The 57,671-nt window shown below is 61.9% G+C and carries 49 protein-coding genes and 2 pseudogenes (1 of these 51 running past the window's edge); 34 read left to right on the forward strand and 17 right to left on the reverse strand.

From position 1 onward, the window contains the following. Positions 1–248: 248 nt before the first annotated feature. Together M1B35_RS01960 and M1B35_RS01965 are read right to left on the reverse strand one after the other, a co-directional pair. Positions 249–1,469 (reverse strand): CaiB/BaiF CoA transferase family protein, encoded by a 1,221-nt coding sequence (locus M1B35_RS01960; RefSeq protein WP_123328112.1) that lies wholly within the window; start codon positions 1,467–1,469, stop codon positions 249–251. A 13-nt stretch (positions 1,470–1,482) separates the two neighbouring features. Further along, complete coding sequence (locus M1B35_RS01965; RefSeq protein WP_123328111.1) at positions 1,483–2,664, reverse strand: acyl-CoA dehydrogenase; 1,182 nt, start codon at positions 2,662–2,664, stop codon at positions 1,483–1,485. Between the two features lie 157 nt (positions 2,665–2,821). On the opposite strand from M1B35_RS01965, the gene M1B35_RS01970 reads away from it, so the two are divergent. The 18 genes from M1B35_RS01970 to M1B35_RS02055 all read left to right on the forward strand — a co-directional run bounded on the left by M1B35_RS01970 (position 2,822) and on the right by M1B35_RS02055 (position 24,281). After that, positions 2,822–3,742 (forward strand): LysR family transcriptional regulator, encoded by a 921-nt coding sequence (locus tag M1B35_RS01970; protein ID WP_123328110.1) that lies wholly within the window; start codon positions 2,822–2,824, stop codon positions 3,740–3,742. A gap of 430 nt (positions 3,743–4,172) precedes the next feature. Continuing rightward, positions 4,173–5,294, forward strand: a complete 1,122-nt coding sequence (locus M1B35_RS01975; protein ID WP_123328109.1) for a Re/Si-specific NAD(P)(+) transhydrogenase subunit alpha — start codon at positions 4,173–4,175, stop codon at positions 5,292–5,294. Between the two features lie 15 nt (positions 5,295–5,309). Next, positions 5,310–5,633 carry an NAD(P) transhydrogenase subunit alpha part 2 gene (locus tag M1B35_RS01980; RefSeq protein WP_003187010.1) on the forward strand — a complete coding sequence of 108 codons (324 nt, stop codon included), beginning with the start codon at positions 5,310–5,312 and terminating at the stop codon, positions 5,631–5,633. After that, entirely contained in the window at positions 5,633–7,069 is a 1,437-nt protein-coding gene (locus M1B35_RS01985) for an NAD(P)(+) transhydrogenase (Re/Si-specific) subunit beta (protein WP_123328108.1), read from the forward strand. The genes M1B35_RS01980 and M1B35_RS01985 overlap by 1 nt, the downstream gene beginning before the upstream one ends. 180 nt (positions 7,070–7,249) lie before the next feature. Then, a complete protein-coding gene (locus M1B35_RS01990; protein WP_268261087.1) occupies positions 7,250–8,743 on the forward strand; it encodes an acetyl-CoA hydrolase/transferase family protein in 1,494 nt (497 codons plus the stop codon). Positions 8,744–9,125: 382 nt separating this feature from the next. Further along, entirely contained in the window at positions 9,126–9,278 is a 153-nt protein-coding gene (locus M1B35_RS01995) for a DUF1127 domain-containing protein (RefSeq protein WP_425273381.1), read from the forward strand. Between the two features lie 416 nt (positions 9,279–9,694). After that, positions 9,695–10,012 (forward strand): DUF2388 domain-containing protein, encoded by a 318-nt coding sequence (locus M1B35_RS02000; RefSeq protein WP_123328105.1) that lies wholly within the window; start codon positions 9,695–9,697, stop codon positions 10,010–10,012. Positions 10,013–10,116: 104 nt separating this feature from the next. After that, positions 10,117–10,425 (forward strand): DUF2388 domain-containing protein, encoded by a 309-nt coding sequence (locus tag M1B35_RS02005; protein ID WP_123328131.1) that lies wholly within the window; start codon positions 10,117–10,119, stop codon positions 10,423–10,425. A 29-nt stretch (positions 10,426–10,454) separates the two neighbouring features. After that, the gene (locus tag M1B35_RS02010; RefSeq protein WP_123328104.1) at positions 10,455–10,775 is read left to right on the forward strand and encodes a DUF2388 domain-containing protein; all 321 of its coding nucleotides are present in this window, start codon (positions 10,455–10,457) and stop codon (positions 10,773–10,775) included. Next, the gene (locus tag M1B35_RS02015; protein WP_268261088.1) at positions 10,772–12,733 is read left to right on the forward strand and encodes a DUF7844 domain-containing protein; all 1,962 of its coding nucleotides are present in this window, start codon (positions 10,772–10,774) and stop codon (positions 12,731–12,733) included. The genes M1B35_RS02010 and M1B35_RS02015 overlap by 4 nt, the downstream gene beginning before the upstream one ends. 217 nt (positions 12,734–12,950) lie before the next feature. After that, a complete protein-coding gene (locus tag M1B35_RS02020) occupies positions 12,951–14,408 on the forward strand; it encodes a hypothetical protein (RefSeq protein ID WP_268261089.1) in 1,458 nt (485 codons plus the stop codon). After that, positions 14,396–15,871 carry a hypothetical protein gene (locus M1B35_RS02025; RefSeq protein WP_123328101.1) on the forward strand — a complete coding sequence of 492 codons (1,476 nt, stop codon included), beginning with the start codon at positions 14,396–14,398 and terminating at the stop codon, positions 15,869–15,871. The genes M1B35_RS02020 and M1B35_RS02025 overlap by 13 nt, the downstream gene beginning before the upstream one ends. Positions 15,872–15,903: 32 nt before the next feature. Further along, positions 15,904–16,320 carry a hypothetical protein gene (locus tag M1B35_RS02030; protein ID WP_268261090.1) on the forward strand — a complete coding sequence of 139 codons (417 nt, stop codon included), beginning with the start codon at positions 15,904–15,906 and terminating at the stop codon, positions 16,318–16,320. Positions 16,321–16,433: 113 nt separating this feature from the next. Next, on the forward strand, positions 16,434–19,565 hold the full coding sequence (locus M1B35_RS02035) for a tubulin-like doman-containing protein (RefSeq protein WP_268261091.1): 3,132 nt from the start codon (positions 16,434–16,436) through the stop codon (positions 19,563–19,565). A gap of 138 nt (positions 19,566–19,703) precedes the next feature. Beyond that, entirely contained in the window at positions 19,704–20,111 is a 408-nt protein-coding gene (locus M1B35_RS02040) for a DUF4339 domain-containing protein (protein WP_268261092.1), read from the forward strand. Positions 20,112–20,133: 22 nt separating this feature from the next. Further along, on the forward strand, positions 20,134–21,096 hold the full coding sequence (locus M1B35_RS02045; RefSeq protein WP_268261093.1) for a hypothetical protein: 963 nt from the start codon (positions 20,134–20,136) through the stop codon (positions 21,094–21,096). 37 nt (positions 21,097–21,133) lie between these two features. Continuing rightward, positions 21,134–21,847 (forward strand): hypothetical protein, encoded by a 714-nt coding sequence (locus M1B35_RS02050; protein ID WP_123328098.1) that lies wholly within the window; start codon positions 21,134–21,136, stop codon positions 21,845–21,847. A 67-nt stretch (positions 21,848–21,914) separates the two neighbouring features. After that, a complete protein-coding gene (locus tag M1B35_RS02055; RefSeq protein ID WP_268261094.1) occupies positions 21,915–24,281 on the forward strand; it encodes a tubulin-like doman-containing protein in 2,367 nt (788 codons plus the stop codon). On the opposite strand, the gene M1B35_RS02060 is transcribed toward M1B35_RS02055, so the two are convergent. Continuing rightward, entirely contained in the window at positions 24,278–24,679 is a 402-nt protein-coding gene (locus tag M1B35_RS02060) for a GFA family protein (RefSeq protein ID WP_268261095.1), read from the reverse strand. The two genes, M1B35_RS02055 and M1B35_RS02060, sit on opposite strands and share 4 nt — an antisense overlap. A 320-nt stretch (positions 24,680–24,999) precedes the next feature. Between M1B35_RS02060 and M1B35_RS02065 the strand changes: the two genes are divergently transcribed. The 9 genes from M1B35_RS02065 (at position 25,000) to M1B35_RS02105 (ending at position 35,166) form a co-directional block, all read left to right on the forward strand. Then, on the forward strand, positions 25,000–26,307 hold the full coding sequence (locus M1B35_RS02065) for a CitMHS family transporter (protein WP_123328095.1): 1,308 nt from the start codon (positions 25,000–25,002) through the stop codon (positions 26,305–26,307). 70 nt (positions 26,308–26,377) lie between these two features. Beyond that, positions 26,378–27,145 carry a TerC family protein gene (locus tag M1B35_RS02070; protein WP_268261096.1) on the forward strand — a complete coding sequence of 256 codons (768 nt, stop codon included), beginning with the start codon at positions 26,378–26,380 and terminating at the stop codon, positions 27,143–27,145. A 214-nt stretch (positions 27,146–27,359) separates the two neighbouring features. Beyond that, entirely contained in the window at positions 27,360–29,018 is a 1,659-nt protein-coding gene (locus M1B35_RS02075; RefSeq protein WP_268261097.1) for a Na/Pi cotransporter family protein, read from the forward strand. Between the two features lie 56 nt (positions 29,019–29,074). Further along, positions 29,075–30,463: a M16 family metallopeptidase gene (locus M1B35_RS02080; protein ID WP_268261098.1), complete on the forward strand. Its 1,389-nt coding sequence runs from the start codon at positions 29,075–29,077 to the stop codon at positions 30,461–30,463. A 90-nt stretch (positions 30,464–30,553) separates the two neighbouring features. Then, positions 30,554–31,597, forward strand: coding sequence for a DUF5924 family protein (locus M1B35_RS02085; protein WP_123328091.1), 1,044 nt, complete (start codon positions 30,554–30,556; stop codon positions 31,595–31,597). Positions 31,598–31,651: 54 nt separating this feature from the next. After that, complete coding sequence (locus M1B35_RS02090; RefSeq protein WP_268261099.1) at positions 31,652–32,800, forward strand: ABC transporter permease; 1,149 nt, start codon at positions 31,652–31,654, stop codon at positions 32,798–32,800. Continuing rightward, complete coding sequence (locus M1B35_RS02095) at positions 32,797–33,600, forward strand: ABC transporter ATP-binding protein (protein WP_268261100.1); 804 nt, start codon at positions 32,797–32,799, stop codon at positions 33,598–33,600. The genes M1B35_RS02090 and M1B35_RS02095 overlap by 4 nt, the downstream gene beginning before the upstream one ends. Before the next feature lies 1 nt (position 33,601). After that, positions 33,602–34,540 carry an MlaD family protein gene (locus M1B35_RS02100; RefSeq protein ID WP_123328088.1) on the forward strand — a complete coding sequence of 313 codons (939 nt, stop codon included), beginning with the start codon at positions 33,602–33,604 and terminating at the stop codon, positions 34,538–34,540. Beyond that, a complete protein-coding gene (locus M1B35_RS02105; protein ID WP_123328087.1) occupies positions 34,537–35,166 on the forward strand; it encodes an ABC-type transport auxiliary lipoprotein family protein in 630 nt (209 codons plus the stop codon). The genes M1B35_RS02100 and M1B35_RS02105 overlap by 4 nt, the downstream gene beginning before the upstream one ends. Before the next feature lie 40 nt (positions 35,167–35,206). Here M1B35_RS02105 and M1B35_RS02110 read toward each other — a convergent pair whose 3' ends face one another. The 5 genes from M1B35_RS02110 to M1B35_RS02130 form a co-directional block, all read right to left on the reverse strand. After that, the gene (locus M1B35_RS02110; RefSeq protein WP_123328086.1) at positions 35,207–36,436 is read right to left on the reverse strand and encodes a nucleoside recognition domain-containing protein; all 1,230 of its coding nucleotides are present in this window, start codon (positions 36,434–36,436) and stop codon (positions 35,207–35,209) included. Between the two features lie 93 nt (positions 36,437–36,529). Continuing rightward, entirely contained in the window at positions 36,530–37,861 is a 1,332-nt protein-coding gene (gene gltP / locus M1B35_RS02115) for a glutamate/aspartate:proton symporter GltP (RefSeq protein ID WP_123328085.1), read from the reverse strand. Between the two features lie 700 nt (positions 37,862–38,561). Then, the gene (locus M1B35_RS02120; protein ID WP_123328084.1) at positions 38,562–39,029 is read right to left on the reverse strand and encodes an inhibitor of vertebrate lysozyme family protein; all 468 of its coding nucleotides are present in this window, start codon (positions 39,027–39,029) and stop codon (positions 38,562–38,564) included. 2 nt (positions 39,030–39,031) lie between these two features. Then, positions 39,032–39,196 carry a DUF1328 domain-containing protein gene (locus M1B35_RS02125; RefSeq protein ID WP_003170804.1) on the reverse strand — a complete coding sequence of 55 codons (165 nt, stop codon included), beginning with the start codon at positions 39,194–39,196 and terminating at the stop codon, positions 39,032–39,034. A 95-nt stretch (positions 39,197–39,291) separates the two neighbouring features. Then, positions 39,292–39,576: a hypothetical protein gene (locus M1B35_RS02130; protein WP_123328083.1), complete on the reverse strand. Its 285-nt coding sequence runs from the start codon at positions 39,574–39,576 to the stop codon at positions 39,292–39,294. Between the two features lie 440 nt (positions 39,577–40,016). Between M1B35_RS02130 and algB the strand changes: the two are divergent. Beyond that, a pseudogene (algB, locus tag M1B35_RS02135) lies at positions 40,017–41,362 on the forward strand (sigma-54-dependent response regulator transcription factor AlgB). A gap of 10 nt (positions 41,363–41,372) precedes the next feature. Beyond that, positions 41,373–43,157: a KinB sensor domain-containing domain gene (locus tag M1B35_RS02140; protein ID WP_123328081.1), complete on the forward strand. Its 1,785-nt coding sequence runs from the start codon at positions 41,373–41,375 to the stop codon at positions 43,155–43,157. A 9-nt stretch (positions 43,158–43,166) separates the two neighbouring features. Here the strand turns inward: M1B35_RS02140 and M1B35_RS02145 are convergent, their stop codons facing one another. The 7 genes from M1B35_RS02145 to M1B35_RS02175 all read right to left on the reverse strand — a co-directional run bounded on the left by M1B35_RS02145 (position 43,167) and on the right by M1B35_RS02175 (position 50,635). After that, positions 43,167–44,786 (reverse strand): EAL domain-containing protein, encoded by a 1,620-nt coding sequence (locus M1B35_RS02145; protein WP_268261101.1) that lies wholly within the window; start codon positions 44,784–44,786, stop codon positions 43,167–43,169. Between the two features lie 76 nt (positions 44,787–44,862). Beyond that, positions 44,863–45,642, reverse strand: coding sequence for an N-acetylmuramoyl-L-alanine amidase (locus M1B35_RS02150; protein ID WP_268261102.1), 780 nt, complete (start codon positions 45,640–45,642; stop codon positions 44,863–44,865). A gap of 103 nt (positions 45,643–45,745) precedes the next feature. Continuing rightward, positions 45,746–47,977, reverse strand: a complete 2,232-nt coding sequence (locus M1B35_RS02155; RefSeq protein WP_268261103.1) for a diguanylate cyclase — start codon at positions 47,975–47,977, stop codon at positions 45,746–45,748. Next, a complete protein-coding gene (locus tag M1B35_RS02160) occupies positions 47,974–48,852 on the reverse strand; it encodes an endonuclease/exonuclease/phosphatase family protein (RefSeq protein WP_123328077.1) in 879 nt (292 codons plus the stop codon). Before M1B35_RS02160 ends, M1B35_RS02155 begins: the two co-directional genes overlap by 4 nt. Before the next feature lie 13 nt (positions 48,853–48,865). After that, positions 48,866–49,495, reverse strand: a complete 630-nt coding sequence (locus tag M1B35_RS02165) for a thiol:disulfide interchange protein DsbA/DsbL (RefSeq protein WP_123328076.1) — start codon at positions 49,493–49,495, stop codon at positions 48,866–48,868. A gap of 197 nt (positions 49,496–49,692) precedes the next feature. Beyond that, on the reverse strand, positions 49,693–50,298 hold the full coding sequence (locus tag M1B35_RS02170; RefSeq protein ID WP_268261104.1) for a c-type cytochrome: 606 nt from the start codon (positions 50,296–50,298) through the stop codon (positions 49,693–49,695). Between the two features lie 46 nt (positions 50,299–50,344). Further along, complete coding sequence (locus M1B35_RS02175; protein WP_123328074.1) at positions 50,345–50,635, reverse strand: c-type cytochrome; 291 nt, start codon at positions 50,633–50,635, stop codon at positions 50,345–50,347. 194 nt (positions 50,636–50,829) lie between these two features. On the opposite strand from M1B35_RS02175, the gene yihA reads away from it, so the two are divergent. Next, positions 50,830–51,474 (forward strand): ribosome biogenesis GTP-binding protein YihA/YsxC, encoded by a 645-nt coding sequence (yihA, locus tag M1B35_RS02180; protein WP_123328073.1) that lies wholly within the window; start codon positions 50,830–50,832, stop codon positions 51,472–51,474. A 435-nt stretch (positions 51,475–51,909) separates the two neighbouring features. Here yihA and polA read toward each other — a convergent pair. Further along, positions 51,910–54,710 (reverse strand): annotated as a pseudogene (gene polA / locus M1B35_RS02185) (DNA polymerase I). A 74-nt stretch (positions 54,711–54,784) separates the two neighbouring features. On the opposite strand from polA, the gene M1B35_RS02190 reads away from it, so the two are divergent. Further along, a complete protein-coding gene (locus M1B35_RS02190) occupies positions 54,785–55,072 on the forward strand; it encodes a DUF2782 domain-containing protein (protein ID WP_123328071.1) in 288 nt (95 codons plus the stop codon). Positions 55,073–55,134: 62 nt separating this feature from the next. Beyond that, positions 55,135–56,085 carry a homoserine kinase gene (locus M1B35_RS02195; protein ID WP_123328070.1) on the forward strand — a complete coding sequence of 317 codons (951 nt, stop codon included), beginning with the start codon at positions 55,135–55,137 and terminating at the stop codon, positions 56,083–56,085. A gap of 115 nt (positions 56,086–56,200) precedes the next feature. Here M1B35_RS02195 and M1B35_RS02200 read toward each other — a convergent pair whose 3' ends face one another. Further along, on the reverse strand, positions 56,201–57,121 hold the full coding sequence (locus M1B35_RS02200) for a zinc ABC transporter substrate-binding protein (protein WP_268261105.1): 921 nt from the start codon (positions 57,119–57,121) through the stop codon (positions 56,201–56,203). Positions 57,122–57,187: 66 nt separating this feature from the next. Between M1B35_RS02200 and zur the strand changes: the two genes are divergently transcribed. After that, positions 57,188–57,670 carry a zinc uptake transcriptional repressor Zur gene (gene zur, locus M1B35_RS02205; RefSeq protein ID WP_123328068.1) on the forward strand — a complete coding sequence of 161 codons (483 nt, stop codon included), beginning with the start codon at positions 57,188–57,190 and terminating at the stop codon, positions 57,668–57,670. Continuing rightward, on the forward strand, positions 57,670–57,671 hold a 2-nt sliver of the coding sequence (gene znuC, locus M1B35_RS02210; protein WP_268261106.1) for a zinc ABC transporter ATP-binding protein ZnuC. It continues 784 nt past the right edge of the window; only 2 of the gene's 786 nt are visible here; the start codon is cut by the window's right edge — 2 of its three bases fall inside, at positions 57,670–57,671; the stop codon falls past the right edge of the window. Before zur ends, znuC begins: the two co-directional genes overlap by 1 nt.

A 57,671-nucleotide genomic window follows, 5' to 3' on the forward strand; every position in this document is an offset into this window, starting at 1 on the left:
CTCCATCAACTCCTTCTGGGCTTCGATGAACTGAAGCAGGTCGCTGTCGAAAACTGCGTAACTCATTGAATTTCAAGGAGTTTTCCGTTTCGACTGCGCCGGAAGTGGGGCGAATTATAGGCCCATAGAATCTGCCGTCAACCCTTAATTCAAAGTTTCTATGAAGAAACTCAAAAACACCCCTAAAGGAGTGCTTTCACCGCCCTCTATATAGAAGGACCGGAACACCTTCTATATAGAAGCGCGACTCACAACACGCCGGACTCCCTCAAAGCACTCACCGCGCCCACCTCTAACCCCAAGACCCGTCGCAACACCTCTTCAGTGTGCTCACCCAATAAAGGGGGAGCATGACGATACTCAACCGGCGTCTCGGAGAGGCGAATCGGGCTCGCCACCTGGGGCACCGTCCCTCCCAGTGCATGAGGCAGTTCGATTGCCAGCCCACGTGCCTTCACTTGGGGATCAGCAAACATCTGCGCCAGGTCATTGATAGGCCCGCATGGCACACCCGCCTGCTCCAACTGGAGTACCCACTCGGCCGTTGTCTTGAACACGGTCGCCTGGCGGATCAGCGGGATCAACAGCGCCCGGTTGGCCACCCTCAGCTTATTGGTCGCGAACCGAGGATCGTCCGCCCACTGTGGCTGACCCGCCACTTCCGCAAACTTGCGAAACTGCCCGTCGTTGCCCACGGTCAGAATGAAGTCGCCGTCCGCAGTAGGGAAATCCTGATAGGGCACGATATTCGGATGAGCATTACCCAGCCGCTTGGGCGCCACTCCCGTGGTCAGGTAGTTCATCGCCTGGTTGGCCAGACAAGCCACCTGCACATCCAGCAACGCCATGTCGATGTGCTGGCCGCCCCCGTCATGGTCTCGATGAGCCAGCGCTGCCAGGATGGCCACAGTGGAGTAGAGCCCCGTAAGAATGTCGGTCAGCGCCACGCCCACCTTCACCGGCCCGGCCCCCTCATCTCCTTCGGGACGCCCAGTCAGGCTCATTAACCCACCCAAACCCTGGATCATGAAATCGTAGCCCGCACGCTTCGCGTAAGGACCGGTCTGGCCAAAGCCGGTGATCGAGCAATAGATCAGCTGTGGGTTCAGCGCCTTCAGTGACTCGTAATCCAAACCATAAGCGGCCAGCCCACCCACCTTGAAGTTCTCGATGAGGATGTCGGACTTGGCGGCCAACTCCCGCACCAGTTGCTGCCCCTCAGGACGGGTGAAGTCGATGGTTACCGATTCCTTGTTACGGTTGGCCGACAAGTAATAGGCGGCCTCCGTGGTGTTCTCACCCTCGGCATTCTTAAGGAAGGGCGGCCCCCAGGCCCGAGTATCGTCACCATTGCCCGGACGCTCGACCTTGATCACCTCCGCCCCAAGGTCCGCAAGGATCTGGCCAGCCCAAGGCCCGGCCAGCACGCGCGACAAATCCAGTACCCGCAGATGCGATAACGCGCCCATGGCCGCTCTCCTATTAATAGAACGCCTGGAGACCGGTTTGCGCACGCCCCAGGATCAGCGCATGAACGTCATGGGTCCCTTCATAGGTGTTGACCACTTCCAGGTTCACCAGATGACGGGCCACCCCGAACTCATCGGAGATGCCGTTACCGCCCAACATGTCGCGAGCCATGCGCGCGATGTCCAGGGACTTGCCGCACGAGTTGCGCTTCATGATCGAAGTGATTTCCACCGCCGCAGTGCCTTCATCCTTCATCCGCCCCAGGCGCAGGCAGCCTTGGAGGGCGAGGGTAATCTCGGTCTGCATATCCGCCAGTTTTTTCTGGATCAGCTGAGTCGCCGCCAGCGGGCGGCCAAACTGCTGGCGGTCCAAGGTGTATTGGCGAGCGGTGTGCCAGCAGAACTCGGCGGCACCCAGGGCACCCCAGGAGATGCCATAACGCGCGGAGTTCAGGCAGGTGAACGGCCCTTTCAGACCACGGACATCCGGGAAGATGTTCTCTTCCGGCACAAAGACGTTATCCATGACGATTTCACCAGTGATGGACGCACGCAGGCCGACCTTGCCGTGAATCGCTGGCGCGCTCAGGCCTTTCCAGCCTTTCTCCAAGACAAAGCCACGGATATCGCCCGCATCATCTTTGGCCCACACCACAAAGACGTCGGCAATCGGGCTGTTGGTGATCCACATTTTACTGCCGGTGAGGCTGTAGCCGCCGTCCACCTTGCGTGCACGGGTAATCATCGCTCCCGGGTCAGACCCATGGTTAGGCTCTGTCAGGCCAAAGCAGCCAATCCATTCACCGGAAGCCAGTTTCGGCAGGTACTTCTGCTTCTGCGCCTCGGTTCCGAATTCGTTGATCGGCACCATGACCAGGGAGGACTGCACACTCATCATCGAGCGATAACCGGAATCCACACGCTCCACTTCACGGGCGATCAAACCGTAGCAGACGTAGTTCAAGCCACTGCCGCCGTACTGCTCGGGAATGGTCGCACCCAGCAAGCCGATCTCACCCATCTCACGGAAGATCGCCGGATCGGTCTGTTCATGACGGAAAGCTTCGAGCACACGGGGCGCCAGCTTGCCCTGGGCGAACTGCTCGGCGCTGTCACGCACCATGCGCTCTTCTTCAGTGAGCTGTTGATCCAGCAGAAGGGGATCGATCCAGTTGAAGCTTGCTTTGCCGCCCATGAGTGAGTCCTCGTGAAGTAGGTCAACTATCGTGGGTTGATCCTAGGCTTGACGGACGCTGACTACAAACGACGATTTTGCATACTGTTGTGCTAATTTCTCACTCCGAAATAAACACACCCCTTCATTACCGCCATGATTAGTGAGGTTGCCGTACATGCGTCGAAAGATCCCCAGCACCACGGCCCTGGTCAGCTTTGAAGCGGCGGCGCGCCATGAAAGCTTCACCAAGGCCGCCCAGGAGCTTTCACTCACCCAAGGGGCCATCTGCCGACAGATCGCCAGCCTTGAGGAGTTCCTGAGCGTGGAGCTGTTCCGGCGCTCTCGACGCGGAGTCAAACTCACCGAGGCCGGGCTTTCCTACAGCCGACGTGTCGCCACCCAGCTGGATGCGGTAGAGCGCGACACCCTGTCCGTCATGGGCCAGCAGGGCGCCAATACCATCGAACTGGCCGTGGTACCGACCTTCGGCACCCAATGGTTGCTACCGCGCCTCAAAGACTTCCAGCAGCAACACCCCGAAGTCACGGTCAACCTCACTAATCGCACGCGGCCATTCCTGTTTGCCGACACCGACTTCGATGCTGCCATCTACTTTGGCGACGCCGACTGGCCCGGCACCCAGTCCCACCGGTTGATGGGGGAGAATCCGATGCCGGTCTGCAGCCCAGCGACCCTGGGTAAGCACAGCCAACTGAGCGCTGAGGAAATCGCTGAACAACCCCTGCTGCAACAGACCACTAGGCCCTACGCATGGCGGCAATGGTTCAGCTCGCAGCACCTGAACATTCCACGGGACATGACGGGGCCGCGTTACGAGCTATTCTCCATGCTGGCTCAGGCCGCCATGCACGACATGGGCATCGCACTGATTCCACCCTTCCTGATTCAGCGCGAATTGGCGGAAAAGCGCTTGGTGATCGCCCACCCTCAAGGGCTCTCCAGTCCCAAGGCTTATTACCTGATGATTCCGGAGCGTAAGGTGGAATCAGCCTCACTGCGGGCGTTTCGCGACTGGCTGGTGCACCAGGCCCACCACTACAGCCCAGAAGAACAAAGGGATACAGCATTAAGCTGACCCCGTAGTCAGTAAAATAAAGACACTACAGATATAACTATTTGTCGCATTTAGACAGACTGTACCGACCTATAGAACAATCGTCCTACAAGCGCCTAACCACGTGGCTTGTAGGGTTTATTTGGGGCTCATGCCAGAACATTCACAGCACTCATGAGATTTTTCTTAAAACAAAGAGAAAACCTTTACAACCCAAGTAAAACAAGGGCTTCAACCGTGGAGTTGCGACATTCGGTCACGGGGTGACTTGTAGTTAATTTTCCGTCACGCGTCAGAACTTCTTGAAGGGCTCAAACTTCGCCTGCAAAATGCCGCGCCCCGCCGTGATTTCGGCGGGATCGTGCTGATCGGCCGCCCCAGTCGCACCCTCCGCAGTGCGCTGGCCTTCTAAGAAAGATCGAAAGCAATAAGATCAAGCAGGAGATTTGACGTGCACATTGGTGTTCCTCTCGAAACCCAGACGGGTGAAACACGGGTTGCTGCCACCCCGGAAACCATCAAAAAGCTGATCGGCCAGGGTCATAAGGTCACTGTGCAAAGCGGCGCAGGCATCAATGCCAGCGTTGTCGACAGTGCTTATGAAGCGGCAGGCGCCACCATTGGCAGCGCCACCGATGCCTTCGGCGCGGAGCTGGTTCTCAAGGTCGTCGCCCCCAACGACAGCGAACTGACGCTGATCAAGAGCGGCACCGTACTGGTGGGCATGCTCAATCCGTTCAGCAATGAAACCATCGCCAAGCTGGCCGAACGCGGGATCACCGCCTTCGCCCTGGAAGCCGCGCCACGCACCTCTCGGGCCCAGAGCCTGGACGTGCTGTCGTCCCAGGCCAACATTGCCGGCTATAAAGCCGTGCTGCTGGCAGCCCACTACTACCCACGCTTCATGCCGATGCTGATGACCGCCGCCGGTACGGTGAAAGCCGCCCGCGTGCTGATTCTGGGTGCCGGTGTGGCCGGGCTGCAGGCCATCGCTACGGCCAAGCGCCTGGGCGCGGTGATCGAAGCCTCGGACGTACGCCCAGCGGTGAAGGAACAGATCGAATCCCTGGGGGCCAAGTTTGTCGACGTGCCTTACGAGACTGACGAAGAGCGTGAATGCGCTGTCGGTGTCGGCGGTTACGCCCGACCTATGCCATCCAGCTGGATGCAGCGCCAGGCTTTGGCCGTGCATGAGCGCGCCAAGCAGGCGGATATCGTCATCACCACCGCGCTGATTCCAGGCCGCAAGGCACCGACCCTGCTCAGCGCCGAGACCGTTGCGCAAATGAAGCCAGGCTCGGTAGTCATCGACCTCGCTGCCGCCCAGGGTGGCAACTGCCCGCTGACTGTGGCCGACCAGGTCGTGGTGGAGAATGGCGTGACCATTGTCGGCCCGACCAACCTGGCCGGTGCGGTGGCGGCTGACGCCTCGGCCCTGTATGCGCGCAACCTGCTGGACTTCCTGAAGCTGGTCTTCACCAAAGAAGGGCAGTTCGACGTCAACCTAGAAGACGACATTGTCGCCGCGTGCCTGATGTGCCGCGACGGCCAAGTCATCCGTAAAAACGCCTAAGCAGGGAATCAGACGATGGAAGAGCTTATCTCCCCCGGTATCTACAACCTGATCATCTTCGTGCTGGCGATTTATGTCGGTTACCACGTGGTCTGGAACGTTACCCCCGCACTGCACACACCATTGATGGCGGTGACCAACGCCATTTCCGCAATCGTGATCGTCGGCGCCATGCTCGCTGCCGCCCTGACCGTCACGCCACTGGGCAAGACCATGGGCACCCTGGCCGTAGCCCTGGCTGCGGTCAACGTGTTCGGCGGCTTCCTGGTGACGCGCCGCATGCTTGAGATGTTCAAGAAAAAAGCCCCGAAAGCCGTAAAAGAAGAGGCGCCCAAGTAATGAGCATGAACCTGGTAACGACGCTCTACCTGATCGCGTCGATCTGCTTTATCCAGGCCCTCAAGGGCCTGTCGCACCCGACCACTTCGCGTCGCGGCAACCTGTTCGGCATGCTCGGCATGGCCTTGGCGGTGCTCACCACCGTCGGCCTCATCTATAAGCTGGGCGCTGAGCTCGCCACTGCGGGCATTGGCTACGTGATTGTCGGCCTGCTGATCGGCGGCACTGCCGGCTCGATCATGGCCAAGCGGGTCGAGATGACCAAGATGCCGGAGCTGGTGGCGTTCATGCACAGCATGATCGGCCTGGCAGCGGTGTTTATCGCCATTGCTGCGGTGGTCGAGCCCCAGTCCCTGGGCATCGTCAAACAGCTGGGCGACTCGATTCCGGCCGGTAACCGCCTGGAGCTGTTCCTTGGCGCGGCCATCGGTGCAATCACCTTCTCCGGTTCGGTGATCGCCTTCGGCAAGCTCTCGGGCAAGTACAAATTCCGCCTGTTCCAGGGCGCACCGGTACAGTTCGGTGGCCAACACAAGCTGAACCTGGTGCTCGGCCTGGCCACACTGGGCCTGGGCCTGGTCTTCATGTTCACCGGCAACCTCAGCGCCTTCGCCTTGATGCTGGCCCTGGCCTTTGTGTTGGGCGTGCTGATCATCATCCCGATCGGCGGTGCCGATATGCCGGTGGTGGTGTCGATGCTCAACAGCTACTCCGGCTGGGCAGCGGCGGGGATCGGCTTTTCGCTGAACAACTCGATGCTGATCATCGCCGGTTCGTTGGTGGGTTCAAGCGGCGCGATCCTCTCGTACATCATGTGCAAGGCGATGAACCGTTCCTTCTTTAATGTACTGCTCGGTGGTTTCGGCAACAGCGCCGACGCGGCCGGCCCGGCAGGCTCGAAAGAAGCACGCCCGGTGAAATCCGGCTCGGCTGACGACGCAACCTTCCTGCTGACCAACGCCGACACCGTGATCATCGTCCCGGGCTATGGCTTGGCGGTCGCGCGGGCGCAGCATGCGCTGAAAGAGTTGACCGAGAAGCTGACCCATCGTGGCGTGACCGTGAAGTACGCTATCCACCCGGTGGCAGGGCGCATGCCCGGGCACATGAACGTGCTGCTGGCCGAGGCCGAAGTGCCTTACGACCAGGTGTTCGAGATGGAAGACATCAACTCCGAGTTCGGCCAAGCCGACGTGGTGCTGGTGTTGGGCGCCAACGACGTGGTCAACCCGGCCGCCAAGAACGATCCGAAATCGCCGATTGCCGGCATGCCGATCCTCGAAGCGTTCAAGGCCAAGACCATCATCGTCAACAAGCGCTCCATGGCCAGCGGCTATGCCGGCCTGGACAACGAACTGTTCTACCTGGACAAGACCATGATGGTCTTCGGCGATGCGAAGAAGGTCATCGAAGATATGGTCAAGGCCGTCGAATAAACCCTGCTCCACGGCAATACCCCAAACCCCGGCCTTGAGTAGGCTGGGGTTTTTTATTTCCCTCACAAACCCGACCAAAGGCTCTAAATCAGGGCCTTTCATTCGACCATGGTAGCGGGGCGAAATTTTTTGAAATCACTAGACTGCGCATCTTGCTTCCGTTGCCCGAGATAACAATCCATGTACCGTGATCGTATCCGCTTGCCTTCGTTGTTGGATAAGGTGATGAGCGCCGCCGACGCTGCCGCTCTGATCGAGGACGGCATGACCGTCGGCATGAGCGGCTTTACCCGAGCTGGCGAGGCCAAGGCCGTGCCCCATGCATTGGCCGAACGCGCCAAGGTAACCCCCCTTAAAATCAGCCTGATGACCGGCGCCAGCCTGGGCAACGACCTCGACAAACAGCTGACCGAAGCCGGCGTCCTGGCCCGCCGCATGCCATTCCAGGTGGACAGCACCCTGCGCAAGGCAATCAACGCCGGCGAAGTGATGTTTATCGACCAGCACTTGTCGGAAACCGTCGAGCAACTGCGCAACCAGCAGCTCAAGCTGCCGGACATCGCCGTCATCGAAGCCGTCGCCATCACCGAGCAAGGCCATATCGTGCCGACCACCTCGGTGGGCAACTCGGCCAGCTTCGCAATCTTCGCCAAGCAGGTAATCGTGGAGATCAATCTGGCCCACAACCCCAACCTCGAAGGCCTGCACGACATCTACATTCCGACCTACCGGCCGACGCGCACGCCGATTCCACTGGTCAAGGTCGACGACCGTATCGGCAGCACCGCCATCCCGATCCCGGCGGAAAAGATCGTCGCCATCGTCATCACCAACCAGCCTGACTCGCCGTCCACCGTCTCCACCCCGGACAGCGAAACCCAAGGCATCGCCAATCACCTGATCGACTTTCTCAAGCAGGAAGTGGACGCCGGGCGCATGACCAACAAGCTCGGCCCGCTGCAGGCCGGCATCGGCAACATTGCCAATGCGGTGATGTGCGGCCTGATCGACTCACCGTTCGAAGACCTGACCATGTACTCCGAAGTACTGCAGGACTCCACCTTCGACCTGATCGACGCCGGCAAGCTGAGCTTTGCCTCAGGCAGCTCCATCACCCTGTCGAGCCGGCGCAACACCGATGTGTTCGGCAACCTGGAGCGCTATAAAGACAAACTGGTGCTGCGCCCGCAGGAAATCTCCAACCACCCGGAAGTGGTACGGCGCCTGGGCATCATCGGCATCAATACCGCCCTGGAGTTCGATATCTACGGCAACGTCAACTCCACCCATGTCTGCGGCACGCGGATGATGAATGGCATCGGGGGCTCGGGCGACTTCGCACGCAATGCGCACCTGGCGATCTTCGTCACCAAGTCGATTGCCAAGGGCGGGGCGATTTCCAGCGTGGTGCCGATGGTCAGCCACGTCGACCACACCGAACACGATGTCGACATCCTCGTGACCGAGGTCGGCCTGGCAGACCTGCGTGGTCTGGCGCCGCGGGAGCGGGCCCGAGTGATCATCGATAACTGCGTGCACCCGTCCTATCGCCAAGCGCTCAACGACTACTTCACCCAGGCCTGCGCATTGGGCGGTCACACACCGCACATCCTGCGTGACGCACTGAGCTGGCACATCAACCTGGAAGAAACCGGGAAAATGCTCGCCGTGTAATTGATACAGTTGGCAGCTGACGCAAACACAGTTTCGTCAGCTGACCCACAACCCCACGCCCTATGAAAAAAACTGTACTGCTGTACCGGTCTTTTTCCCTCTGAAACACCCCCTTCTTTTTCGAAAACCTCCAAAAATGCACCATAACGATGCAGACAAGTACAGTTGCCTCATTTTCGAACAGTACAGCAAGGTTTAACAGTTAACTGGTCCCTCACAATACAGGTGAACTGTATCTACAGAGTCTTGCACCGAGAGAGGATCATGGGCACCAGTTAAACCACTACCTAATCCCGCCACAAGCGGAAGGATGCTAACCATGGAACGTACAATCAGTTCCGAACTGTTCTTCGAAGACAAAGCTGAAAAAACCCAGGCTTCCATGCCTCTGCGCGTTCTCGCCAACCTGATGCTGTGGCAGCGCCGCATCTCCAGCCGCCATCAACTGGCCCGTCTGGATTCGCGTCTGCTGGCTGACGCCGGGATTAGCGAAGCACAACGCTACGAAGAGCTGAGCAAGCCGTTCTGGCGCTAAGTTAGCGTCGCTGGCTCTGACCCACCGGGTCCACCGCCAGCACCCCGAATTGCATAAACAAAACCCGTCGCCGGAAACCGCGACGGGTTTTGTCGTTTCAGGGGCAGGGTAATGTGGAATATCGCGTTAAAAGGCCAGACAGGTACAATTTTAAGAATTACAAATTATACCAATACAGTTTAATCAGGCGCTCTATCTCAGTACTTTGGTAACCGCTCTAGGGACCAAACAACCAGGGAACGCGCAGGCCGCAACAAGCCTCAAGACTGTTCGAAGCACTCAGCGCAGCCTAATATCCATCACGAAGTGGCGATTTATCCGCTGCCTTCGTCTGACTTATCTGGCTAGGCACTCGCAGTAATTGCCCGGCGTTGCACACAGCGACTTATCGATCTGTTCACTCAAGGAGTTACCCCATGACCCGTCTTCGTCTGCTCAGCGCTGCAGCCCTGCTGGCCGTGGCTGCCAATGCCCACGCCACCAGCCTGATCGTGACCACCGACGCCATCGTTGGCGCACTCAAGGCCACCACCGACGCGACTTCCGATGCCACCTCGTCGCTGCGTGACAACAAGATCGTTCGTGCAGCCCGCGATGACGCTGCCAGCTTTGTCGCCACCGACGGCAACATCCGTGGTGTAAAACTGGAAAGCGCCCTGGCCTTCATCCGCCAGCAAGCACCTGAGCTGGCCGCCAGCGACGCCCAACTGGCCCAGGCCATCCTAGCCATCTGACGGCCCGCCAGCCTTGAGGTGCCTGGCACCTAAAAGCCCTCTAGGCTGGCCCTCGCCAAGGCATTGCGCTAGCCTTGCAGCTGGTTTTTCAGCTGTCGAGACTCATGGGTTTGTTACGGATACCGTTTAGCGTTGCGCTGTTTTTCACTGTCTGTTGGGCCGGCTCGGCTCAGGCTTTCGACCTGACCACACAAGGTTTGGTTGTTACCGGCTACGCCACAAGCCAGGTGACCTCCGCGCCCTTCGACCATAAACTGATACTCGCCGCCCAGGACGATGCCGCCGCCTTCATTGCCACTGATGGTCAATGGCGAGGCGCGCAACTGGAGTCCGCCTTGAAGTACCTGCGTCAGACGCAGCCCAAACTTCATGCAAGCGACCTTGAACTGGCGCAGGCAATTCTCGTCAAATAATCATTCCCCAGTTATTCCGGAGTCGTTCCATGCGTAACCCGCTGATTGCCGCCACTCTTGGCCTGCTGTTGTTGGCCGACGTGGCCCAGGCACAAACGCTGGTGGCCACCAGTAACATCATCGTTCGGGCCTCTGGCCGTACGATCGATTTCACCTCGGATACCACCACCTCCATCCGTGATTCCAAAATCATCCGCGAAGCCCATGACGACGCCGCCAGCTTCGTCGCCAGCAATGGCGATATCCGTGGCGCCCAACTGGAAGCCGCGTTCGACACTCTGCGGACCCGCGTGCCAGAAGCCCGCGACGCCAGCGACCAGGTACTCGCCGAAGCCATTCTCGCTCTGTGAAGTCATTCAGCGCCTGGCTGCTGGCCGGGGTGGTCGCACTGCTCTGCGGCACCGCCCAGGCCGGCCTGCAATTGCGGCTCAAGACCGATGGCTTGAGCCCCGCCGAACAACAAGCCAGCCAGGCGCTGCTGGATGAAGCGATGCAAGCATTGCCGCCGCGCTTCATCGAGCAACTGGACCGCACCATCGACGTCGGCTGGACCGACCAGATGCCGGACAACGCCTACGGCGAAGCCTCGCTGGTGTCCGAGCTGGACCTCAACCGCGCCTTGCTCGCCAGCCTCGCCGACGGCTCTGCGGCCACCCAGAAAACCCACCGCCCCCACGGCACCGTACGCCGCGAACTGCTGGCCACCGTACTGCATGAACTGACCCATATTTATGACCGTGCGCGCCTGTGGCCCAGCACCGAACGCACCCTGATCCAGCGCTGCGCACGCACCCACAACACCTCGGGCCTGATTGGCCTGCCCGATGCCTGCCGTGGCCAAACCGAACGGCGCTTCACCCTTAGCGACGACCCGCGCCTGCTCGACCTGGCCGGCTGGCCGCAATACGTCGGCCGCCGCGGCATGCGCGAGCAGCACAACCGCCAAGTCGCCCGCAGCCCGGACATCTACGAGATCACCAACCCGAAAGAATTCGTCGCGGTGAACATGGAGTACTTCCTTCTCGACCCGAGCTACGCCTGCCGGCGTCCGGCGCTGTACCGCTACTACCAGGAACACTTCGACTGGGCACCGCCAGCCAAGGACACCTGCGCCCAGTCGTTCGCCTTCCTCAACGCCGGCAACGACTTCGCCAAGCAGCCCCTGGGCAAGGTCGATCCGGAGCGGGTCTACGCCGTCGACTACTTGTTGGCCGAAGCCAACCAGAACTGGGTCAGTCGCTGGGGCCACAGCATGTTGCGCCTGGTGATCTGCGCCCCGGGCCGTCCCCGTGGCCCGAACTGCCGGCTAGACCTGGACCAGCACCTGGTGCTGTCCTACCGAGCCTTTGTCGGCGATGTGCAGCTGTCCAGCTGGGACGGCCTGGTGGGCAAGTACCCGTCGCGGCTGTTTGTCCTGCCCCTGGCCCAGGTCATCGACGAATACACCAAGACCGAACTGCGCAGCCTGGCCTCGGTGCCGCTGAACCTGTCGCGTACCGAAATCGAGCAGGTGGTGGAACACGCCGCCGAGATGCACTGGAGCTACGACGGCAACTACTACTTCCTGTCCAACAACTGCGCCGTGGAAAGCCTCAAGCTGCTGCGCAGCGGCAGCAACAACCCGCAACTGACGGGCCTGGACAGCATCATGCCCAACGGCTTGCTGGAAGTGCTCAAGGGCCGAGGCCTGGCGGACACCAGTGTGCTCGATGACCCGCGCGAAGCCCTGCGCCTGGGCTATCGCTTCGACTCGTTCCGCGACCGCTACCAAGCGATGTTCGAGGTGATCAAGAAGCACCTGCCGATCAAACAGGCCACCGTCGAGGACTGGCTCTCGCAAACCGCCGAAGAACGTCGCCAGTGGTTCGACCAGGCCGACCTGCGCACCAGCGCCGCCTTGCTGCTCCTGGAGCAGGCCAGCTTCCGCCGCCAACTGCTGCTGGCCCAGGATGAGGTCAAGCAGCGTTACCTGGGGGCCCGCGAACTGAAAAACGGCGGCATGGAAAAGGCCAACAAGACCTTGCAGGAAATCCTCGCCAACAGCGGTTTCCTCAGTCGCCCGGCGGAGTTGCTGGGCAGCAGTGGCTACGGCTTGCCGCAACCCAGCGAGTGGCAGCGCCTGGAAGCGGAAAGCAGCCTGCGCCAGAAACAACTGCAAACCTTGACCGGCGACCTGGATAAAGAAGTGCGCGCGCTATTGGAGCCGGCAAGGGCCGCGGAGATTGCCGCCAACGAGGCCAACCTGAAGCTCGTGGGCGAGCACCTGCGCGCCCTACACAAGGCAGCGGGCGGGCTGCAGCTGCCTTGATCCAATGGTATGAGCAGTACTTTTGACGCCATGGAATAGTTGACAACACTCATCAATATGCCACTATTCCGCGATCGAAAAAATGGATCCATACCATTGCTCTAAGCCGCACACTAAGCGGCTATCGAGCGCCTCGTACGACAATAGCCACCCCTTATCAAAAGTGTTTGCCTGAGTGATCAGGCACGAGCTTTTACGCAGGTATCAGCAGGATTATATGGAGATAGTCGGTAACCGAGGCGGGCACAAGTGGCAACTTGGCGACCAGCAATGGCAACAAGTGGCGGATGGCAGTTTTACCCTGGTCAGCGTCAACGATGTGAAACCGGCACCGGCTCTGGTCGACCTCGACTATTTGGTTGGCGCCCGACTCACTGAAAATGACACTTATGTGCCCTCATCTTTCTCGTTTTGTCCTAACAGCGGCAAAGCCCTGAAAGCCATTGGCTATGCACCGGAAAAGCGCTGGCTGCCACCCTATGGCGATGGCAGCGGTTCGCGAGTGGTCAGTGACGCCTGTCACCTGGACGGCGCACAACAGACCGTCAAAAAACTCTTCGAACGCCTGCAAAGCTCCGCCGAGCGTGATCTCAACGACAGCAAGCAGATCATTGACCTGCCGCGCAAAAATGGCCTGAGTTTCTTCGCCGCCAACCTCGGCGGCCACCGTGAGGCGCTGTTCGCCTTGGGCCGTGAAGGCAGCCTGTTTCTCTGGCAGCGCGGCTCCGAGAAGTGGCTGGAGCTGCGCCCCGAAGGTCATCCGATAGGCCGCAACCGCCTGGAGAACTGGGCGAGCTCGGTCAGCCTGTGCCCCGCCGAACATGGCCAGAACCTGCTCTTGGCTGGCGATGAAGGCGCGGTGCTGGTCAAGGTCGATCCGCTGAACCTCAAATACCGCTGCCAACGCCGCGACGGCCGATCGCTGGCCGGTCCCGGCGACCTTGAAGATCAATCCTTCCTGCCCTTGGTACTAGAGGACGGAGGTGTCTGCCTGATCAGTCCCAGCGCCAATGGCTGGGAGCGCTACCCAGTAGAAGGTGCCGATGCTGCGCAGATGACCCGCTTGTCCGCTCCGATTCGCGACCACGCGTCCCGCCGCCTACTGTGGATTGGCGAACACGGTTACCTGAGCATGCGCCAGGGCCAGGCCTTGCAAGCCCAGTGGCACCCGTGGCCCAACGGCGCCACCGCCATGCCCGAGCAGGGGCCACCATTTCAGGACGGTTACGGCCTGTGGCAACTGATCTTTACAGCCGAGGGCCAGAGCTATCTGCAGTTGGACCCGGGTGCGACCGACCAGCCCAAGCCCATCAAAGGCTATCGCCTGGGCACCGGGCACTTGAGCTTCAAGTACAACATTCGCCTGGAGCGTCCATGGGACATCCACGACGAAAGCATCACGCCGACCACCCGTGAAGTGGTGTATCCATTTATCGAGTTCAGCACCGACAAGCTCCTACTTTCGATGCGCGTGGAGCAGAACAGCACCCTCGACGACTTCTTCAAGGGCGAGCAGCCGGTGGATGCGCAGTACCGTCTAGAACAGGTCGGCGGCAGCGGTTTCGGGCTCAAGGCCCATGTCAGCCGACCGTGGAATGCCCAGTGGTTCTTTTTCGATAACGCGTTGTGGCTGTATATCGATTCTTCCGGAGCGCTTTACCGATGGAACGCCTGACCCTGATGCTACGCCGTGGCTTGTTGCTGATTCTGGCCCTGGGCAGCACGGGCGCTGTCGCCGAGCCGATGCGCCAGGTATTCCTGGTGCAGAACTCCGGCTGGATGGAACCCTTCTATGTGGACCCGGCGTCTTCGTTCAAACCGCTGGTGATCAAGCTGGCGGCCGCTGCGGCCGGCAATTCGGAAGTAGTGATCGGCGGCTTCAACCAGGCCGATGCCCAGCACCCGTCGCCGGAATGGACCTATCGCGGGCCCGGCACCCACGACAAACTTGCCGCCAGCGTCAATCAGTTGAGCCTGGTGCGCAAAGCCGGCGGCGCCTACGCTGACACCGACTTCAAGGAAGCGCTGCTGGCGGCCATCAAAACCGCCCTTGAGGGCCGTGAAGGGATTGTCTGGATCATCACCAACAACAAGAACAGCCCCAACAACAGCAGCGAAACTTCGCTCAAGAACCGCGAGTTCTATGACCTGCTGCACAACGAAGCCAGTATCACCCGGATCGCCGCATTTCCGCAGAAAATGCCGGTGACAGGTCCCAACTACCAGGCCAACGGCTTGATGATTTATGCACTGGCCTATGGCGATAACGCCGGCAAGATCCTGGAGCAGATCCTGGCCCAGCCCGCCCTGGCGACTCTGCTCAAGGACAACCGGGTACGGCTCAAGCCGCTGACCCAGTCGGCGGTACGCTTTATCCCCACCGGCGTGCAGGACACCCCGGACGTCAGTGCCGAACTGGCCCCGGACCAGCAGACCCTAATCCTCAATATCAACGTCGACAGCTCGCCAAAAACCGCGGTGCTGCTGGGCAAGTTCGAAAACCAGTTCAACCCGTACCAGATCCACGACGCGAAAATCGAGATGAACCTGGACATGCCGGGTGAAGCTCTCCAATCGAGCATCTCCCTCGACCGCCTGACGGACTTGGAGCCCGGTGCCCGTTCCAGCGAGGCTGCGATCAGCCTGCAACTACCGCCTTTGCCGTCCCAATGGTCGAGCGAGGTGATTCTCTCCAGCGGCTACCAGCGCGCCGGAACCATTGAGGTGCGCCTGAGCGAGCAGCAACTGCGCATCTCCCAGGACTTCATCGCGAAGATGAACGAGCTGTTCCCTGGCGATGCACTGCCGGACGTGTTTATCCCGTCCAGCGAAGCCAGCACCTCTTCGACCGTACTGCCGATCGTGCTACGCATCAGTTACCCGCTGGGGCCGGTGCTGTTGCTGTTCGGGCTGTTCCTGCTGCTGTTGATCGCGGCACTGGTGGGCAAAAGCATGATCGCCGGCAAGAAAGCCGTGACCGTGATGGTGGAGGGCGTAGCCCAGCACTATCCGCTAAAACCCTTTAGCAGTGCCAACGTCTACGACGCCCGACAGAACAAGGTCGCGACCATCAAGCGCGGCCTGTTCGGAGTCAAGCTCCTGGACAAGGCTCCCGACACTGCTGTGCGCCTCAAGTAACCCTCACCCAAGAATCCCCAAGGAAGTTGAACATGGCCCAGACCAGCACCCTGCCAGCCCCGATTGAAAGCGAAGCACCGGCAGCACCGGCCAACACCACCAACAGCACCTTGAGCGTGCCGTCGCCGATCGGCCTGGATCTGGGTCCGAAAAAAGTCGACAGCCGCGACGCCCTGATCGGGGTGGCGGTGCTGGTGGTCCTGGCGATCATCTTCTTCGTGATTAAGAACGCCTACGCCAACTGGCGCGTACGTGAGCGAGTAGCACCGAGCCGCGCCAACGCCTCCGGCTGGTTCCTGTTCCTCGGCCTGCTGATGGTCGCGACCATGGCAGTGCTGGCAGTGATCAACTCCGGCCAGTTCCTGGCTCCGCTGTACTTGGCACCGCTGGGCGGCGTTGCGGCCATCTCCCTGGTTGCCTGGCTGATGACCTTCTCGGCCAAGCGCTGAGTCATCGCTGCCTGATGGTCGGGGGTGCGCTGCGCGCCCGGCCTGTCTCACCCCAATAGCGGATCAATTGCCAAGCTGACTTGGCCAGCCCACCCGGGCTCATGGAGTTTCTGATGAACGAGAGTGCACAACCTTCCGGCCAGGCAGCAGCCCCGCAGGTCAGTGAAAAGATCCACCCAACCTTGTTCATCGCCCTCGGCGGCACAGGCATGAAGGTCAACATCCGCCTGCGCCGGCGCATCCTCAATGCCATTTGGGGTGGCAACAACCAGGTGCAGCAGATTTCCGACTTCCCCCTGGTGCAGTTCGTCAACTTCGACCTCGATTCGGGTGAAGTGACCCAGGACGGCAAGTCGATCAAGACCGACGTGCTGGCCGAGCAGGTGGCCTTCACCTCCGAAGAAAAGATCATCGAGCCGCTCAACCTGAGCAAGTACACGCACTCCATCGATGAGCTCAACCGCCATCGTGAAGTGGCCGAGTGGTTCCCTTTGACCCCGGAAAAGATCAAGAGCCTGGGCATCGATCCGTCCAAGGGGGCCGGGCAGATCCGCGCCCTGTCGCGCCTGTACTTCTTCGACAAGTACCCGAGCATCCGCGACAAGCTGCGCAGCAAGATCGGGCGCCTGCTGAGCAACATAGGCACCCAAGCCGACAAGCTGAAAAAGCTCGGCCTGGAAATCGACCCGGGCAAGATCCGCGTGGTGATCACCGGCTCCGCCGCCGGTGGTACCGGTTCGGGCTCGTTCCTGGACATGGGGTTCCTGGCCAAGGCCATCCTCAAGGAAAACAACATCGCCGGTAAGGTCGACCTGTTCCTGGTGCTGCCGGGCGGCTTCGGCTCGTACAACGCCGAGCGCGTACAGGCCAACGGCTATGCGGCGCTGATGGAGCTGGAAACCTGCATGCGCGGCAACCCGCTGCTCAAGCACTGGGACGCCACCGACAACCTGTTTATCGACAACCGTCCCTACGACGACGTGTACATCATCGATAACAGCAACGTCGCCCAGGCCAAGACCAGCGACCAGGAAGACATCTACGAGATGCTCTCGGATGCGCTGTTCACCGACTTCACCTCCCAGGATTTCGCCAACAAGAAGCGCTCGATCGCGGTCAACCAGAACCAGCACAAGATCCGCTCCTACAGCGTGAGCCTGCCCCAAGACTACGGCAGCGACACCAAGCTGCACTTCCCGCGCTCGTACTCCTCCCTGGGCCAGGCGGTGCTCGACACCCAGGTCGACGCCCGCCAGCACGTTCGCCTCAATCGCCAGGTGCAGCAGATGCTCAAGGCGTTCTTCGGGGTGGCCAACGCCAATAACGCGGTCAACGACAATCGCCCGACCGACAAGGAACGCGATGAGTTCCTGCGCGAGCAACTGAACGTCACCCCACGGACCTTCACCGAGTTGCCGGACTTCCTGTCCCGCGTCGAGCTGACCCTGGCCACGGGAGAGTTCACCCACTACCAGATCGCCGACGACCTGCTGCAGGTCGAGGGCGACAACAGCATCACCGCTCAGATCGAGCAGAAAACCGAAAGCCTGTTCGAACGCCTGCAAAACGGCGGGGCGGACAAGGACCAGTGGCTGACCCACGTGCGAGAAATCCAGCAACAGCTGGAGCGCGACACCAAGGGCAGTTCGGTGGACAGCGCCGAGCGCAACCACGAAGTGCGGATCAAGGAAAACCGCAAGAAGCGCATCGCTGAACTGGTGCGTGAAGACGCCTTGCCCGAGAAGCTGTTCCGACGCCTGGACGATGACGAGCGCGGCGGCCTGGATTACACCCTGGCGCTGGTGGAAATGCTCAAGGACCGCCTGGAAAACGAAGGCACCGGGATCATCCCGGCCCTGGAAAAGAACGCCGCGCGCTTCAAGGAACTGTCGGAAAAACTCGAGTCCTCGGAGCTGGCTCGCGAGTTCGAGCGCCTCAAGGAAACCACCGGTTCAGGCTTGCTCGCACGCCTGAGCGGCAAGGACAAGCAAGCCGACACCGTGCTGGTCCAGGTCAAGGACACCCTGCGCGAAAGCCTGCTGTTCTACGTACGCCATGTCGCCGCCCGTGAGGCTGCGCAGCTGCTGCGCGAGATCTCCGAGTGGCTGGGCCGCAAGGAGTCGGTGGACCAGAACGGTCGCGCCATCTGGAACGGCTTCGTCGGCCGCCTGCAGGATGGCCGCAACGCGGTCGACAGCCTGCTCAAGCGCATCGACACTGACATCACCAAGATCGACGCCAGCATCAAGGAAAAACACGCCACCCTGATTCCCCTGGCGCCGGTGCAAGGCAACGAAGAGCCGGCCACCAATGGCGCGGATGTGCGCGAGTGGGCCAAGGACGCGTTCAAGGATTTCGGCGGCTCGAAAGTGCTGTTCGGCAAGTTGCAGACCGAGGAGGGCCAGGAAGAGCTGCTGCTCAAGCTGCGCAATAAATCCGTGCAGCAACTGCCGAAGAACGCGCAGCGCATCGACCCGCTGATGAGCGCCCTGGCAGCCCTGAACCCGGAAGAGCAGCGCGAGAAATTCCGCCAGCTGCTGCAACGGGCCATGCCGTGGGTGCCGCTGAACCTCACTGGCGGTTTCGATATCGGCCAGAAGCTCTACACCTGCCTGATCGGCGTGCATGACCATGCCGAGTTCAAGCGCGTATACGGCGCGACGCTCGGCCAATGCCTCCCACAGGGTACGGCTATCAACGCCAGCGATATCCAGTTCGTGGAGTCGGGGATCCCCGGCAAACTGATCTGCTTCACCGAATTGAGCGGCTTCCCGCTGCCGGCGCTGACCCCGCTGTCGACCTACCTGGCCAGCTACCGCAAGGAAAGCGCGGCGATCCCGCTGCATGTGCACAAGCGCATCAGCCAGTTCGTGCAGCCGATCCAGTTCACCCAGGAGCAGTACCGCCAGTTCGCCGAGGACTTCAAACTCTACCTGCACGCGATTGCCCTGGGAGTGCTCAAGCGCCTGGACAACGGCCTGTACGAGTTCTTTATCGACAAGGAAGACTTCACCATCGGCGACGAATTCTCCATTCGTCAAAGCGGCCTGAAGCCGGTGCACCGCAGTGACATCGAAGCCCAGGTGCGTGACCGCACCCTGAGCCTCAAGGAGGTGCAGATCGCGGCGCTGATCGCCCTGTTCGATGACATGAGCCGCAGTGCCTACAAGGCGCAAAAACGCATCGACGAGCATGGCGCTTCGGAACCGTTCAGGCCTTCCCGTACAAGATTGCCGAGCTGCTGAAAAAAGAGTACCTGGCCCGCCTCAAGCGCCAGGCCGGTGACCGCGACCAGGAGCTGGTGAAGTTGGCCGAAAGCTACCTGGGGCGCTTCAGCCAGCGCGTGATCGGCTCCCGGGCCGACGTCTACGCCGATGAAGTGCATGCCGACCACGAAGAAAAACTCAGCGTCACCAAGGAGTTTTTTCGCCGAGGGCTGGCTGGAGAACCTGCTCAAGCCGGTGGCGGCGCCGTTTGCCGGCCAAGCGCCTGCGGCACCGGGCTTTGCCGCGCCACCGCCGATGGCCGGCGGCGCGCTGCCACCACCGGTGGCGGCAGTGCAGTACAGCTATCACCTGAACGTCGCAGGGACCAATTACGGCCCCTACACCTCGGCGCAGTTGCAGCAATACGTGCAGACCGGGCAAGTGACCCGCGACAGCATGCTGTGGCGTGAAGGCATGGCCGCCTGGCTCAGCGCCGGGCAGATCCAGGAGTTGGCCCACCTGTTCGCCCCAGCGGCAGGCAGTCCACCGCCACTGGGCGGCCCAGCCATGCCGCCACCGCTCTGAACCAAGCGAAGACGAGAACCCTATGTCAGCGTCAGTCAAAGCCGCCGAGTTTCCCGCTACCTGCGCCAACAGCGCCTGTGGCCGGACACTCTGCGGGCCGGTGAAACACTGCCCGTACTGTGGCGTCGCCGCGCAACCGCCGATCTCGGCCAAGGCCCCCGTGGCGGTGGCCGCCAAGGAGCCCGCCAGCCCGCCACCGGTGGTCGAACCCAAGGCCGCCGCACTGAAGTTCGAGCTACCGGCGACCCCTGCGCCAGCCACGCCGCAGCCCGTGCCACCCGCGCCGGCAGCCCCGCCGACCCCACCCGTGGCACCGCCTGCGGATAAACCCAAGGGCCTGCTGAAAAAGATCGTGATCGGTGCGCTGGTCCTGGCACTGCTGGCGCTCTATGGCATGAACCAGCTCGGCTCACGCAACAGTCAGCGCGACCTGGAGCAGGTGCTGCTCGCTGGCCAGCAATGCCTGCGCCAGGGCGACTACAACTGCGCGCTGGATAAAGCCGAACAGGTCCTGCAGAAAAACAGCAAGGACCCGGCGGCCCTGAGCCTGTTGAATCGGGCCAAAGACGGCTTGAAGCAGGTTCAGCGCGACAAAGACCTGGCGGAACAGGCACGGCTCAAGGAGCAGGATCGCAAGGCCCAGCAAGACGCTGCCGACCAGCGCAAGCGCGCCGAAGAGCAGGCCCGGCGCGAGCAGGAAGCCAAGGCCGCGGCGCAGGTCCAGTCGATCCCGGCACCCGCACCGCAGCCCAGCACGCCACCACGTTCCACCACTCGCATCGAGCAGAACAACGGTGCCGCCAACATGGTCGGCCGCTCGCTGAACGAGGCACGCAAGGCTTTGATCCGTCGCGACTACCAGAGCGCGATCACCGTCGCACGGTTGGTGCTCAACATGGACCCGGGCAACCGCGAGGCACAGAACATCATCAACCAGGCCACGCGCCAGCAATCCCAGGCCCTGAACCGGACCACCATCGAATGATGACGCCGGCCTCCCTTCGATCACTTGGAAATCATCCATGACCCAGCACCCGCGTTCCCCCAATAAGCGTTTGCTTGCCCTGGGCCTTGTATCGATCTTCGGCCTGCAAAGCTGTGCCAACATCGACTCCAAGAGCATGAACCCGACCGGCTGGAGCGGCAGCGACTGGCTCAAGTGCGGTCTAGCCATCGCCGCCGGGGCCGCTGCGGGGGCAGCGGTCAGCGGCAAGAAGGATCGCGGGGTCGGCGTCGTAGCCGGTACGGCCGCAGGTATCGCCGTGTGCTTCGTGATCAACGCCAAGTCGGTGCAGACCCAGTCGCCCCAGGAAGTCGAGGCGCAGTACCGCAAAAGCGGCAAGAAGGCCCCTGCCGAGCCGCAGGTGGTCAGCTACCAGACCAGCATCCAGCCCGGCAGCACCATCAAGCGCGGCCAGCCGATCAAAGTGGTGTCCAACATCGTGGCCATCGATGGCAGCCGCCAGGCCGTCAACGAGATCAAGGAAGAAGTGCGCCTGTATGAGCCGGGCGCCACCACCGCGTTCAAGGAAGGCACCAAGGTCGCCAACGAGAAGCCCGGCAGCGGCGGTTACGAAAACACCTTCACCATCACCCTGGACAACCAGGTGCCGCAAGGCGTGTACCGCGTCGACACGTCGGTGCTGCTCAACGGCAAGCCAGTCAACACCCGCAGCAATAACGTGCAACTGGTGATGATCGACGCCGACACCTATCAGATCGCCTACCTTGACTGAAATGCCTGATGGGGGGCGCCCGTCGGGCGCCTCTGGGCAAACCGCATGGATCGCTGGAGACACACGCATGACCGAATCCGGGTATGAGGTTCGCCCCACGCTTTTTATCGCGCTGGGCAATACCGGCAGCCGGGTCGGCCTGCACCTGCGCAAGCGCTTGCTGGCCACCTCCTGGCGCGAGGGGCAACGCATCGAGCGCCTCGCCGACTTCCCCCTGGCGCGCTTTATTCGGTTCCACCCGAGTGACTTCCAGGTCTGGGAGCGGGGTCTGGAGCCCGCGCAGCCCGAAGCCTGTTTTCGGATCGATGAAATCATCAGTGGCCCGTTCGACCCCGAGGCCGAGCTGGACTCGCCCGACGTCGCTAAATGGTCGCCCCTGACCTCGCAGACCATGAAGCACTGGGGAATCGAGCCGATGAAATACCATCGGCTTCGCGGTTTTTCCCGCCTGTACTGCCTGACCCAGGCCGAACAGATCCGCGCCAGGGTGCGTCAGGCCCTGCACCACCTGCACACCTGCGACCCCACGCAAGACGCCGAGGTCCAGCGTCTTGGCCTCAATGTGAGCCGGGACCGCATCAATATCGTCATAATCGCTTCGGCCGCGGGCAGCTACGGTTCGGGGTCGTTTCTGCAGGTCGGCGATCTGGTCCGGCAGACGCTTGCCGAACAGAACATCCCCGGGCGTATCGCCTTGCATCTGCTACTGGCCGGCGGGGCGATGCACATCGAGCCGGAGCGGGCACAGGCCCAAAGCTACGCCGCACTGATGGAGCTGGAAACTCGCGGGCGTGGTTATACGACCGCGCACGACGACAACCCGGAGGGGCCGTTCGACGACCTCTATGTGTTCGACACCTGCAACCTCGCGCAGCGTCGCTGTGAGGAGCCTGAAGACCTGCCGTTGATGCTCGGCGACATGCTGTTCAACGATTTGGCCAATCCGCCGCTGAGCGAGAAAAAATGGATCATGAGTAGCATCCATCGCCAGTACACCATCCGTAGTCATAGAGTGGAACTGCCGGAAGAGTTCGAAAATACCCCCGCCCTACGGAACCCCATGAGCTATTCCAGCCAGGGGCATGCCGAGCTGTACGCGACATACCGGCCCGACGGCCTGGCCGACCTGCACCTGAGCGGCCACGCCCAGCCGCTGCTCAGCGGGTTGATGGCGCCACAGGAAGGCGAAGACCCACTGCTCGCCCTGTTGGCCGGCCTGACTGCGCAAGACCTGCGCCGGGTATTGAGCCTGTGGCTGGAACAGGCCATGCCCTGGGCCAACCTGGAGCTTGAACCCGGCCGCGGAACCAACCCTAGCGGTTACCTGTGTCTGCTCAGCGTGCCGCAACCTGCCGAGTTCAGGCGCCTGTACGGTGAGCTGCTGAGTCAATGCCTGCCCGCACTGCCAGGCCTGCGCCCGAATGACCTGCAATTCATCGATTGTCAGGTCTCTGGGCGGCTGGTCGCCTCCATGCGCTTGAGCGGCTTTGCCATGAACGCCTTGCGCGACCTGCCCGACTACCTGGCCAACTACCGCAAGCAGGCACAGCAGCGTCCCTTGCACGTGAACAAGTACGCCAACTGCCATCCGCTGATCTTCGACCAGGCGCACTACCTGGCCTTGGCGCGCGACCTGCGCCTGTATCTGCAAGCCATTGCCCTGGGCGAATTGACCCGCACCCCGGGGCAGGCCTACGAGTTCATGGACCAAGGCGAGGCCTTTGGCATCGGCACCGAGCCGGCCATTCGCCAATACGGGTTGCGGGCCCCTCATCGGCAGCTGCTCTCGACGCGGGTGCAGGCGCGTTTGAGCCAGCCGCGCCCGGCACTGCTTGCCGCGCTGTGCGCGCTGTTCGAGTACTTAGGGCACGACGCTTACAAAAGCCTGAGAGTGGTCGATGAAAATGGGATAGCCGAGCCGGCGTGCTCATTGCCCAGGGAGCTCAGCGCCATCCTGCGCAGCGAATCCTTCAGGCTCCTGCGCGAGCAGGCGCCTGAACACGCCGAAGCCCTGATCGAGCAGGCGCAAAATCAATTGCCGGCGATCACCCGTTCGATCAGCGGCTCAAAAGGCGATGTCTATGTCTCTGAAGTCGTCCTGCACCACAGCGAGAAACTCCAGCTGCGCCCGGAGTGCTTCGACCCTGGCTGGCTGGAGGCCTTGTTCAACCCGAGGATTCAGGCAGCACAGGCCGCGGCGCAGCATGCCAGGGACAGTCAGGCGCGCTATCACCTCAACGTCGGCGGCGTCGAATACGGCCCTTACAGCTTTCTTGAGCTGCAACACTACGTCAGCACCGGGCAGATCACGCGCCACAGCTTGCTGTGGCGTCCGGGCTTGAGCCAGTGGTCTGTCGCTGAGACCCAGGCGGAGCTGGCGGGCCTGTTCACACCGCCTGCGGCGCCCCCCAGCGAGCCGCCGATGCCGGGCTAGAGCTGTTCTTGCGGCTCTTGCGGCAACTGCTCATCCAGATGCAGCCAGGGCAGCCGGCTGTCCGTCCAGATGTGCCGGTCCGCCGGTGCCTGTTCGGGGTGGTCCAGGGTGGCGATGGTCACATCGATGCTGTCCGGGCTCAGGCTGGTCACCAGCGCCAGCTGCGCACCGCAGTTCGAGCAGAAGTAACGCACGCAGCTTGGCGAAGACTCATAACGCGCCGGCGTACCCTGCAGCCACTGGAAAGCCGAGGCGGGCAGGGTGATCCACGTAGTCACCAGGCCACCGCTGACTCGGCGACAGATCGAGCAATGGCAATGGGCGATGTCTCGCAATGGGCCGCTGAACTGATAACGCAGCCCGCCACAGTGGCAACCGCCCTGGTGTAATTCGCTCATGTGTCGCGCTCCCTGAAGCCCCAAGTTCGTCACTTTATGCCGCTCATCGGCTACCTGAACATCTGTCCAATCCTTTCACCAGCGAAAGGTAGCTGAAAGCTTCCCCGATTAGGATCGCCTCCACTACCGGCAACAGACCGGTTGGCCACTGTGAACGTTTCGACGTTTTGCGGCCCAATTAACAACAACAATGGTGATTCTGATGTTTGCTCGTACCCGCCTCGTTGCACCCACTCCACCCGTACGCCTCGCGCTTCCCGTTCTGCGCTGACCCCACCCGGTTCGCCATTCCCTAGCCGCGCCACGCCTGGAGTATCCCTATGCTGACTTTCCTTGGCTTCGCCATGGTCATCACCTTCATGTTCCTGATCATGACCAAGCGCCTGTCGGCGCTGATCGCCCTGATCATCGTGCCCATCCTGTTCGCCCTGTTCGGCGGTTTCGCGCCGAAGATCGGCCCGATGATGCTCGAAGGCATCACCAAGCTGGCGCCCACCGGCGTGATGCTGATGTTCGCCATTCTGTACTTCGCCCTGATGATCGACTCCGGCCTGTTCGACCCGGCCGTGCGCAAGATCCTCAAGCTGGTCAAGGGTGACCCGCTGAAGGTCTCGGTCGGTACCGCCGTGCTCGCCCTGGTGGTGTCCCTGGACGGTGACGGCGCCACCACCTACATGATCTGCGTGGCCGCCATGCTGCCGCTCTACAGCCGCATCGGCATGAGCCCGCGGATCATGGCCGGTCTGATCATCCTCGCCGGCGGCGTGATGAACATGACCCCCTGGGGCGGCCCGACGGCCCGTGCGGCCAGCGCCTTGCACGTGGACCCATCAGACATTTTCGTACCGATGATCCCGGCCATGCTGGCGGGCGTGGTGGCGATCCTGGCGATTGCCTATATGTACGGCAAGCGTGAACGTGCGCGTCTGGGTGAACTGCACCTGCAAGGCGACGAGATCGACCATAGCGAAATCAGCGTCTCGCAATTCCCCGATGCCCGTCGTCCGAAACTGATCTGGTTCAACGGTGGCCTGACCCTGGCCCTGATGTGCGCGCTGATTGCCGGCCTGTTGCCGCTGCCGGTGCTGTTCATGGTGGCCTTCAGCATCGCGATGATCGTCAACTACCCGTGCCTGCAACAGCAGAAAGACCGCGTCGCGGCCCATGCCGGCAGCGTACTGGCGGTGGTCGGGCTGATCTTCGCGGCGGGCATCTTCACCGGCATCCTGTCGGGCACCGGCATGGTCGACGCCATGTCCAAAAGCCTGCTGGCGGTGATCCCGGAAGCGTTGGGGCCTTACCTTGCAGTCATCACCGCGCTGGTAAGCATGCCGTTCACTTTCTTCATGTCCAACGACGCCTTCTACTACGGCGTGCTGCCGGTGCTGGCCGAAGCCGCCAGCCACTACGGCATCACCGCCGTGGAAATGGCACGTGCCTCGATCGTCGGTCAGCCCGTCCACTTACTGAGCCCATTGGTGCCATCGACCTACCTGTTGGTGGCCCTGGCCGGGATCGAATTCGGCGACCATCAGCGCTTCACCTTGAAGTGGGCAGTGCTGGTGTGCCTGTGCATAATGTTTGCTGCCTTGCTGATGGGGATTTTTCCGCTGTTCAGCACTCTATAAAAGCAACGACTCTTCGCCCAGGCCGGCCATCGTGCCCTGGGCGATCTAACACTCGCTCAAAGGAATACACATGGAATGGCTGACCAACCCGGAAATCTGGGTTGCCTTCTTAACCCTGACCGCCCTCGAGATCGTCCTGGGTATCGATAACATCATCATGATTTCGATCCTGGTCAGCCGCATGCCCAAACACATGCAGGCGCGGACCCGGATTTTCGGTCTGGCCCTGGCCATGATCACGCGGATCCTGTTGCTGCTGTCGATCACCTGGGTCATGCGCCTGACTGCCGACCTGTTCGTGGTCTTCGGCCAAGGCATCTCCGGGCGGGACATGATCCTGTTCTTCGGTGGCCTGTTCCTGCTGTGGAAAAGCTCGCAAGAGATGTACCACGCACTGGAAGGCGAAGACGAAACCAACGAAGAGCCTTCGGGCAAGGGCGGCAACTTCCTCTACACCATCATCCAGATCGCGATCATCGACATCGTGTTCTCACTGGACTCGGTGATCACGGCCGTCGGCATGGTCTCCCACGTTCCAGTGATGGTTGCAGCGATCGTCGTCGCCGTGCTGGTGATGATGCTGGCCGCGGGCACCATCAGCGACTTCATCGACAAGCACCCGTCGCTGAAAATGCTGGCGCTGTCCTTCCTGCTGGTGGTGGGTACCGTGCTGATCGCCGAAGCCTTCGAAGTGCATGTGCCAAAAGGCTACGTCTACTTCGCCATGGCGTTCTCCCTGGCCGTGGAAGCGGTGAACATCAAGATGCGCACCGCCATCGCGAAAAAGAAGAAACAGCAAGATCCGGTAAAGCTGCGCAAAGACATTCCGGGCCAATAAGCCCAACGCGCGTGACACCAAAAGGGGCCCTCGGGCCCCTTTTTCACGCCTGTAAAAAGCTGTTTTCATGACAGTTTTGTTTCAATCGACGGTTTAGCTATGCGATGCTGGCGCGCAGGGCGTTCGCCAACTACAGCTTAAACAAACCTATTAGAACGTCGCGCCACACTGTCTATCTGCCCCTTTGGGGCCATTCACCCCAGGGGGGCCCTGTATGCTGACCCTGCTCAATTTGCTCTCTGCCGTCGCCTTGCTGATTTGGGGCACGCACATCGTCCGTACCGGCATCCTGCGGGTCTACGGTTCCAACCTGCGCCATGTCATCGGCCAGAACATGGCCCGCCGCCCCCTGGCCTTTATCGCTGGGATCCTGGTCACTGCCATGGTCCAGAGCAGCAACGCCACGGCGATGCTGGTGACCTCTTTCGTCGGCCAGGGGCTGATGGCCCTGACCCCGGCCCTGGCAACCATGCTCGGCGCCGACGTCGGTACGGCATTGATGGCCCGGGTGCTGACCTTCGACCTGTCGTGGCTGTCACCACTGCTGATTTTTCTCGGGGTGATCTTCTTCCTGTCGCGCAAGCAGACCCGCGCCGGCCAGTTGGGCCGGGTCGGCATCGGCCTGGGCCTGATCATCCTGGCCCTGCAACTGATCGTTGAAGCCGCCGCCCCCATTACCCACGCTCAGGGGGTGAAAGTGCTGTTCGCCTCCCTGACCGGCGACATCCTCCTCGATGCCCTGATGGGCGCCGTGTTCGCCATGGTCTCGTACTCCAGCCTGGCGGCGGTGCTGCTCACCGCCACCCTGGCCGGCGCCGGGGTGATCAGCCTGCCCGTGGCCATTGGCCTGGTGATCGGCGCCAACATCGGCAGCGGGGTGCTGGCCTTCCTCAGCACCAGCATGCAGAACAGCGCCGGGCGCCAGGTGGCGCTGGGCAGCCTGCTGTACAAGCTGATTGGGTTGCTGCTGATCATTCCCGTGCTCGACCCCCTGGCCCACTGGATGGACAGCCTGGACTTCAGCCCCCAGGAAGTGGTGATCGGTTTCCATCTGCTGTACAACAGCGCCCGCTGCCTGTTGCTGCTGCCCACCGTCGGGCCCATGGCCAAGCTCTGTGCCTGGCTCCTGCCGGAACGCGCGGAAGCCAACGGCCGTGCCCGTCCCCGGCACCTGGACCCCACCGCGCTGGTCACCCCCAGCCTGGCCCTGGCCAACGCCGCCCGGGAAACCCTGCGCATCGGTGACCTGATCGACAACATGCTCGAAGCCATGCTCGATGTGCTGCAGGGCAAACAGACCGCCGTCACCCTGGAGATGCGCAACCTCAGCGACGACGTCGAGTCCCTCTACAGCGCCATCAAGCTGTACCTGGCGCAAATGCCCCGGGAAGACCTGAGCGAGCAGGACAGCCGCCGCTGGGCCGAGATCATCGAGCTGGCGATCAACCTCAAGCTCGCCGGCGACCTGATCGAACGCATGCTGCGCAAGGTCCAGCAGCAGAAAACCTCCCAGCGGCGCTCGTTCTCCGAGGTCGGCCTGGAAGAGCTGGCCGGCCTGCACGCCCAATTGATTTCCAACCTGCGCCTCGGCTTGTCGGTGTTCCTCAGCGCCGACCCGGAAAGTGCCCGCCAACTGCTGCGGGAGAAACGCCGCTTCCGCGCCCAGGAACGGCGCCTGGCCCACGCTCACGTCAGCCGGCTGCAACGCAAGATCGTCCAGAGCATCGAAACCAGCTCCCTGCACCTGGAGCTGATCGCCGACATGAAGCGCCTCAACTCGCTGTTCTGCAGCAGCGCCTACGTGGTCCTGGAAACGTCGGAAACCGGTGCCCTGGCCGTGGACGATATGGCTGACATCACCCATTCACCCTGAACGTCCAGGATGGATCGAAGTCGTAGAACTTACGCACGCCGTAAGGAAACCCCGTTATGCGTTGTCTGTTGTTGGCCTGCCTGCTGCTGAGCTCGGCTCATTCGTTTGCCCTGGACCGCTTCCAGGTCGAGGGCTACTTGCTGCCCAACGGCCTGCAAGTGCTGCTCAAGCCGGGCACAGAGCGCGGCCACGTGGCCATCCGCCTGGTGGTGGGGGTGGGCCTGGATGACTTCAGCTGCGCCGACAAGGAACTGCCGCACCTACTGGAACACCTGCTGTTCAGCGGGATCGACGGCGGCGACGAGGGCAACCTCGAAGAGCGCATGCAAGCCCTGGGGGGCGAATGGAACGCCTACACCAGTAACGCCGACACCACCTTCGTCATCGAGGCGCCGGCGCGCAATCAGCGCAAGGTCCTCGACCTGCTGCTGGCCGTGCTGACCCGCACCCACATCGACAACAACGCCATCGCCGCCGCCAAACAGGTGGTCGAGCGCGAAGATGGCGGCCACTACTCACACCTGCAACGCTTCCTCGATCGCCAGGACCTGGGCCACAAGGCCAGCAACCAACTGGCCGTGGAACTGGGGCTCAAATGCGCCGAGCGCGCCGAAGTGCAGCACCTGACCCAGGCGCAGTTAGAGGACGTACGCGAGCACTGGTACGCGGCCAACAACATGACCCTGATCATTGTTGGCGACCTCGACCGCCTGCTGCCCGCTTACCTGGAGCGCACCTATGGCCAGCTCCCGGCGGTGGACCCACGCGAGCACCCCGGCTTGCCGGAGATCCAGGGCCACGCAGCGGCCGAGCGCAACCTGACCCTGGGCTGGGTCGGCAACGGCGCCAAGCTACATTGGCTGTTTCCCGAGCCGGTGCTCGACGAGCAACACGATGCGACCTTCGACCTGCTCAAGGAATACCTGGACTGGGCCCTCTACCAGCGGTTGCGCCTGGATCACGAGCTGTCCTACGGGCCCTGGAGCGATCGCCAAGTCTTCGGCGGGGTAGGCTTTCTCAGCCTGAACGCCGACCTGGACCGGGACGATGTGCCCCAAGCCCGGCAGGTGATCGATGAGCTCAAGGCGCGCTTGCTCAAGGACGGCCTCGACCCGGCCACCTTTGAACGCCTGAAACAGGCAGCCATTGCCCGGCAAGCCTGGGCGACCCAAGGCAACAGTGCCCTGGCGGACTATTACTGGAGCGCCCTGGGCGACTACGACAACGGCCGCTTCAGCGACCCGGCCAAACGCCTGCAAGCGGTCAGCCTGAAGCAGGCCAACCAGGCCCTGGGGCAATTGCTCGAACAACCGGGCTACCTGCGCGTCGAGCAACCGTTGCTCAGTGATGAGCAAGTGCTGTGGCTGGCCGCCGGCCTGCTCGGGCTGATCGGCCTGGCCCTGCTGGGTTGGCGCCTGCGACGCCACGCCAAGCTGGACCGCTGAGGCGGACGAGGGCGCCGGGTCCCTCGCCACAACCCCGCGCCGACGTTATCCTGTCGCGGATTTTTCCTGCCAAGACTGTGAACCCGCCCCATGCCTAACTGGACTCACTACATACAGCGCCTGCTCGAACTGATGAAGCGCTATCCAGGGGTGATTGCGCTCGGCGGTTTCATCTCCGGGGTCGGCAGTTTCATCCTGGTGGATCGCCAGCAAAGCCTGGCCACCTGGATCGCCGTGATCATGCTGGTGAGCTGGGTCTGGCTGATGCTGGAGAACAGCCTGACCCAGCTGTTCACCAAGGTCTTCAAGCGGGAAATCCCCCAGCCCTTGCTGCGCTACGCCACGCAGATGATCCACCAGGAAAGCCTGTTCTTCGTCTTGCCGTTCTTCTTCATCACCACCAGCTGGAACAGCGGCCAACTGGTGTTTACCGGCCTGCTCGGCGCCGCGGCCCTGGTGTCCATCACCGACCCGCTGTACTACAAATGGCTGGCACCCCGGCGCTGGCTGTTCCTTGCCCTGCACACCCTGACCCTGTTCGCGGCGCTGCTCACGGCCCTGCCGATCATCTTGCACCTGACCACCTCCCAGAGCTTCAAACTGGCCCTGGGCATCGCCATGCTGTTGTCGTTTCCCAGCCTGGCGTCGATCTTCCCGATTCGCAGCCTGCGCAGCGCCCTAGCAGTGCTGAGCATCACCCTGGCCATCGGCGGCACCGGCTGGCTGCTGCGCTCCTGGGTACCGCCGGCGACCCTGTGGCTGACCGAAGACGCCATCAGCACCGAGCTGCAGGACCGCACGCCGGGCGACGGCCTGGAAGAGATCAGCGCCAGCCAGGTGCGCAGCACTGGGGTCTACGCCTACACCGCGATCAACGCACCGCGTGGGCTGGACGAGCGCATCTATCACGTCTGGCAATTCAACGGCAAAGAGGTGGACCGCATCGCCCTGGATATTCACGGCGGGCGCAAAGAGGGCTACCGGGCCTGGTCGCGCAAGCAGAACTTCCCGGCCAACCCCGTGGGGCGCTGGCAGGTACGTGTGCTGACCGAGGACGGGCAAGTGATTGGCGTGCTGCGCTTTAAAGTCACCGACACCGATCAAAACAGCGGCGCCGCCAGCCAGGCAAAATAGCCCGGTTCGTGCTATTACCTACCACTGCGTAATAGCCATACAAGCACGGAGCTTATGACCCCTAACGCGACGCCCGGCAGTGCCCAGATGGATCCTTCAACCACCCCTGCGCAACTGCGGATCACGGGTGACTGGACCCTCGCGCACTACACCGAGCTCAAGCGCCAAGCGCAGAAGCTCACTGGCAGCTACAGCGACAGCACCCCCATCGACCTCAACGGCCTGGGCGCCCTGGATACCGCCGGTGCTTCGCTGCTGGTGGAGCTGCTGGGGGCCGAGCGCCTGGGCCGCAGCGCCGAACATCCCGAGTGCAGCCTGAGCGCCGCCGACCGCGCCCTGTTGCACACCGTCTATTGCTCCCTGAGCGACTTCTGCGTACCGGTCAAGGAACCGGAAGAGTCGGTGGGCATCCAGTTGCTTGCACGCATTGGCAGGGCGGTGGACACCATCTGGCAGGACACCCTGCAACTGCTGGGCTTTGTCGGGCTGATACTGGAAACCCTGGCCCGCGGGCTGTTCAAGCCCAAGCGCTGGCGCGTTACCTCGGTGGTCGCGCACATCGAACAGACGGGCCTGGACGCCGCCCCTATCGTCGCCTTGCTGACCTTCCTGGTGGGCGCCGTGGTGGCCTTCCTCGGGGCCACGGTGCTGGCCAATTTCGGCGCCAGCCTGTTTACCGTGGACCTGGTGACGTTCTCCTTCCTCCGCGAATTCGCCGTGCTGCTCACGGCCATCCTGATGGCCGGGCGCACGGCCAGCGCCTTTACCGCGCAAATCGGCTCGATGAAGGCCAACGAGGAAATCGACGCGATCCGCACCCTTGGCCTCGACCCCATGGAGTTGCTGGTGCTGCCGCGGGTCCTGGCGTTGCTGGTGGCCCTGCCGATGCTGACCTTCCTCGCCATGCTCTCGGGGATTATCGGCGGCGGGGTGGTTTGCGCCTTGTCCCTGGGGATCTCGCCGGCGATGTTCCTGACCCTGCTGCAGTCGGACATTGGCGTGCAGCACTTCCTGGTGGGCATGGTCAAGGCACCGATCTTCGCCTTCCTGATTGCCGCCATCGGCTGCCTGGAGGGCTTCAAGGTCAGCGGCAGCGCCGAATCCGTGGGCGCCCACACCACCTCCAGCGTGGTGCAGTCGATTTTCGTAGTCATCGTCCTCGACGCGGTGGCCGCCCTGTTCTTCATGGAGATGAGCTGGTGAGCCGTGTCGCCCGAGGGCCCGCCGAGGCGGTGATTGAAGTCCGTGGCTTGTGCAATCGCTTCGGCACCCAGAGCGTGCACGAGCAACTCGACCTGGACCTGTACAAGGGCGAGATCCTCGCCGTGGTCGGTGGCTCCGGCAGCGGCAAGTCGGTGCTGCTGCGCAGCATCGTCGGCTTGCGACGGCCCAGTGAAGGTTCGGTGCGGGTCTTCGGCCAGGACCTGCCCAGCCTGGCGGAGCACCAGCGTTCGCTGATCGAGCGGCGCTTCGGCGTGCTGTTCCAGAAGGGCGCGCTGTTCTCTTCCTTGACCGTGACCGAAAACGTCGCCGTGCCGCTGATCGAGCATGCGGGCCTGTCACGCAGCGACGCCGAGCACCTGGCGGCGGTCAAACTGGCCTTGGCCGGCTTGCCGCTGTCGGCCGCCGACAAATACCCGGCCTCGCTGTCCGGCGGCATGATCAAGCGCGCGGCCCTGGCTCGCGCGCTGGCCCTGGACCCGGACATTCTGTTTCTCGATGAACCCACCGCCGGCCTCGACCCCATTGGCGCCGCGGCGTTCGACCAACTGATCCTGACCCTGCGTGACGCCCTGGGCCTGAGTGTGTTCCTGGTCACCCATGACCTGGACACCCTCTACACCATCACCGACCGGGTGGCGGTGCTGGCGCAGAAGAAAGTGCTGGTGGCGGCCCCCATCGAACAGGTGGCCGAGACCGACGACCCGTGGATTCACGAATACTTCCATGGCCCTCGCGGCCGCGCGGCGTACCAGGCCGCTCAACAGCTCAACGAGGTCTGACATGGAAACCCGCGCCCATCACGTATTGATCGGCCTGTTCACTGTGATTGTGGTGGCCGGCGCCTTGCTGTTCGGCCTGTGGCTGGCCAAGTCCAGCGTCGACAGCGCCTTCCAGGACTACGAGGTGGTCTTCAACGAGGCCGTCAGCGGCCTGTCCAAGGGCAGCTCCGTGCAGTACAGCGGGATCAAGGTCGGCGACGTGGTCAGCCTGCGCCTCGACCCCAAGGACCCGCGCCGGGTACTGGCGCGGATTCGCCTGGGCGGTGACACACCGATCAAGGAAGACACCCAGGCCAAGCTGGCACTCAACGGCATCACCGGCACCTCGATCATCCAGCTCAGCGGCGGTACGCCACAAAGCCCGGCACTCAAGGGCAAGGGCGGCCACCTGCCGACCATCGTCGCCTCGCCGTCGCCCATTGCCCGCCTGCTGAACAACAGCAACGACCTGATGACCAGCGTCAACCTGCTGCTGCACAACGCCAATCGCCTGTTCTCGCCGGAGAACATCGACCGTGTCAGCACCACCCTGGCCAACCTGGAGCAGACCACCGGGACCATCGCCGACCAGCGCGACGACATTCGCCTGGCCCTGCAGCAACTGGTGGTCATCAGCAAGCAGGCCGGCAAAACCCTGGAGCAGACCAGCGCCCTGATGCGCAACGCCAACGGCCTGCTCAACGACCAGGGCAAACAGATGTTCACCAGCGCCGAACATGCCATGCACTCCCTGGAGCGCAGCACCGCCACCATCGACCAGTTGCTGAGCAGCAACAAGGAGTCGCTGAACACCGGCATCCAGGGCCTCAATGGCCTGGCGCCAGCGGTGCGAGAACTGCGTGACACTTTAAGCTCCCTGCGCGCCATCACCCGGCGCCTGGAGGCCAACCCTGGCGGCTACCTGCTGGGTAACGAGAAGAACAAGGAGTTCACGCCATGAAGCGTGCCTATCGTGCGTTCGCCCCCCTGGCCCTGAGCCTCGGCCTGGCCCTGACCAGCGCCTGTTCGATCCTGCCCAAGGGCGAGCCCCTGGACGTCTACCGCCTGCCCACCGCCCAGAGCGCGACCCAGGCATCGGGCCAGGCCTTGCCCTGGTCCTTGCAACTGCTCAAGCCCCAGGCCAGCGATGCCCTGAACAGTGCGCGGATCGCAGTGATTCCCCAGGGCGACCTGATCAGCAGCTACAAGGCCTCCCGCTGGAGCGATCCGGCGCCGATCCTGCTGCGTAATCGGTTGTTCGATGGCTTCCAGCGGGACGGCCGGGTGCAACTGCTGAGCACCGATGACAGTAACCTGCAAACCGATCTGGCCCTGGGCGGCGAGCTGCAGGCGTTCCAGACCGAATACCAGGGCTCCGCGGCCTGGGTGGTGGTGCGCCTGGATGCGCGACTGGTGCGCGGCAGCGACCAGAAGATTCTTGCCAGCCGGCGCTTTGAAGTGCGCCAGCCCCTGAGCGAAGGCCAGGTTCCGGCGGTGGTGGCGGGGTTTGGCCAGGCCAGCGATACGCTGACCCGGCAAGTGGTGGAATGGGCAGTGGGGCAGGGCAATAGAGTGGAAACCCCTTGAAGCCAGCCCACTGAAGGAGCCGGCTTGCCGGCGAATCAGCTCAACCGAAAAACCAATAGCAAACAGCAATCGCTGCCACCACACCGGCGAACTCCGCCAGCAGTGCACAGCCCACGGCGTGCCGCACGCGCTGGATGCCCACCGCACCGAAATACACCGCCAACACATAGAAGGTGGTTTCGGTGCTGCCCTGGATGGTCGCCGCCGCCAGGGCCGGGAAACTGTCCACGCCCTGGGTTTTCATGGTTTCAATCAACATCGCCCGCGCCGCGCTGCCAGAGAACGGCTTGACCAGCGCGGTGGGCAGGGCGTCGACGAAGCGGGTATCCCAGCCGGCCCACTCCACCAGATGGCGAATGCCGTCCAGGCCGAAGTCCAGCGCCCCGGACGCCCGCAACACGCCAATCGCGCAGAGCATGGCCACCAGGTAGGGCAGCAGGCTCTTGGCGACGTCGAAGCCTTCTTTCGCCCCTTCGACAAAGGCCTCGTAGACCTTGACCTTGCGCAGCGCACCAATCACCAGGAACAGCATGATCAGGCCGAAAAGGGTCAGGTTGCCGAGAATGGAAGACAGTGACGCCAGGGCTGCCGCCGACATCGTCGCGAGCAGCGCCATAAAGGCCCCCAGGGCCAGGGCGCCGGGAATCAGATAGGCCAGCACCACCGGATCCCAGAGGCGCAGACGCTGCATGACCGCCACCGACAGCAAACCCACCAGGGTCGAGGCGCTGGTGGCCAGGAGGATCGGCAGGAACACCAGGGTCGGGTCAGCGGCGCCTTGCTGGGCGCGGTACATAAAGATGGTCACCGGCAGCAGGGTCAGGGATGACGCGTTAAGCACCAGGAACAGGATCTGCGCATTGCTCGCCGTGGTGGCGCTGGGGTTGAGCTCCTGCAACGCGCGCATGGCCTTGAGGCCGATGGGGGTGGCGGCGTTGTCCAGGCCCAGGCCGTTGGCGGCGAAGTTCAGGGTGATCAGGCCAAGAGCGGGGTGGCCCGGTGGCACTTCCGGCATCAGCCGGGCAAACAGCGGGCCCAGGACCTTGGCCAGCCAGTCGACGATCCCGGCCTTCTCCGCGATCCGCAGAAACCCCAGCCACAGGGTCAAGGTGCCGAACAGCAGCACCATGACTTCCACCGACAGTTTGGCCATGGCGAAGATGCTCTCCACCATCGCCGCGAAGATGCCCGCGTTGCCGCCCACCAGCCACTGGGCCAGGGCCGAAACCATTGCCACGATGAAGAAGCCGAGCCACAGGCCGTTGAGCATCAGAGAATCCCCCCAGAATAAGGGCCGAATGATAGCGGGGCCCGCAGAAACGACAAACCCCGGATTAACCGGGGTTTGTCAGAGGTCATTGCCTCAGCCTTGGCTGATTTCACCAGCCGGAAGCTTTTCCTTGCTGCGCCAGTGCGGCAGGGAGTTCCAGTAGCGCTGGCCCTTGGCATCGTCGTACATGCCTTCCCAACGGGAGATGACCAGTACTGCCAGGGCGTTGCCGATCACGTTCAGAGCGGTACGCGCCATGTCCATCACGCGGTCGACACCCGCGATGAACGCCAGGCCTTCCAATGGAATGCCCACGCTGCCCAGGGTCGCCAGCAGCACCACGAAGGACACGCCCGGTACGCCGGCGATGCCTTTGGAGGTGACCATCAGGGTCAGCACCAGCAGCAGTTGCTGGCTGATGGACAGGTCGATGCCGTACAGCTGGGCAATGAAGATCGCCGCGATGCTCTGGTACAGGGTCGAGCCGTCAAGGTTGAACGAGTAGCCGGTCGGCACCACGAAGCTGCAGATGGCTTTTGGCGCGCCGTAGGCTTCCATCTTCTCGATCACACGTGGCAGCACGGTTTCCGAACTGGCGGTGGAGTAGGCGAGCACCAGCTCATCCTTGAAGATGCGCATCAGCTTGATCACCGAGAAGCCGAACAGGCGGGCGATCAGGCCGAGGATCACGAAGGCGAAGAAGGCGATGGCCACGTAAACCAGGATCACCAGCTTGGCCAGGGGCAGCAGGGAGGCGAAGCCGAAGTTGGCCACGGTCACCGCGATCAGGGCAAACACGCCGATCGGGGCGTAGTTCATGATCATGTGGGTGACTTTGAACATGCTTTCCGAGACGCCCTGGAACATCTTCACCAGCGGCTCGCGCAGGTCCGACTGCAGGCTCGACAGACCGAGACCGAACAGGACCGAGAAGAAGATGATCGGCAGCATTTCGCCGCGGGCCATGGCCGCGAAGATGTTCGACGGGATCAGGTTGAGGATGGTCTGGATGAAGGCGTGTTCATGCTGCACTTCAGCCGCGGTGGCCTGGTACTTGGAGATGTCCACGGTACCCAGGGTGCTCATGTCGATGCCGGCGCCCGGGTGGAACACGTTGGCCAGCAACAGACCGACAACGATCGCGATGGTGGTGACGATCTCGAAGTAGATGATGGTCTTCAGGCCGATGCGCCCGAGTTTCTTGGCGTCGCCCACACCGGCAATGCCGACGATCAGGGAGGAGATGACGATCGGGATCACGATCATCTTGATCAAGCGGATAAAGATATCGCCCGCCGGTTGCAACACGTTGCTGATCCACCAGGCCTTCTCGGCACTGAAGTGGTTAAGCAGCGCTCCAATTGCAATCCCCAGCACCAGACCGATGAGGATCTGCCAGGCGAGGCTTAGTTTTGCCTTCTTCATATCATTACCCTTACTTGCGTTGGACTCGGGCTGATGCGCGAACTGGAACGCTCAATGGCGGAAAAGTTTGTGCATCGGCCCCCGTATAAGGTCATCCCGAGCGAGCATTTACAGCTCTCTGCGGGCGAAAAAAGGCGCAACTATTCCGATGCAAGGGAGGCGCGTCTAATGCCGTAAACGCCTACCCTATGCCGAATCGGCATGAGTTTTCATAAACAAAACGGTCGTCCCAACCGGTTCGAATGTGACATTTCGGCAGACGTAAATGCCGTGAAACGGCCATTTCAAGCGGCATGCAGGGGTTTTGGGGAACGTCCGAAATGGCCTCTGAAAGCGCAGAAATGTCCTAGCTATTCGCCGGATAGTTCGACACGCTTTCTTGAGAAGTTTCTCGATATACGGTCTGTGGGGCAGACCCGGAGGCGGGAAGCGCAGGTGATCGACCACAAGGGTCGCTATAAACGAAGGGGGCTTTTCAAGCACGCCGCAAGCTCGTCAGGCCATTCATGACCTGGGAGCCTGCGCCGCAGCTTTTCTCCTGACCCGGCCCTTGCGGAGGCACTCCCTGTACCCCTAGGTCACTCCGATCTCGCATCGATCAGAACATCCCGGCCCCTTGGTCATGCACGCACCTTCATCGGGTGGTGCAACAGTCGAAGTGGCCAGGGCGGCCCCTCCTTCTATGGTCGAAATCGCGAACTCAGTACCAGTTCGGGTCTTTCTTCAGCTGTTCTTTCAACAGTGCCTGCATGCCCTCATCCGGCTTACCGAGGAATCGGTAATCGGCGTGGCGCGTGGGCGACTTGTCGGCAGGCAGGGCCGCCGGCACATCCACCAGCATTGCGTAGGCATGTTGCTTGTCGAAGCTGAAGGCGACGATCAGCCGCTGGCTGGAGCAGGTCTGCGCGGTTTCGCAGAGCGGGCCCACCAGGTACTGGTCACCGTCTTCGGCCACGGCGTTCATCTGTTGCTGAGCATCGCCCGACAGGTTCATCACCCATTCAGGCAAGCGCTCTTCCTTGTGCACAACCCCTTGCCAGGTTTCACGGAACTGCGGGTCGGAGCTGAGCAGCTCGTTGACCCGCGCCTGGCCATCATTGGCCGCCAGCGCTGCAGCGCTCGTACCGAGCAACAGCGTGGCCGCCAATGTCTTCAACAAAACGCTCATGGTCAGCCTCGGCCACGACGGCCAAAGAAGAACGAAGCGATGAACATCACCAGGAACACTACAAAAAGAATCTTGGCGATACCCGTGGCGGTGCCCGCGATACCACCGAAGCCCAATACGGCAGCGACAATGGCAATGATCAGGAATGTGATTGCCCAGCTCAACATGGTGATTCTCCTTACTCTTTTTTGGGTGGTGCTGCTCGTTTGTTACTGTGCTGCGACCCCGCAACGCCTAAGTACGGCGCGCCGAGCCTTGGTGCCTAGAACACCCAACGCTGCTGACGGGGCGCCTCGTTCACAGGCTGAGCCTGGTCGACGGCCATCATGTGCATGGGCTGGGATTCGGCCAGACGACTGCTCACCGAACTGAAATGGGTCTGGGTGGCGTGCTGCACCGGAGTGCGCTCCACCAGTTGCTGGCCGTGCTGCCAGCGTTCGAACTGCTGACCGCCAATCAGCGTCACCAACAGCGCCAGGCTGGCAAACAGCCCTTGCTGCACATGCAGTGGGGAAATACGCAATTGGGCAAGACGTTGGCGATTCATCCTGGAGCTCCTCCCACACTGGTGGTGATGTTGTTATGGAAGCCGGTGAAAGCGCTCCTCGATAACAGGGTTATTGCAGCCTGCATGCCAGCTTCAAAAGAAGATAAATACTCAATAAAATCAATAACTTAGTATCTATCGACAGACATGCCTGAGACGCATCCTGCACGATGGCCCCTGGTTGACCGTGCGAAATGCACGATCAGGCCCGCTGCGAATGAGCAAAACTTAAACAAAGGGAACTTTGCCGAGGCCTCGACGGCCTGATCCACACGCGAGGTCCCAAGGGCTTCTGGGCGAAACCCTAAAAATTTCAAACAATTGGCTATTTCGGGCGCAGATACCCAACCGGCGCCCCGGCGAATCAATCAGAATTAACATTGCAACTTGCCCGATTTTTCCGGGACTAAAGAAGACTATTCATTAAAGGAGCCTGGGACATGGAATCAGCGCCGGAAAATCAAGGCCGCATTCTTCTGGTGGATGATGAATCCGCCATCCTGCGCACCTTTCGTTATTGCCTCGAAGACGAGGGCTACACCGTCGCCACCGCCAACAGCGCAGCCCAAGCCGATGCCTTGCTGCAGCGCCAGGTGTTCGACCTGTGCTTCCTCGACCTGCGCCTGGGTGAAGACAACGGCCTGGACGTGCTGGCGCAGATGCGTATCCAGGCGCCGTGGATGCGTGTGGTCATCGTCACTGCACACTCCGCCGTCGACACCGCCGTGGATGCGATCCAGGCCGGTGCTGCCGATTACCTGGTCAAACCCTGCAGCCCGGACCAACTGCGCCTGGCCACCGCCAAGCAACTGGAAGTGCGCCAGCTCTCGGCGCGCCTGGAAGCCCTGGAAGGCGAAGTGCGCAAACCCAAGGACGGCCTCGATTCCCACAGCCCGGCCATGAAAGTGGTGCTCGAAACCGCCCGCCAAGTGGCCAGCACTGATGCCAACATCCTCATCCTCGGCGAGTCCGGCACCGGTAAGGGTGAGTTGCCCGGGCCATTCACGGCTGGAGCAAGCGGGCGAAAAAATCCTGCGTGACCATCAACTGTCCTTCGCTGACCGCCGAGCTGATGGAAAGCGAACTCTTTGGCCACAGTCGCGGGGCGTTCACCGGGGCCAGCGAAAGCACCCTGGGCCGGGTCAACCAAGCCGACGGCGGCACCCTGTTTCTCGACGAGATCGGCGACTTTCCCCTGACGTTGCAACCCAAGTTGCTGCGTTTCATCCAGGACAAGGAATACGAGCGGGTCGGTGACCCAGTGACCCGCCGCGCCGACGTGCGCATCCTCGCCGCCACCAACCTCAACCTCGAGGACATGGTGCGTGACGGGCGCTTCCGGGAAGACCTGCTGTACCGTCTGAACGTGATCACCCTTCACCTGCCGCCACTGCGCGAGCGCAGCGAAGACATCCTGACCCTGGCCGACCGGTTCCTGGCGCGCTTCGTAAAAGAGTATGCGCGGCCGGCCCGAGGCTTCAGCGACGAGGCCCGAGAGGCCATGCTCAACTACCGCTGGCCAGGCAACATTCGCGAGCTGCGCAACGTGGTGGAGCGGGCGAGCATCATCTGCCCTCAGGAGCGGGTGGAGATCAGTCACCTGGGCATGGCCGAGCAACCGACCAACAACGCACCGCGCATCGGCGCGGCCCTGAGCCTGGACGAGCTGGAAAAGGCCCATATCGGCGCCGTGCTGGCCACCAGCGATACCCTCGATCAGGCAGCCAAGACCCTGGGCATCGACGCTTCGACGCTGTATCGCAAACGCAAACAGTACAACCTGTGAGCGCCCCCCGATGAAACTGGCGATGAAGCTGCGCACGCGACTGTTTTTAAGCATCTCGGCGCTGATCACCGTGGCCCTGCTCGGGCTGTTGCTGGGGCTGGTCAGCGTGATGCAGATGGCCAAGACCCAGGAGTCGCTGATCCGCGACAACTTCATCACCCTGGACCTGGGTCTCAAGCTGCGCCAGTCCCTGGGCGACCATCTGATCATTATGCTCAGCGACACCCACGACCCCAGGGCCCTGGACGCCTCCAAACAGCACTACCTGCAGTTGCTGGACCAAGGCCTGGCCCATGAACAGCAAAGCCGGGTGGACAGTGGCTTCCAGAAGGCCCGCAGTGACTACCTGGAATTCATTGATGCCTTCGAACGCAGTGTCGAGTCCAACGACAGCCGCACCAAGGACGAACTGACCGCACGCTTCAACACCCTGCGCAGCGGCCTGATCAATGAGCACAAGCAGGCCCTGGACAACATCAATGAGCTGGAGCGCCAGGCCCACGAGCGTGCGTTGTTGGTGGCGGGGGTACTGGGGCTGGTGGGCGTGGCGGTGCTGATCATCGGCTTTATCACCGCTCACGGCATTGCCCGACGCTTCGGCGCGCCCATCGAGGCCCTGGCCAAGGCGGCGGATAACATCGGCCAAGGCAACTTCGAAGTGACCCTGCCTATTTCCTCGGCAGCGGAAATGAACCTGCTGACGCGCCGCTTCGGAATCATGGCCGAAGCCCTGCGCCAACATCAGGCCACCAATGTCGATGAGCTGCTGGCCGGTCAACAACGCCTGCAAGCGGTGCTCGACAGCATCGACGACGGCTTGCTGATGATCGATCGCCAGGGCCGTCTGGAGCACCTCAACCCCGTAGCCCAACGCCAGTTGGGTTGGGACGAAGATCGCCTGGGCCAGGGCCTGGGCAGCGCTCTGCAACGCCCGGAGCTGGATGAACAACTGCAAATGGTGCTGCGCGGCGGCGGCCTGGAGCGGGTCCCGGAGGACCTGAGTATCGAGGTCGACGGCGAATCACGCCTGCTGACTTATAGCCTGACCCCAGTCAGCCACACCCAGGGCCATATTCTCGGCGCGGTGATGGTGCTGCACGATGTCACCGAGCAGCGGGCCTTCGAACGGGTGCGCAGCGAATTCGTGCTGCGGGCCTCCCACGAGTTGCGTACCCCCGTCACGGGCATGCACATGGCCTTCGGGCTGTTGCAAGAGCGCCTGCACTTTTCCGAGGAGTCCCGCGAGGCCGACCTGCTCAATACGGTCAATGAAGAGATGCAACGCCTGATGCAGCTGATCAACGACCTGCTGAACTTCTCTCGCTATCAGAACGGCCTGCAAAAACTCACGCTGGCCCCCTGTGACCTCGAGGACCTGCTGCAACAAGCCCGTGATCGCTTCAGCGAGCAAGCCCGTGAGCAGGACATCGAGTTGCTGATGGACCTGCAAACACCGCTGCCACGCCTGCACGCCGACCAGCCCCAGTTGGAACGGGTGCTGGACAACCTGATCGACAATGCCCTGCGCCATACCCCCCGGGGCGGGCAGATCCAGCTGCAGGCACGGCGTCACGGAGAACGGGTGATCGTCAGCGTCGAAGACAACGGTGAAGGCATCGCCTATGGCCAGCAAGGGCGGATTTTCGAACCCTTTGTCCAGGTCGGACGCAAGAAGGGCGGCGCGGGGTTGGGCTTGGCCTTGTGCAAGGAGATTGTGCAATTGCACGGCGGGCGCATGGGGGTCTATTCGCGGCCTGGGCAAGGCACCCAGTTCTACCTGGCCCTGCCGCTTTAGGGCGGGTGCTCAGGCTTCGTCGTCGATGCGCCGGGGCGCCAGTCTTCGCCCACGGGTAATCAACTCGATGAACTGCACGGCGCTCAGGGCATGGGCGAACAACCAACCCTGGCCGTAACTCACGCCTTCGCTGCTCAACAGCAGAGCCTGGTCCTCGTACTCGATACCCTCGGCAATCACCTTGAGCTGCAGGGCATGGGCCATGCGGATAATGTGCGGCGCCACGCCACTGCTGGCGGCATCGTGCCCCAGGGCGTCGATAAACGCCTTGTCGATCTTCAGGCAATCCACCGGCAGGCTTTGCAGGTAAGCCAGGCTGCAATAACCGGTGCCGAAATCATCGATCAGCACCTGATGCCCCAAGTCCCTCAGGGCCTGCAAGTTGTCGCGGGCCACCACCACGTCGATCAGCCCACGCTCGGTCACCTCGAAGGCGATCTGCCGTGCCGCCACCTTGTGCAGGGCCAGCAGGCGGGTCATGACCAGGCCGATGCGCGGCACCATGACATCGCAGGCGGCCAGGTTGACCGAGATGTACAACTGCGGATTGGCCCGTAGCAGATGCCCCAGTTGCTCCAGCAAACGTTGCAGGACGAAATCGGTGATTTGGCGGATCTGCCCAGTGTTCTCGGCCAGGGGAATGAACAGGTCGGGGCTGGTCAAGGTACCGTCCGGCCGCCGCCAGCGCAGCAGGGCCTCGGCGCCGACGCAGTGACGGCTGCTGAGGTCGAAGATCGGCTGATACAGGACCTGCAATTCGCCGCGACGCACCGCCCCCTGCAACTCTGCGCCCAATGACTGGCGCTGGCGCACCAACTGATACACTAGCCCGCCGATAAACAGCGACAACACCAGGCTCACCGGCAACAGCCACCACCAGTCATCAAGCATTTCCGCTTGCAGGCTGGCGCGCGGGGTAATCAGCACCAGTTGGTACTCCGGGGTGCGGGTGGGCATCCGGTAGATCAACTGGGTCGGGGTCAATTGCAGGGCTTCGTGGTCGTTTCGCGGCCAGGCATCAGCCGGTGGCCAGGCCTGGGCCAGCCCCAGCACCGGGATGGCCCGGGTGCCGTGGTCGAGTACCACCATCAAGCTGCTGCCCGCCGGCAGGTCCACCATGTCAGTCAAATGGCCGCGGGAGGTGGCGACGCGAAAGTTGCCGCGCCCGAGCATCAGGGCCGCCAGGTTTTCGTTGGGCTGGGTGGAGGTGTTGAGCCAGTAACTGTAGGTTGGCCCGCGAATATCCGGGGCTCGCGCCGCCGCCAGGCTGTCCTGGCGCGGCCAGTTGGAACAGGCCTGGGTGGCATCGATATAGGCGGCTTCGTAAATGAAGCGATAGCTGAAACTGACCTGTTGCAGGGCCGCCACCATCTCGCCACTGCATTCTCGCAGCGGCTGGCGCTCCAGCTCGTCCAAGCCTTCACGCAGTTGGCCGAACAGCTGCTCAAGGCGTTCGAGGAAGCGCTGCCCCTGGGCATTCATTTGCTGGCTTTCGCGCTGGCGCGCCTGATGCATCGCCAGCACCCCACTGCCGACCACCAGCAAGCCCGCACTCAGCACAGCCGCAAGCGTCGCCAATAACCAGGGGCGATGGAACCAAGTGCGCGAGGGCTCGCGAGGGGCGGGCATTATTGGACATCCGAAGGATTACCAATGAGTTATAGCTGCTGATGGAGAAAGCGCGCAGACCGTCGGGCGGGCGTCATTATTTTGTCTGGTTGAGCACCTGCAAAATAGCCGCGCTTTCAGCGTCCGGGGTGCCGTCGAAACGTGCCGGACGATAGTGCATCTGGAAGGCCGCTAGCACGTGGCGAGTCGCTACATCCCACTCACCGGTCTGCGGCGTGCCATAACCCAGGTGCGCAAGCTGTTGCTGGAACCAACTGATACTCGGCAACTGGTTCGCGTAGAGCGCCTGCTGGTCGGCCACTGCCTGGGCATTGGGCCACTGGCCAAGGCCCGCTTCCGCCAGGCGCTTCCAGGGGAACAGCGGGCCCGGATCGAGCTTGCGCAACGGTGCAATATCGCTGTGGCCGATGATGTGCTGCGGCGAGATGCGGTTGCGCTGGCTGATGTCTTTGAGCAGCACGATCAGGTTCTGGATCTGCGCTTCGCTGTAGGGGTACCAGAGGCGCCCGGTGGGCGTGTCGCGGAACCCCGGGTTGACGATCTCGATCCCGATGGAGCTGGAGTTGAGCCAGGTACGGCCCTGCCACTCGCTTTCGCCGGCGTGCCAGGCGCGGTAGTTCTCGTCCACCAGTTTGTAGACGGTCGCGGCCTTGTCATCGCCGATCAGGTAATGGCTACTGACCTGGCCATGGGTCAGCAAAGCCAGGGAGCGTTCCAGGGACGCGGAGGTGTAGTGCACCACGATGAATTGCGCGCGGTTGTCGAAGTTGACCGAGGGGTGGCTGGTGTCGATCCGCGGGCCGCTGGCGCAACCGGCGAGGGCTAAAAGGGAGAAGGCGAGAGCAAGAAATTTCATGGCAAGGGGCAGTACGCTGAAGACAGTAATGCAACAGTGTAACGGAATGCCCCCAGCCGAACCGGCAAAAGCGCGGCTTGATACAAAATTCGCTGGCTGCCCGTCAGCCCAATTCCACCCGGTTACGGCCGGCGTCTTTGGCCCGATACAGCGCCTGATCGGCTCTTTTGATCACCAGATCGCCCCGTTCTCCCGGCTTGAAGGCGCTCACGCCAATGGACACGGTGATCGTCACACGCTCGCCCTTGAAGTGAAACGGACAGGCTTCAATGGCCGCTCGCAAGGCTTCCAGCAACCGGCTGCCCACCGGCCAGGGCGTGTTGGGCATCAACAGCACAAACTCTTCGCCACCGAAGCGGGCAATGAAATCGCTGCCCCGCAGCCGTTTGCGCAACACGCTGGCGATGATCTTCAGAACCTTGTCGCCGGCCAGGTGGCCATAGTTGTCGTTGATGCGCTTGAAGTGGTCCAAGTCCAGCATCGCCAGCAACAGCGTATTGCCGTGCTGCTGCCACTGGCTGACTTCGTGCTCCAGGCGTTCGCTCCAAGCGGCGCGATTGGGCAAGCCGGTGAGGGGGTCGATCAGGGCTTTCTGCCGCTGTTCTTCCAGGTGCTCACGGTAACCCTGGGCCTCCTGCTCCATGCTTGAGACCCGCTCCGCCAGGCTTTGCAAGCGTGTGGCGACTTCTCGCTCACGCTCGTCGCGCTGCTTCTGGTGCTGGTCCATGGTGCCTAGCAGCCCTTCCAGATGACTCTCCAGCACCTGCTTGAGGTCATCCAGGTCGGCGGCTTCCTGGACGCTGCTTTGCAGGCCATCGACCTGCTCGCGAATCTGGTTGTCCATGGCCCGGGCGGCGGAATGGCTTTCGGCATGCCCTTCGCTGGCGGCCTGCAGATTGTTCTGGAAAGACTCCAGGCGCTCATTGAGCTGCTTGAGGTAAGTCTCGAATTCATGCTGGCCACTGTCGGTGATCGCCAGCATCAGTACGGCCAGGTCATCGAGGATCGGCAGCAGTTCGTACCAATTCAGGCCGTGCTCCAGGCGATCGCGCATGGCTTCCGCCTGGGGCCGATGGCGTTCGGGCAGGCTCAGGTCATCCAACAGCCCCAGCAAGGTGCTTTCGATGTGCTTGGCCACCGAGCTGTAGGACGGTTCTGGCGAGTCCGGCAGGGCGTAGAGCACGTCCTCTTCAGGCTGTTCAGGGTCGATCGCCGCCAGGGCTTCGGCCATGACCGCCGGCAGGGGCAGGCTGTCGAGCAGCGCCACGGATGGCGTACTGCCCTCGGTCGCCGGTGAAGGCGGGAGCAGTTCGTCAGGATTGAGCAACGCTTCCGGTGTCGGCTCCGAGGGGGCCACGGCAACAGGTGCGGGCGGCTCGGCTGACGGGCTTTGCGCTTGATCGGCCTCGACAACAGGCGCTGCGACAGCAGGCGCTGCGACAGCAGGTTCGGGCTGCAGCACCGGAGGTACAAAGGCCGTGACCTGCGCCGCCGGCGGTGCTTCCGCAAGCGGTTCGGGGGCTGTCGAGGAGGCCGGCGCGGGCGTAGGTTCTGGTTCTGGCTCTGGGTCGAGCTCAGGCAATCCCTCGATGCCGGGCTGGATCAGAGTTGTAGCCGGCAGTTGGTCCATGACCGACGGTACCGGTGTCACCGAGGCCGGTTTGGCAGGCACCGAAGCGGGCGGCGGATCAAACGCAGGCATCACATCGTCGGCGTCTTCATCATCTGGCGATGCTGATGGCGATGGCTTTGTCGCGGGGGTCGAACTCGGCGCCGGGGCTTCGCTGACAGCGTCTTGCGAATCTGCCTCACGGGCGCCGAACAAGCGCTGGAGGAACCCGGGGCGGTTCGTCTCCTCCTCAGGATTGCCCAGCACGCTCAGGGCCTGACCCTGCAAGCCACTGAGTTCGCCCAGGAGCAGAGGAATCTCTCGGGCCTGACTGACCCGACTGTCCAGCTGCTTGGCGAACTTCTTCAGCGGGCGGCTGACTTCCCGGGGTAGTGGCAAAGCCTGAAGCTGAGTGACCAGGGCCGTCAGGGCGCTGCTCATCTGATTCATTCGGGTTTCGCGGCGCTGCTCGGAGTCGAGCACGGCTTTTTCCAGGCGCGGCAACAAGGCTGCCAGGCCCGCATCCATGTCGTCGCTACGCACTACGTCGCGCATTTCCTTCATGCACTGGTCGACGGCGCGGTCAGTCCCTTCTGCCGCCAGGGTGCTGCGCACCAGGCCACGACGCAGCAAGTCGAGGCGGGCATCCCAACGACGCTCGAGCTTTTCCTGTTGTTCGATGCTTTTAAGGTATTTCTCTTTCCAGCGCTGGGCGTCGTCGCTCATTCATCGGATCCGCGAGGGGCAGTGCTCAACACGGGGAGGGCATCGGCCGTGAGCAAACCCGGCAAACGAATCTCTACCGCGACCGGCAGGTGATCGGAAATGGGTTGGGCCAGGACTTCGACACGCTCCAGAGTCAGGCTGGGGCTGAGCAGAATGTGGTCCAGGCAGCGTTGGGGGCGCCAACTGGGAAACGTCGCTTCCAGTTGTGGCGCAAGCAAACCAAGGTCGCGTAAGGGCGAGTGCTCCAGCAGGTCGCTGGCGTGGGTGTTCATGTCACCCATCAATACCTGATGCCGGTAGCCGCCGATCAGCTCGCGGATATACGCAAGCTGCCGGGTGCGGGTTCGAGCCCCCAGCGCCAGGTGCATCATCACCACCACCAGCGCTTCAGGGCCTTCGCCGAAACGCACGAGAATCGCCCCCCGGCCTTTGGGGCCAGGCAGCGGATGATCTTCAATCGCCCAGGGCTTCAAGCGACTGAGCACGCCATTGCTGTGCTGGCCCAGGCGTCCCAGGTTGCGATTGAGTTGTTGATACCAATAGGGGAAGGCACCCAGCTGGGCCAGGTGTTCCACCTGATTGACGTAGCCTGAACGCAGGCTACCGCCATCGGCTTCCTGCAGGGCCACCAGGTCGAAGTCGCCCAGCAGGTTGCCGATTTTTTGCAGATTGTCGGCACGCCCGGTGTGGGGCAGCAGGTGCTGCCAACCACGGGTCAGGTAATGACGATAACGTTCGGTGCTGATACCGACCTGGATGTTGAAGCTGAGTAAACGTAAACGGCTATCGGCCGGCAGCCCAGTCGACGTCAGATGATGCTCATTGACCTGCGCATCATGCAGGCCAACCAGCCGTTCATTACCCCAGCGCGACATGGCGGGGCGCCGCTTACTTGGCCGCTCGCTCTTTGGCGATCAACTGATCGGCCACGCTCAACACGCCTTCAGGACCACCGGCGCTGCCGAGATCGAAGCGGTATTTGCCATTGACCACCATGGTCGGCACACCAGAGATCTGATAGGCCTGGGCCTTCTTCTTGGCGTCCTCGACTTTGCCTTTGACGGCGAAGGAGTTGTAGGTGCTGAGGAACTTGCCCTTGTCGATGCCTTCACCCGCCAGGAAGTCAGCCATTTCTTCCGGCGTGGCGAGTTTCTTGCCACCGTGGATGGCTTCGAATACCGCCTTGTGGACGTTGTGTTCGACGCCCATGGCTTCCAGGGTGATGAACAACTGGCCGTGAACGTTCCAGATACCGCCGAACATCGCCGGAATACGCACGAAGTTCACGTCGGCAGGCAGTTTTTCAACCCATGGATTGATGGTCGGCTCAAACGCATAGCAATGGGGGCAGCCGTACCAGAACAGCTCGACGACTTCGATCTTGCCAGGCACCGCAACCGGAACGGCGCTGCTCAACTCAACAAATTGTTTACCGGCTACAAGGGGCTCGTCGGCTTGAGCGGTCACGCCAAACAGGCTGGCGGTGACGAGAGCGGCGCTGAGGATCAGATTACGCATGCTTTACTCCTGAACAATTAGGTCGCCTCGCGCGACCTGGCTTCAGACAGGTCATGGCGGGCTTGAGTTCGCTAGTGTAGCGGCAGACGCCATAAAAAAGGGCGGCCTGAGCCACCCTTTATGCTTGCACCGTCAGATTAATCGACCATTAACATCGCCGCCATCATGCGCCAGCGACGATGCCGACCAGACGCGTTTTAGTGCAGACCTTGAATGTAGCTGGATACCGCTTCGATGTCCTTGTTGCTCAGCTTCGCCGCGATGCTGCGCATGATCATGGTGTCGCCATCGTTGGTGCGGTTGCCTTCACGGAAGTCGGTCAACTGCTTGCCCACGTACTGCGCGTGCTGGCCACCCAAGTGAGGGAAACCGGCCGCTGCGTTGCCCGTGCCGTTAGGCGAGTGGCAACCGGTACAGGCCGGCATGCCCTGGTCCAGCTTGCCACCTCGGAACAGCTCTTCACCGCGAGCCACGACCTTGGGATCCGCAGCCCCGACGCTGCCTTTCTGGCTGGCGAAGTAGGCGGCGATGTCGGCCATGTCCTGATCACTCAGGTTGGTCAGCAGGCCGGTCATTTCCAATACTTGGCGCTTGCCGGACTTGATGTCGTGCAACTGCTTGTTCAGGTAACGCTCACCCTGACCCGCAAGCTTTGGAAAGTTTGGCGCCATGCTATTCCCGTCAGGGCCGTGGCAGGCACCACAGACAGCGGCTTTCGCCTGACCGGCAGCAGCATCGCCTGCAGCATGGGCAACACCTGTGATACCCAAGGTCAACAGCAGACTCACGATTAATTTGTTCATCAGCTAATCCAACTACGGCTAAGGGTTAAAGAGTTATGGACCGGGATCACTCGCTCATCCACTGGATGATGACTTGGTAATCCTCGGCACTGCAGTCCATGCACAAACCACGCGGCGGCATCGCCTTGAAACCCTGGGTTACGTGTTGCACCAGCGTCTCCATACCTTGCGCCAGCCTCGGCGCCCAAGCTTCCTGGTCGCCCTTGCGGGGCGCCGTGGGTAGTTGGCCGGAATGACAAGCCCCACAAACACGGTTGTACACAGCTTCCGGATCCTGTGTAGCCTGAGCGCTGTAAAGCGGCATCAAGACACCGGCAGCTAGCAGCCATTTCGTCATAAAACGACCTATTCAGGGTTGAGAGCGTGTTGCGTTCTAATGCGCAATCAAGGTCTGTCGCTCTCGTGAACTTCGCCCTACGCTGGGACAAAGCACACACAAAATCTGCGGCATTATATACTGGCGCTACTGAAACGGAAACGACACCGCTTGCCGCACCCATTCTCGGCACCGCCCCTATTCTCGGAAATCCCATGCAACTGAAAAACCCCATCCTCGGCCTGTGCCAACAGTCCACCTTCATGCTCAGCGCCGCCAAAGTCGACCAGTGCCCAGACGATGAAGGCTTTGAAGTGGCCTTTGCCGGCCGTTCCAACGCTGGCAAGTCCAGCGCTTTGAACACCCTGACTCACGCCAGCCTGGCGCGGACCTCGAAAACTCCGGGCCGCACACAGCTGTTGAACTTCTTCAAGCTAGACGACGATCGCCGTCTGGTCGACCTGCCCGGCTACGGTTACGCAAAAGTACCCATCCCGCTCAAGCAGCACTGGCAGCGTCACTTGGAAGCCTATCTGGGCAGCCGCGAGAGTTTGAAAGGCCTGATTCTGATGATGGACATCCGTCATCCAATGACCGACTTCGACTTGCTGATGCTCGACTGGGCCGTCGCCAGCGGCATGCCCATGCACATCCTGCTGACCAAAGCCGACAAGCTCACCTACGGCGCCGCCAAGAACACCTTGCTCAAGGTGCAGGCAGAAATTCGTAAAGGCTGGGGCGACACCATCACCATCCAACTGTTCTCCGCCCCAAAACGCATGGGCCTGGAAGAGGCCTACACTGTGTTGGCGGGCTGGATGGAACTGGCAGACAAAGGCGCCGAAGAAGCAGAAGCCTAAGCGCTAGAAAGAAATTAGAGGAAAACTGTCTGTGGGGTGATCAGGCAAGGCAAAAGCGTGGTGCGAAAGCGGAGTTTACTGGCTGTAAATGAGCATTTCGCACCGCGCTTTTAACGCAGCATGGTCATTCCACAGGCAATTTTCGGGCAAAAAAAACCCCGGACTTCGTATGGGGAGGGGGAAGTTCGGGGTTCAAGTTCCGGACCGCTAGGGCGGGGTCCAGATATCTGCCAACACTTAACACAACATAGGAGCATCGAAGGGCTTCACCAGCCATTCAGTAACTCTGAGTCGGCTTTCACTGAGTTAGTTCCGCAGCGCTGCAAAAACTATTGGAAATAACCAATAAAATGTTCTGCGCTAATAGCCCTTCGCCAGTTTTTACCGCGACACCCTGCCGCGGTAAAAACCGCTCAAAAGCCCTGAAAAAGCGCGTTAGTGAGCCTCGTCCCAGTTGTTACCCACGCCCACTTCCACCAATAGCGGCACGTCCAGGGTTGCCGCACCGCTCATGTAGCCACGGATTTCTTCGCGAACCTGGTCCACCAAGTCTTCACGGACCTCCAGGACCAATTCGTCGTGCACCTGCATGATGACTTTGGCATCCAGGCCCGACGCGGTCAGCCATTGATCCACCGCCACCATGGCCTTTTTGATGATGTCCGCCGCAGTGCCCTGCATCGGCGCGTTGATCGCCGTACGTTCGGCGCCAGCGCGTTCCTGAGGTTTGTTGGAGTTGATCTCGGGCAGGTACAGCCGACGCCCGAAGAACGTTTCCACATAGCCTTGATCCGCGGCCTGGGCACGGGTGCGCTCCATGTATTCGCGAACCCCCGGGTAGCGTGCAAAGTAGGTGTCGATATAGGCCTTAGCTTGCTTGGTGTCGACGCCAATATCCTTGCCGAGCTTCTGTGCGCCCATGCCGTAGATCAGGCCGAAGTTGATGGCCTTGGCGCTGCGGCGCTGGTCAGAGGTGACGTCCTTGAGCTCAACCTTGAACACTTCCGCTGCAGTAGCGGTGTGCACGTCGAGGTTATTGCGGAAGGCATTGAGCAGGCCCTCGTCCTTGGACAGGTGAGCCATGATTCGCAGCTCGATCTGCGAATAGTCCGCCGCCAGCAGTTTGTAGCCCTTCGGCGCGATAAACGCCTGACGGATGCGCCGCCCTTCAGCGGTGCGCACGGGGATGTTCTGCAGGTTCGGATCACTGGAAGACAAACGCCCGGTGGACGCCACGGCCTGGTGGTAAGAGGTGTGGATGCGACCGGTGCGCGGGTTGATCTGCTCCGGCAGGCGATCGGTGTAGGTGCTTTTCAGCTTGCTCATGGAGCGGTACTGCATCAGCACCTTGGGCAGCGGATAGTCATCTTCCGCCAGCTTGGCCAGCACCTCTTCGGCGGTGGATGGCTGGCCCTTGGCGGTCTTCTTCAGCACCGGCAAACCAAGCTTTTCGTAGAGGATCGCACCCAGTTGCTTGGGTGAGCCGAGGTTGAATTCTTCACCGGCGATCTCGAACGCTTCACGCTCAAGCGCCACCATCTTGTCGCCAAGCTCGATGCTCTGCACGCCCAGCAACTCGGCATCCACCAGGGCACCCTGGCGCTCGATTCGCGCCAGCACCGGCACCAGCGGCATTTCAATGTCGGTCAAGACACTGGCCAGGGTCGGGATCGCGGCCAGTTGCTGGTGCAGGTTCTGGTGCAGACGCAAGGTCACGTCCGCATCTTCGGCGGCGTAGGGCCCGGCCTGTTCGAGAGCGATCTGGTCGAAAGTCAGTTGCTTGGCACCCTTGCCGGCGATGTCCTGGAAGCTGGTGGTGGCGTAATCCAGGTACTTCTGGGCCAGGCTGTCCATGTCATGACGGGTCGCTGTGGAGTTGAGCACATAGGACTCAAGCATGGTGTCGAACGCAACACCCTGCACGTTGATACCGTTGGCCTGGTCGCCGCCGATGGCACAGTTGGCCAGGATGTTCATGTCGAACTTGGCGTGCTGGCGACCTTGAGCAGCTGCGGGTCTTCCAGCAGCGGCTTCAAGGCCAGCAGCACGGTGTCGCGGTCCAACTGGTCCGGCACACCGATATAGGAATGGGTCAGCGGGATATAGGCGGCTTCGCCTGGCTGTACGGCGAACGACAAGCCCACCAACTGCGCCTGCTGCGCATCGATACCCGTGGTTTCGGTGTCGAAGGCTATCAGCTTGGCGCTCTTCAACTTCGCCAGCCAGGCGTCGAAACGCGCTTGGTCGAGGATGGTTTCGTACTGCACTTCGACAGCCACCGGCGCCTCGGCTTCGGCAGGCGCCGACTCATCGACCGCCAGTTCCCCCTGAGCCACGCCACTCAGCTCGACGCGCTTGGCATCGCGTTGCAAGTCGTCGAGCCAACTCTTGAACTCCAGCACGCTGTAGAGCTCGGCCAGTTTCTCGCGGTCGGGCTCGCCCAAATGCAGGTCGTCCAGGCCCACGTCCAACTCCACATCGACCTTGATGGTCGCCAGACGGTAAGAGAGGAAGGCCATTTCCTTGTGTTCTTCGAGCTTGGCCGGCAGGGTCTTGGCCCCACGGATCGGCAAGGTCGGGACGATATCGAGCTGCTCGTACAACTCCTTCAGGCCACCGTTGACCCCCACCAGCAGGCCGGAAGCGGTCTTGGGACCAATGCCCGGCACGCCCGGGATGTTGTCAGAGGAGTCGCCCATCAGCGCCAGGTAATCGATGATTTGCTCGGGAGCGACGCCGAATTTCTCCTTCACGCCCTCCACATCCATGCTGCTACCGGACATGGTGTTGACCAAGGTAATGTGCCCGTCGACCAACTGCGCCATGTCTTTGTCGCCGGTGGAGATCACCACCGGCCGGTTGGCCGCCGCGCTGCTGCGGGCCAGGGTGCCGATCACGTCGTCCGCCTCTACGCCTTCAACGCACAACAGCGGGAAGCCCAGGGCGATCACGCTGGCATGCAGCGGCTCGATCTGCACCCGCATGTCGTCGGGCATGCTGGGGCGGTTGGCTTTGTAGTCAGCGTACATGTCGTCGCGAAAGGTCCCGCCCTTGGCGTCGAACACCACGGCGAACGGGCTGTCCGGGTACTGCTTGCGCAGGCTCTTGAGCATGTTCAACACGCCCTTCACCGCGCCGGTGGGCAGGCCTTTGGAGGTGGTCAGCGGCGGCAACGCGTGAAACGCGCGGTACAGATAAGAAGAACCGTCCACCAGGACGAGGGGGGCTTGGCTCATGAGCACGATCAACCTTTTCGGCGGGTCCGGCGCTAGAATAGCGGGACCGTTGACGACAAAGGGACAAGGTTATCATGCGCACACTGAATCGCTTGCTGCTGGCCGGCTTGATTGCAATCGTACCCTTGGCAGCGATTGCGGCGGAGGATGCGCCTTCAGCGGATCCGGACGTCACCATTCGCACGGAAGGCGACAAGACCATTCAGGAGTACCGCCAAAACGGTTTCCTGTACGCCATCAAGATCACACCCAAGGGCGGTAAACCCTACTTCCTGGTGCGTGCTGATGGCTCCGACGGCAACTTCATCCGCTCCGACCAGCCCGATATGCTGATCCCGGCGTGGAAAATTTTTGAGTGGTAAACCGCTCTTGACTTCAATTGGCGCTGGCTCGACTGCGGCGCCCGTACTGGCAGTTTTTAACCATGTCTGTGTTCACCCCCCTGGCTCGGCCCGAGCTGGAAACCTTTCTCGCCCCCTACGGGCTCGGCCGCCTGCTCGATTTCCAGGGGATTGCCGCTGGTAGCGAAAACACCAACTTCTTCATCAGCCTGGAACAGGGCGAGTTCGTCCTGACCCTGGTCGAGCGCGGCCCGGTCCAGGAAATGCCGTTCTTCATCGAGCTGCTCGACGTGCTGCATAACGCCGACCTGCCAGTGCCCTATGCGCTGCGCACCACCGACGGCGTGGCCCTGCGGGAACTGGCAGGCAAGCCGGCGCTGCTGCAACCACGCCTGGCAGGCAAGCACATCAAGGAAGCCAACGCCCAGCATTGTGCCCAGGTCGGCGAGCTGCTCGGCCACCTGCACGTGGCCACCCAAGACAACATGATCAAGCGCAAAACCGATCGCGGCCTGGACTGGATGCAGGCCGAGGGCGCGCAACTGCTGTCCCACCTGAACCCTCAGGCCCAGGACCTGCTGCAACGGGCACTGGATGAAATCGTCGCGCAGAAAGTCGCGATCCTGGCGCTGCCTCGGGCCAATATCCACGCCGACCTGTTCCGCGACAATGCCATGTTCGAAGGCACGCACCTGACCGGGCTGATCGACTTCTACAACGCCTGCTCGGGGCCGATGCTCTACGACGTGGCCATTGCCCTGAACGATTGGTGCTCGGACGCTGATGGCGTGCTCGACGGCCAGCGGGCGCGGGCCTTGCTCGGCGCCTACGCGGCACTGCGGCCGTTCACGGCGGCGGAGGCCGAGTTGTGGCCGACCATGCTGCGCGTGGCTTGCGTACGCTTCTGGCTGTCGCGACTGATCGCCGCCGAAAGCTTCGCCGGCCAGGACGTGCTAATTCACGACCCCATGGAGTTCCAGCAGCGTCTGGCCCAGCGCCAACAGGTGCACATCGCGCTGCCGTTTGCCCTCTGAAATGCATCGCGGGCAAGCCCGCTCCTACAGATTCGTGTCGCCCGCCACCATGGGAACGACCCCTCGTTTGTAGAAGCGGGCTTGCCCGCGAAAAGCGCTGCGCAACAATCCCGGCTTAAAGCTGTTCCAGGCAGCCTGCCAGGTCATTCCCCAGCTTATCCAGCACCTGCTCATAGCCTTGGGCTGTAGCTGGCGTGTACCCGCCCAGCGCATCCAGCTCCGCCAGTGTCACCGGCAAGCCCGCCACCAGGGTTTCTGCCAACCGAGGGCGCAACGGCGGCTCGCTGAACACACAGGTCTTGCCCACTTCCTGCAGGCGCTTGCGCATTGCCGCCACGTGCTGCGCGCCTGGCTGCACCTCGGCGGCCACGCTGAAAACACCGGCGTGCTTCAGGCCATAGGCGTCTTCGAAGTAATCGAAGGCTTCGTGGAAGACGAAGTAAGGCTTGCCGGCGACCCGGGCCAGGCGGCTTTTCAAGCGCCCGTCCAGGGCATCCAGGCGCTCATCGAACGCCTTGAGGTTGCTGGCATAACGCGCAGCATTGGCCGGGTCGGCTGCACTCAAGTCAGCAGCCATACGGGCAGCAATGACACGGGCGTTGACGGTGGACAACCACAGGTGGGCATCCAGGCTGCCCGGGCGGTGATCGTGATCATGCTCGTCGGCTTCGTCCGCATGGGAATGGCTGTCTTCGGCAAAACGCCGCAGCTTCATGCCCGGCAGGTCCTGCACCGCCACCGACGGCAGGCTCCGGCCTTTCAGGACGCGGGGCAGAAAGCCTTCCATGTCCGGGCCGATCCAATAGAGCAGCTCCACCGACTGCACCTTGCGCACATCGGAAGGCCGCAATGCGTAGTTATGGGGCGATGCACCCGGCGGCAACAGCACTTCAGGCACCGCAATACCGTCCTGTACGGCGGCGGCAATCAATTGCAGGGGTTTGATGCTGGTCAGCACCCGCACCTCGGCTTGAGCGGCACCCATCACGGACCACGCGAGGATAAAAGCGACAAAAAGGCTAAAAAGTCTGGACACGATGGACACTCGAAGAGGCGAGAACGGGTAACATAATAACGTCTCTCACAAACCTCGTCGCCGCTCATGCCTAAAACACCCCTTGCCAGCCGTCCCCACGACCACTCTCACTGCGTGCACAGCGCACTGTCTGAGGCCGACGCCCTGTGCGCCCGGCAAGGCCTGCGCCTGACGGCACTGCGCCGGCGGGTGCTCGAGCTGGTCTGGCAGAGCCACAAGCCGCTGGGCGCCTACGACATCCTCGCGGTACTCAGCGAGCAGGACGGTCGCCGCGCCGCGCCGCCCACCGTGTACCGGGCCCTGGACTTCCTTCTGGAAAACGGCCTGGTGCACCGCATTGCATCCCTCAACGCCTTCGTCGGCTGCAACCACCCGGAACATGCACACCAGGGCCAGTTCCTGATTTGCAGGGAATGCCACGCCGCCATCGAGCTTGAACAAAAAACCATCAGCGACGCGATTGTCCACAGCGCCCGCGACGTCGGCTTCGTGGTGGAAGGCCAGACCGTGGAAGTGGTCGGCCTCTGCTCGGGTTGCCAGGGGGCTTGAT

Source organism: Pseudomonas morbosilactucae (genome assembly GCF_023241665.1).
In the GTDB taxonomy this organism is placed as follows: domain Bacteria; phylum Pseudomonadota; class Gammaproteobacteria; order Pseudomonadales; family Pseudomonadaceae; genus Aquipseudomonas; species Aquipseudomonas morbosilactucae.

Excerpts from the sequence above, each read along its gene's own strand:
- M1B35_RS01960 (WP_123328112.1), bottom strand. The coding sequence starts at position 1,469 with ATGGGCGCGTTATCGCATCTGCGGGTACTGGATTTGTCGCGCGTGCTG.
- M1B35_RS01965 (WP_123328111.1), bottom strand. The coding sequence starts at position 2,664 with ATGGGCGGCAAAGCAAGCTTCAACTGGATCGATCCCCTTCTGCTGGAT.
- M1B35_RS01970 (WP_123328110.1), top strand. The coding sequence starts at position 2,822 with ATGCGTCGAAAGATCCCCAGCACCACGGCCCTGGTCAGCTTTGAAGCG.
- M1B35_RS01980 (WP_003187010.1), top strand. The coding sequence starts at position 5,310 with ATGGAAGAGCTTATCTCCCCCGGTATCTACAACCTGATCATCTTCGTG.
- M1B35_RS01985 (WP_123328108.1), top strand. The coding sequence starts at position 5,633 with ATGAGCATGAACCTGGTAACGACGCTCTACCTGATCGCGTCGATCTGC.
- M1B35_RS01990 (WP_268261087.1), top strand. The coding sequence starts at position 7,250 with ATGTACCGTGATCGTATCCGCTTGCCTTCGTTGTTGGATAAGGTGATG.
- M1B35_RS01995 (WP_425273381.1), top strand. The coding sequence starts at position 9,126 with ATGCCTCTGCGCGTTCTCGCCAACCTGATGCTGTGGCAGCGCCGCATC.
- M1B35_RS02000 (WP_123328105.1), top strand. The coding sequence starts at position 9,695 with ATGACCCGTCTTCGTCTGCTCAGCGCTGCAGCCCTGCTGGCCGTGGCT.
- M1B35_RS02005 (WP_123328131.1), top strand. The coding sequence starts at position 10,117 with ATGGGTTTGTTACGGATACCGTTTAGCGTTGCGCTGTTTTTCACTGTC.
- M1B35_RS02010 (WP_123328104.1), top strand. The coding sequence starts at position 10,455 with ATGCGTAACCCGCTGATTGCCGCCACTCTTGGCCTGCTGTTGTTGGCC.
- M1B35_RS02020 (WP_268261089.1), top strand. The coding sequence starts at position 12,951 with ATGGAGATAGTCGGTAACCGAGGCGGGCACAAGTGGCAACTTGGCGAC.
- M1B35_RS02025 (WP_123328101.1), top strand. The coding sequence starts at position 14,396 with ATGGAACGCCTGACCCTGATGCTACGCCGTGGCTTGTTGCTGATTCTG.
- M1B35_RS02030 (WP_268261090.1), top strand. The coding sequence starts at position 15,904 with ATGGCCCAGACCAGCACCCTGCCAGCCCCGATTGAAAGCGAAGCACCG.
- M1B35_RS02035 (WP_268261091.1), top strand. The coding sequence starts at position 16,434 with ATGAACGAGAGTGCACAACCTTCCGGCCAGGCAGCAGCCCCGCAGGTC.
- M1B35_RS02040 (WP_268261092.1), top strand. The coding sequence starts at position 19,704 with ATGCCGACCACGAAGAAAAACTCAGCGTCACCAAGGAGTTTTTTCGCC.
- M1B35_RS02045 (WP_268261093.1), top strand. The coding sequence starts at position 20,134 with ATGTCAGCGTCAGTCAAAGCCGCCGAGTTTCCCGCTACCTGCGCCAAC.
- M1B35_RS02050 (WP_123328098.1), top strand. The coding sequence starts at position 21,134 with ATGACCCAGCACCCGCGTTCCCCCAATAAGCGTTTGCTTGCCCTGGGC.
- M1B35_RS02055 (WP_268261094.1), top strand. The coding sequence starts at position 21,915 with ATGACCGAATCCGGGTATGAGGTTCGCCCCACGCTTTTTATCGCGCTG.
- M1B35_RS02060 (WP_268261095.1), bottom strand. The coding sequence starts at position 24,679 with ATGAGCGAATTACACCAGGGCGGTTGCCACTGTGGCGGGCTGCGTTAT.
- M1B35_RS02065 (WP_123328095.1), top strand. The coding sequence starts at position 25,000 with ATGCTGACTTTCCTTGGCTTCGCCATGGTCATCACCTTCATGTTCCTG.
- M1B35_RS02070 (WP_268261096.1), top strand. The coding sequence starts at position 26,378 with ATGGAATGGCTGACCAACCCGGAAATCTGGGTTGCCTTCTTAACCCTG.
- M1B35_RS02075 (WP_268261097.1), top strand. The coding sequence starts at position 27,360 with ATGCTGACCCTGCTCAATTTGCTCTCTGCCGTCGCCTTGCTGATTTGG.
- M1B35_RS02080 (WP_268261098.1), top strand. The coding sequence starts at position 29,075 with ATGCGTTGTCTGTTGTTGGCCTGCCTGCTGCTGAGCTCGGCTCATTCG.
- M1B35_RS02085 (WP_123328091.1), top strand. The coding sequence starts at position 30,554 with ATGCCTAACTGGACTCACTACATACAGCGCCTGCTCGAACTGATGAAG.
- M1B35_RS02090 (WP_268261099.1), top strand. The coding sequence starts at position 31,652 with ATGACCCCTAACGCGACGCCCGGCAGTGCCCAGATGGATCCTTCAACC.
- M1B35_RS02100 (WP_123328088.1), top strand. The coding sequence starts at position 33,602 with ATGGAAACCCGCGCCCATCACGTATTGATCGGCCTGTTCACTGTGATT.
- M1B35_RS02105 (WP_123328087.1), top strand. The coding sequence starts at position 34,537 with ATGAAGCGTGCCTATCGTGCGTTCGCCCCCCTGGCCCTGAGCCTCGGC.
- M1B35_RS02110 (WP_123328086.1), bottom strand. The coding sequence starts at position 36,436 with ATGCTCAACGGCCTGTGGCTCGGCTTCTTCATCGTGGCAATGGTTTCG.
- gltP (WP_123328085.1), bottom strand. The coding sequence starts at position 37,861 with ATGAAGAAGGCAAAACTAAGCCTCGCCTGGCAGATCCTCATCGGTCTG.
- M1B35_RS02120 (WP_123328084.1), bottom strand. The coding sequence starts at position 39,029 with ATGAGCGTTTTGTTGAAGACATTGGCGGCCACGCTGTTGCTCGGTACG.
- M1B35_RS02125 (WP_003170804.1), bottom strand. The coding sequence starts at position 39,196 with ATGTTGAGCTGGGCAATCACATTCCTGATCATTGCCATTGTCGCTGCC.
- M1B35_RS02130 (WP_123328083.1), bottom strand. The coding sequence starts at position 39,576 with ATGAATCGCCAACGTCTTGCCCAATTGCGTATTTCCCCACTGCATGTG.
- M1B35_RS02140 (WP_123328081.1), top strand. The coding sequence starts at position 41,373 with ATGAAACTGGCGATGAAGCTGCGCACGCGACTGTTTTTAAGCATCTCG.
- M1B35_RS02145 (WP_268261101.1), bottom strand. The coding sequence starts at position 44,786 with ATGCCCGCCCCTCGCGAGCCCTCGCGCACTTGGTTCCATCGCCCCTGG.
- M1B35_RS02150 (WP_268261102.1), bottom strand. The coding sequence starts at position 45,642 with ATGAAATTTCTTGCTCTCGCCTTCTCCCTTTTAGCCCTCGCCGGTTGC.
- M1B35_RS02155 (WP_268261103.1), bottom strand. The coding sequence starts at position 47,977 with ATGAGCGACGACGCCCAGCGCTGGAAAGAGAAATACCTTAAAAGCATC.
- M1B35_RS02160 (WP_123328077.1), bottom strand. The coding sequence starts at position 48,852 with ATGTCGCGCTGGGGTAATGAACGGCTGGTTGGCCTGCATGATGCGCAG.
- M1B35_RS02165 (WP_123328076.1), bottom strand. The coding sequence starts at position 49,495 with ATGCGTAATCTGATCCTCAGCGCCGCTCTCGTCACCGCCAGCCTGTTT.
- M1B35_RS02170 (WP_268261104.1), bottom strand. The coding sequence starts at position 50,298 with ATGAACAAATTAATCGTGAGTCTGCTGTTGACCTTGGGTATCACAGGT.
- M1B35_RS02175 (WP_123328074.1), bottom strand. The coding sequence starts at position 50,635 with ATGACGAAATGGCTGCTAGCTGCCGGTGTCTTGATGCCGCTTTACAGC.
- yihA (WP_123328073.1), top strand. The coding sequence starts at position 50,830 with ATGCAACTGAAAAACCCCATCCTCGGCCTGTGCCAACAGTCCACCTTC.
- M1B35_RS02190 (WP_123328071.1), top strand. The coding sequence starts at position 54,785 with ATGCGCACACTGAATCGCTTGCTGCTGGCCGGCTTGATTGCAATCGTA.
- M1B35_RS02195 (WP_123328070.1), top strand. The coding sequence starts at position 55,135 with ATGTCTGTGTTCACCCCCCTGGCTCGGCCCGAGCTGGAAACCTTTCTC.
- zur (WP_123328068.1), top strand. The coding sequence starts at position 57,188 with ATGCCTAAAACACCCCTTGCCAGCCGTCCCCACGACCACTCTCACTGC.